Raw genomic sequence first — 57489 nt, 5'->3', positions numbered from 1 at the left:
AGCTTGTCGACCGAGCCTGAACTGAACGTGAAGTCGCGGAACCCATGCGACCTGTCGAGTTGAAGTGTCGATAGGCGCAGACGGATGTCGTCGAGATTCGCGACGAGCATGTCGAGATTCTGAGCGTCCAATTTCAAAGCGTCGGTGAAGTTCTCGAAGAGGTTGCCCTCGTCCAACTGTGCATGCTCGACAGCCTGCAACACGATGACGCGGCGCTTGAGAGAAACCGCAAGATCCGCCAGTTCCATGTGAGCGTAGAACTCACTGTTGGGGTCGTCGATACCGTCGAAAGCGGCTGTCAGAGCAGGTAGCTCCACCTTGTCGCTCGGCAATGTGGCAAGGGCATCACGCCATTTTGTCGTGCGCCGTTCTGCGGCGGCGATCGCTGTGTCGATGACGTTCACTGCTGAGTCGAGACCAAGGGCCATCCCAATCTTGCCCTTGTCGAGCAGGATTCCCGTCGCCTTGTCGATCGCGCTGCGGCAACCGTCCAGCCGGTTCCGTTCGTCGTCGAGCCGCTCCTGGTTCGCCTTCGTCAGCAGCGCTTCGATCCGGTCGATGGCAGCTTGACGCTGGTTGTCTGCGTAGGCGCTAGCACCCGCTGCCAGGGTCAGAAGGATCAGCGGCGCGGCAACGGTGAGAGCGCCCGCACCGGCGACAGCAACGCCTGCTGTTGCAGCAGATCCACCGACGGCGCCTTTCGCGACAGGTACAAATGTTGCGTGTGCGCCGACGCCCTTTGCGCCGACGATCGCACTGTGGACGCCTCCCGCGACAGCTTTGGACGGCATGTGGCGCATGACTCCGCCGCTCACCTGAGCCGCGACTTTTGCCGGCACAACCATTCGGTAGAGCGTTTCGCCACTTGAACTCGCTGCTGACGCAACAACTTTCGAGCTGTCGGCGGCGAGCGTTGCAAGTTCCCTGGCTAGCGGGCTCAGACTGCCGAGAGGTATCCCTCGCGACACGTCGATGTCCGCAGGTTTCGGGTGAACCTCTAGCGTTGTGATGGGTGCCGCCGCGAGGACCGCGAGCGCTCCGCGCAGTTCATCGAGTCGTGTAGGAGTAAGCGCGTCGTCGAAGGCGATCGGCGATTCGCACTTCTTGGTACTCAGCATGTAGACCGGCGAAATGTCCGTCGTCGGCACGTTCACTGGACTCCCTCATGCATTCAGTGGCGGCATCGGATACTTCCCGCGTCGATGCTGCGCACACGATATCGCGCGGGTCTGACAAACCTGATCGCTCCATCAAACGAATGACAAGCACATGCGGAACCAAGTGAGTGAGGCGCGGAATGTCAGTGCCTCAGCCCTCGCTTCGGCTGTGAATGTCGGAGCTTGGTGGTTCACTGCGTCTATGCACCCCGCTGTGTTCGTTCTAATTGTCCTGCTCCTTGTCGTTGCCGTGGTTGTCCTGAAGACGTACTGGAACCCGACCGCGCGTCTTGCCGCGAAACAGGACTACTCGCCAGTGCGCGCGGCACAGCGCGCAAAGGTCACACGGCATCGAGCGCGAGCCACGGAGTGCGAGCGTATCGAGATGGAAGCTCGGGCGTCTGACGACGGCGTTGACATTCCTCACGGACACAACTCGGGGTTCGAGACGCTCGTCGTCGATGTGTGGAACGGCAACGACTTCACTCTGCGTCATCGTGCCGTTGGCCTGGGATGGCTTCCGTTCGTCGGCAAACCAGAGCATGTTGAGACTCCCGAAATCACGCGTGGACGGCTCGACCGCACGTACCCGTTGAACGGAGACGAGAAGCATCAACTAGCGAAGATTCGAGCGACTGATGGAGGTCGGATCGCACTGGCTGCAGCAGAGGTCGCGGCACACATTCACCGCTACCCCGTGTGGCACAGCGGCGTGTTTGACGACGTCCACTCCAGAGTCGATCTCGTCAGCGAGGTCACGTCATTGACGAACGCGGCCATTGAATTGCGTGATCAGACGCGTCTCACAGACGTGCCTGCAGGTAACGTCGGTCGAGACGATGAGATCGTCGCGGTCTATGTGCAGAAAACAGAACTTTTGCAGAGTCGGGCCGACGCTCTCCTTGACCGCCTGCGCGCGCTTGACGACCTTCGTGGCGTAGTTGCGCAGATCCAGCAAGAGCAAAACAAGTACGACTGGCTCGACCGGGCGAACACAATCGACGACATCAACACCGCAGCGGACGCCGTCGCGGATTCACTTCATGCCGTTGATTTGCGGGACCGCGCACGAGCATCGGAGGCGGTTGCTCGAATCTATGCGGCGCAGAACAAGGGCCCGTGGCCGTCGTACGGCGGAGATTGGACTTAGGCGCGCAAGTTTCGAACCAGCAGTAAGGACACTGACGGCTACTCGGGCCGCGGGACGTCCTTCGATCGGATGGACTCGCGCTGCTAGCTTCCCTCTGGCTGAGAACCCGGTCAGACTCTCGCGGTGGACTTCACGGAGATCGCCCGGTATCGCATCGTTCGCCGACTCGGCGCGGGCTGATGTTCGATTTCGAACGCCGGATCGCCGGCGCGCAACTTCGGAATCGGCTAGGGAAGGGCATGCTGTGCGCAGCAGTTTGAGGGCCGGAGCGGTCAGATACATCGAGGCCATGCGGGCGGCAGGTCGAGGAATCGATGATCCGAATCACCATCTCGCACGCTTCCATCCGGTCCAGGGCAGAACTGAGACGTTGACGCTGCCCGAGCCGCACGGATTCAATCCGCTGATCGGTCTTGGCTACCGTCCGGGCTTCGACTGCGTCGTGTATCAGCAGCACCTGCCTGGTCCGGGTGGGTTGTCGGTGAGAGCATTCATCGTCTGTAGCGACGGTTCGAACGCGGTCTGCTTCGTAACAGAGGATGAGCCGATCGAGCTGAGTGACGGCGGTCTCGACTCGTTCCCTGAACTGCGAATGGTCCTCGAGAAGCTGATGTTCGGTCGAGTGCTCGTATCGGCGGATCATTCACCGCTTGCCTGGTTGGTGCAGGCCAGCGTCGCCGCGGTCACCGGTGCCACGGCATCGAGCGGAGTGGACGATGGTGAGGACGCTCGGTGGCTGATCGACCAGTTCATGTTTCGGGAAGTCGCGCAACGGCTGTCGGCGATCAGGGCAGCGCGAAATCCGATGAGCACTCTCATGCCGGTCCAGCGCGTGCGCGAGTCGATTCTTGACGCACTCGGAGTTCTCGACGGCCTGCAGTGGTCGGACCTCGACGCAGTGACGCTGGCGCCCGCCATGCAGATTCCTTCGGACGACGCGTGGTGGTGGGGAGCGCAAGGACTGGTCGAGCTGGAGTATGTCTCGATGCCGCGGATGGCCGATGCCGTCACTTTCCTGACTGACAAGTACCCGCAGGCTCTGGAGGCGCTGACCACGACACTCGCCGACTTTGACGCTCGTGTGGATGCTGGGGCGGCGCGGCAATTGGCTGGGGTTCGCCAGATGCAGGGCTATATTCGGCATCAGTTCGCGGCGGCGCTGGTCGATGGGCACCCGGGGTCGGTGGTGTACGGCTACCAGAACGAGGCCGACGGGACCGCGCACGTGATCGCACGCCATCCCGTGCCGGATTCCGCTGATCGCACAGGCCCCGATTTCACACAGGTGCCGGACCTCTACGGCGCCGACGGGGTCCTGTGGATCACGCAGTATCCGAGCCAGGGGATGAACTGGTGGGCAGGGTTCCTCGAACGTGACGGGCACTCAGGAATCACCTCTGGCGCCGCGGATCAAGGTGCCGAGTTCGGCTACCTGCTGGACGATCCGGCATTGCTCGCGGCGATGCGGCGAGTGCTGACGGGGGAGGCCGTACGCGAACAGGATCGGGTCGGCGTCATCGAATGGGTGGGGCGCTGCGCGTTGTTCGACCTCGTCGACGACATCGAACAAGGGCGGGCCAGGGAAACGCTTCTGGCCGCTCTCGACGACGCAGTCGCCGGTGACCCTGTTGAGCCGGCGGCCGGCGATCGCAAGGCGTTCGACGACGACATGCTGCAGCGATTCACCGACTTGTCGATCGATGTTCTGTTCGCACAAAAGGTCGCCGACGTGCTTCTCGCGCTCGCGAACCTGATCGAGGATCTTCCCGAACCCACCGATGATCCCCTTGAACTGAACGTGTGGTGGGAGGAAGTCGCGGAGCTGATCGACGCGTTGATCGATGAAGCCAGTTGGACCGATTACCCGATCGACGACCTTTCGGTGCTGTGGAACGTTCCCGTGGTCGAGGCGCGGTGGTGGGGACAGGAAGGGCTGGCCTATCTGCAGTCGCTGCACTTGGCAGATGCGAATGAGTCGATGCTGCGTTTGGCGATGCCAGTCCCCGCTGCGACTCCACAAATGCTGCGTCGTTGGCGGCAGGTATTTGCCCGCGTATGCCCTGTTCAGGATGACTTCATCGCCGAGCGCGCGAGGCTTGTCGCCGCATCGCGTGGCTTCGACAACGAGGCAGCCGACGCGTGACGGAGGCCCGGACACTTCGACTGCCTGTCAGTGAAACCAGGAGCACTCGCAGTTGTGTACACGCAGGTTGTCCTTGGCAGGTCGCGCCGCTCTCGACTTCGGCAGCCTGAGGGGCAACCCGTCGTATTGTCCGTACTCGGAGTCGAGAAGGTCCGGGTGAAGCCTGACGACATGCTGCTCGTCGACCGTGAGCAAGTTCAGATCGAAGAGCGTGTGGATATCCGAACGCAGAAGTATGCCGTTACTGACCCGGTGTGAGTGGCTTCCGCGATACGGCCGGATGTGTGCGGCCTCGAGGACATCTTCCACCCGTGAACCAGTGACCGCGCATGTCCGGTCGTATGCGTCCAACAGCGACTGTCTGAAGCGCTGTTGTCCGCGGCGCCTGTGAATCAAGGCGGAGATCTTCGTCCGGGTGTCGGGGTAGCCGGCCGCCGTAGCCGAATCCTCGGACTCGGGTTTGAAAAGAGCCCGGAGGTATTCCTCGGCGTCCGTCGGCACACGAATCTGGCCGTTCAGCGGTTTGGCGGTGATGCCAGTGTTCTCTGCCAAGTCTGTCCATGAAATGTCAACGATGGGCTCCTCGCTGACGATATCGATCGGAATGCGCCGCACGTATGGTCGGTCGTTCCACTGCGCGGGCGGCATGCTGTCGACTATGTCGATGGCATCGTCGGAGGCAACCGTCCAGCTGACCAGCGACCCTTTCCCTTGCCAGAAGAAGATGTCGTCGCCGGCTTTGACGTCTTTCCTGTTGACGATGTCCCAGAATCCGCTGTCGGCTGCGTAGCCCCAATGTTCCGGGTGTTCGCCTTTGATTGTGAAGATCCAGCTTGCCACGTGCGCATGCCTGTTCCAGGTTCGCTCCGGGTGGAGGCGTGTCCTGGACGGAAGCCTGTCGGGCCGTGCTCGTTTATCTACGGTCTATTCAGTTGTGAGTTCGAGTCGGTCAGGGATTTCTCGTGATCAGTCGATGCAAGGCGTCGCGCGTTTCGGCATCCGTCGAGTAGAGGACCGTCCCGACCATGCCTCGAGTGAGAAGCACCTTGTACACGTGCCGCACGAGGCGGTCGAAGCGGAGGTCCGACACCTTGGAGACGCTGCGAAAGTCGGGGTCGCGGTTCGCGGAACGGTCAGTTACGAACCTGCCGTCACGCCACAGGATGTCGGGTCCCAGGATGACGCCGTTCCAGTCGTACTCGAATCCCTGCGCGGTGTAGACGCATCCGACCTGGCCGAAACCGCCGTCCTGTGTCGCCCAGAGCGCCGACGGCGGCGCGTCGCCGACTCGCCTGTCGCCCTTGGTGTTCCATGGACGCGACCAGTCGTCGATCGCGACGTCGGGGACCAGTGCGCCGTCCTTCGGGTCGGACCAGGGCCAGCAGTAGCCTGCCGTCATACGGGCGGAGTAGCCGTCGTCGATCTTCTCGGCGAGGCGGCGCTCGAGGTCCCACGGAGTATCGGCGACTTCAACTGCGAACTCGGGAACGGGCTTCCATGGAGTGGGCTCGCCATCGGTGAGACCGAGGAGTCGCTGGACCCAGTCGAGATACTCGGCGCTGCCACCGCAGCGGAACTGGGCGTCGAGGGGAACGTGAATGGTGTCGAGTCCAAGAGACTTCGCGTAGGCAGTGATCTGGTCCAGCGATCCCATCTCGCCTGGGCGAACCACCTGATGTTCGTCGAGCAGGAACACCGGCACCCGCGCAGCCGAGATCAGTTCGTCGACCTGAAGTCGATCAGTTCGCAGTGCAGCCTTTGTGTAGCGATCGACGGACGTCTCCCGAATGCGATGAGCTTCGTCCATGATCAGCACGTCGAGGTCGTTGGCATCGGCGTCCATGAACTGGTTGAAGTACTTGAACATTTTCTGCACTCGCGGCGCGCGATGGCCTGCGACCTTGCGGAGAGTCTGCGTGAACGATCGGGAACCGGTCGCGTGCAGCACTGTGCGTCCCTGCCGAGCCAGTTCGCCGAGCAGTTCGAGAGCGATCACGCTCTTGCCGCTGCCGGGCCCACCGGTCACGATGACGACTCGCTTGGAGTTCGACTTCTTCGCCTGATCAACCTGATGTAAGACGAGGTCGACGGCCAGTTGTTGATTTCCGAGCAAATGGAACTGCGAACGGTCCCTGACCTCGTCAGCGGCGACCTTCAACAGTTGTCGCGACGGCGCAGCCGCAGAGTTGAGGAGGAGATCGGCGGACGCTTTACCTCCGGTGCTCGCGAGGCGGGAACGGAGGAAGTCGTGGAACTTTCCGCGGTCCGCGCCGGTGAAGACCCGTCCCGTCGTGGTCATGGGCACTGTCTTGAGATCAGCGAGCAGGCTCGGGTCATTCGCGTTGTGCAGGTAGGCCGCGCCGGCGAGCGCGTCCGGCTGGTCCTGAAGGACGCGTGCGAAGTCGTTGATGTATTCGCAGTATCCGCGGACCTGAAGAATCGGATTGAGTTTCGGGCCGCCTGGCATCCCGGGGACTTCGACGAGCTCGGTGCTGTCCTCGAAGGAGTACGCGGCAGTCCACTGTTTCAACTCGATGACCACATACGACGGCTCACCTGTCGTCGGATGGACACCGGCGAGCACAACGTCGGCCCGCTTCGACGTGAGCGGCATGTGGTACTCGATGAGCATCTCGACGTTCTCGAGCCCGGCCTCGCGCAGATCGGCAGCGAGAGCGGGAAGGCTGCGACGCCACGAGTTCTGCTCGGCCGCTCCAGCCCGGTGCCCCGAGGTGAACAACATCTGGCTCAGCAACTGCTCCACCAATGAATCCGGCTGACTCATCCGCGGGTCGGCGGCAGTCGTACGAAGCAGCGTCACTCAAAGTCCCCAAGGCAGCACGAATCGATTCGTGCGGGTGGGGACATGTCTGGGGACGCAGAGCGTCAGAAGTCCGTCGGGCCGCAGGTGTCAGGTTAACCGATTGCGAGGAACCCACATCGGGATGGCGGTCGTGTACGTGCACCCGGTGCCGAGGTGTTGTGCTTGGCGGACAGCTGTCACACCCTCATGGCATGGTTACGCCAGTTGTCGTGGATGACTCATCCGTGGAGAAGGGCGAAGTATGTCGAGTGACGCAACGTTGACGAGCACTGCCACTGTCGACGAGGTGTGGGATCTGATTGAGCAGACCAGCACCCCGGACGAGGTCGCGTTCACGGTCCTCGCCGCGATGTCGAGCGATGTCGATCTGCGCGCGCAGATCGGCGGAGCGGCGTCGCGAGAGCGCCCGGCGAAGGTCGCGGATCAGCGGCCCGACGCTGCCCTCGCATACGTTCGGGCGATCACCGTCGAAGGGTTTCGCGGCGTCGGCCCGCGGGCGTCGCTGGTCCTTGAACCTCGTCCTGGTTTGACGGTCGTCAGCGGGCGGAACGGATCAGGCAAGTCGAGCTTCGCGGAGGCCTTCGAGTATGCAGTGACGGGCCGAAGCTATCGGTGGGAGAACAAGAAGTCGAAGGTGTGGCAGGACGCGTGGCGAAACCTCCACCACGGCAGCCCGTGCCGGATCGGTGTTGAGGTCGTTCAGCAACCAGACGGTGCAGGAGGTGACGCGCAGCGGGTGCTGATCGCCGCACGCTGGGACGAAGGCGGCGGCCTCGATGATGCGACAACCTGGGTGCGCATCGCGGGCGGGGAGAATCAGCCGGTGTCCTCGCTCGGATGGGATCGGCCAGCTGAGCTGTACCGTCCGATCCTCAGCTACGACGAGATCGGCGGCCTGTTCGAGGAACGGCAGTCGGCACTGTACGACGCGCTCAACAAGATCCTCGGGCTGGACGAGATCACCGACGCGACCGCACGGATCAGCTCGGTGATCAAAGAGATCGGCGACGAGCGTAAGCGCGCCAACGGACTGCGGCTCGCGCTGCGCAAGGTGCTCGCGACCGCCGACGATCCGCGAGCCGGAACGGTCAACAAGGCGCTGGCGAGCAGGCCGTACAAGCTCGACGTGGTGGAGAAGGAGATCGCGGGCGCCGAGTCGCCGCAGCAGCGGCTCATTCAGGAACTGAAAGCGTGCGCTGATTCGGTCCTCGTGGATCAAGCTGCCGTCGACGCGGCGGTAGGCGGCTATCGGTCAGCGCTGGAACGAAAACTCGGAGCAGCGGAAACGGCCCTCGAACTGCTGTCCACGCGGACGACCCTGCTCCGCGACGCACAGCGTTACGTGACGGAGGCAGAAGCCGCGGACTGCCCGGTGTGCGAGACTCCGTTGTCTGCCGAGTGGCAGCAACGGGTAGCGGCAACGATCGAGGACAGTTCGCGAGCCGTCGAAGAGCACGCCGACATCATCGATGGGTGGAAGGCGGCTAGCCGACAAGTGTCCGAGCTGGTAGCCGACCTGCCGGATGTTTCACTCGACGGGTCGGGACTCGACGAGGTGGACGCCTACCGCGCCGCCGTCGCACGCCTTCGAGAGCTGCCCGAGCAGAGTGCCGTCGCCGAGCACGTGTCGGCCGAATGGCCGCGAGTCGTTGCTGCCCACGAGGCGCTGACCGTCGCCGCAGCGCGGCGAGCCGACGAACTGACAGATGCATGGGCGCCGCTGGTGGAAGAGATCGTCACGTGGCTGTCTGCAGAGAAGACGGCCCGTGAAAACGACGCTGCGCTCGACAACCTGAACGACGCGAAAAAGTGGCTGAACGACCACGGCTCCCAACTCCGTGATCAGCGGATGCAGCCGATCGTCGACTCGGCTCGGGACATCTGGTCACGGCTCAAACAGGAGAGCGACGTCGACCTCGGCGCGATCGAACTCCTCGGCACAGGCACCCAGCGTCGCGTCGCACTGACAGGCAGCGTCGACGGTGAGGACACCGGTGTCCTCTCGGTGATGAGCCAAGGCGAGCTGCACGCACTGGCGCTTGCACTGTTCATCCCTCGTGCGACAGTGGGGGACAGTCCATTCGGATTCCTCTTCCTCGACGACCCGATTCAGGCGATGGACCCAGCGAAGATCGACGGGTTCCTCGCGGTGCTGCAGGAGCTCGCGAAGACGAGACAGGTGGTTGTGTTCTCGCACGACGACCGTCTGCCCACCGCGATCCGGCGGCTGTCTGTCGACGCGACCCTGTTGGAAGTCAGCCGTGAGCCCGGGTCGAAGATCTCGGTCAAACGCGCCGAGGTCACCGCTGACCGGTATGCGGCCGACGCGTACTCGCTGATCCGCGACGAAGGAGTTCCTGCTCACGTCAAGAACGCGGCCGGGCCGGGGCTGTTTCGCCTCGCAGTCGAGAGTGCAGCGAAGCAGCGCTACTTCCACGAGTGCACCCGCGCAGGAATCGCGTACGCGAAAGCCGAGGAAGACTGGGCCAAGCTCATCGGGACGAAGGCGTGCGTCGCAGTATCGCTGGGTCGCGACCCGAAAGAGTCGTTGGGTGGATGGCAGAGCCCTCATAGTCATCCCCACCGGAACAACGTGATGGGCATCTGCACCGTTGGAGTTCACGAGGGCGGAGTTCTCGGGCTCGACGACGTACGTGATCTACGGAAGACGCTGCGAGATCTCCTGGGGTCGAAATGAGGAGCGTCGAGGCCACAGCTGCGCTCGGGTACGCCGACGCGTTGCTGTCGGGGCGAGTGATCCCCGAGTCCGGCAATGCCGCCCGCTTGGCCGCATTCGTTGCGCGCCAAGCTGTCGAATGGCTGGTCGACGCTCGGTGCGCTGAACTCGGGGCCGCCTGTCCGGACGCGAAGATGGCGTCCAAGCTCGCAGTCCTGAAATCGCTCGACGAGACCGACTTCGGTCCGACGATCGCCTATGCCTGGAATCGGCTCAGCGAATGCTGTCACCAGCATGCGTACGAGCTCTCGCCGACTGTTGTCGAGGTGTCGGCGCTCTGCGTGTCGGTGGCGGAGTGCGCGTGAGGTATGGAGCGGATGGGTGTTAGACGTGTCCTACCTACCGCTATGGGTCTACGGCTGAGCGATCTGTCAGACGTCGGCGGTATGGTTCGCACGTACTCGCATTCACTTCTGATCGCGAACGACGGGGAGGGATAACGGTAATGACTGAGCTCACTATCAAAGACCTCGCCGCAGTCGTGTACTCGTCAGGCAAGGTGTTCGACGGTTTGGCGACGGGACGCCTCGACACCGAGAACTTCCTCGCCAACGGGAGTCTCGAAGGGGTCGCGTCGCGCGCCGATCTCGCGCTCCTCGAAGATCTCCGCGACGCCGCGCAGTTCATCATCGACCATCGAGGGGCCACAGTCGATGCTGAGTTCGTGAAGGCCGTCAACGCAACGATCACCCGAAGTGGTGCACTCCATCCGGGCCGACTCCGGACGCGCGCGCAGCGGATTGGAGTGGCGACCGTACACGGACGGCATGAGCCCGACGCACTGTCGGATGCCGATCTGCAGGCTCTCGTCGATCGCGTCACTGGAAGTTCGGACGTTCGGAACCAAGCCGTGAACCTGTTCGTCCACCTCGCGAAGGCTCAGCCGTTCGAGGACGGCAATAAGCGAACTGCAGTGTTCGCGGCGAACGCGCTGCTGCTTGGAACGGAGGCTGGAGACCTGCTCACCATTCCCGTCGACGAGAATGATCCGAGCGTTGCCGCGGAGTTCAACGACGCTCTCGCGCGTGCGTATGTCTTCGGTGAGCACGACCGCGTTCTCGCTTTGCTGGAGCAGAAGGGCTTCGTCCAGCTGAAGTGACAGGGGGAGATAGTGCCACTATTACCCCTGTAGAATGCACCCGTGACGAACTCTCCCGCGGACCATCCCCGCCCAGTCCTGGTCGTCGACTTCGGTGCTCAGTACGCGCAGCTCATCGCTCGGCGTGTGCGCGAGGCCCGGATCTATTCGGAGGTCGTCGCCCACGATGCGACGCTCGAAGAGATCACTGCCAAGAACCCGGCGGCGCTGATCCTCTCCGGTGGCCCGGCGTCGGTGTACGCCGACGGCGCCCCGACGATCGACGAGAAGCTGTTCGACCTGGGCATTCCGGTGTTCGGCATTTGCTACGGCTTCCAGAAGATGACGACGGCGCTCGGCGGCGAGGTTGCGAACACGGGCGGACGCGAGTTCGGACGCACCAACTTCACGCCCAACAGTGAGGGCACGCTGCACCGCGGTCTCCCCGAGACCCAGCCGGTGTGGATGAGTCACAACGACGCCGTGCAGGTTGCACCGGAGGGCTTCACCGTCACTGGTTCCACTCCCGGTGCACCGGTCGCCGCGTTCGAGTGCGTCGAGCGCAAGATGGCCGGCGTCCAGTACCACCCTGAGGTGCTGCACAGCCCGCACGGCCAGGAAGTCCTGACCCGCTTCCTGTACGAGATCGCCGGTCTCAAGCCCACGTGGACCGCTGCGAACATCGCCGAAGCGCTCATCGCCGACGTCAAGGCGCAGGTCGGCGACGAAGGTCTCGCGATCTGCGGTCTGTCCGGCGGTGTCGACTCCGCTGTTGCCGCAGCGCTGGTCCAGCGGGCGATCGGTGACCGTCTGACGTGCGTGTTCGTCGACCACGGACTGCTGCGTGCGGGCGAGCGTGAGCAGGTGCAGAACGACTTCGTCGCCGCCACGGGCGCACGCCTGGTGACGGTCGAAGCCGAGGAGACGTTCCTCGGTCACCTCGACGGCGTCTCCGACCCGGAGACCAAGCGCAAGATCATCGGCCGCGAGTTCATCCGCTCGTTCGAAGGCGCCGTCTCCGAGGTTCTCGGCGACCAGGCCGCGGCAGGGAAGAAGGTCGACTTCCTCGTCCAGGGCACCTTGTACCCGGACGTCGTCGAATCCGGCGGCGGCAGCGGAACGGCGAACATCAAGAGCCACCACAACGTCGGCGGCCTCCCCGAAGACCTCGAGTTCAAGCTCGTCGAACCGCTCCGACTCCTGTTCAAGGATGAAGTGCGCGCCGTCGGCCGCGAACTCGGACTGCCCGAAGAGATGGTCGCCCGACAGCCGTTCCCCGGGCCCGGCCTCGCGATCCGCATCGTCGGCTCGGTCAACAAGGAACGCCTCGAACTGCTCCGCAAGGCTGACCTCATCGCCCGCGAAGAGCTCACCGCGGCAGGCCTCGACGGCACCATCTGGCAGTGCCCCGTGGTGCTCCTCGCCGATGTCCGCAGCGTCGGTGTCCAGGGCGACGGCCGAACCTACGGCCACCCGATCGTCCTGCGCCCGGTCTCCAGCGAAGACGCGATGACCGCCGACTGGACCCGCGTGCCCTACGAGACCCTCGAGATCATCTCCACCCGCATCACCAACGAGGTGGAAGACGTCAACCGCGTTGTGCTCGACGTGACGAGCAAGCCGCCGGGGACCATCGAATGGGAATGACCTCCCGCTGACCACACAGACGGCCTCCGCACCCTTTTGGTGCGGAGGCCGTTTGTGTGAGTGGTTTCATGCTGTGGCGGCAGGTCTGATTTCGACTCGACGCCTCGGCTGGCGCCTTGGTGTCGGCTCAACCAGCAGTTCGGTGGTCCGTTAGAGTCCGAGAAATGGGATTCTTCCGTAAGAGCGAGGCGCGAGATGCTCCGGCGTCGAAGCCGGGAACGCCGTTCACGTTTCGGGTCGACGACATGTTCACGATCACTGGTCGTGGGCGGGTGTTCACGGGTGTCGTCGAGTCCGGCGAGGTAGTGATCGGGACGTCGGCCGCTCTTGTGCTCGACGATCGGGTGCTGCCGGGTCGCGTGGCGCGGATCGAAGCTCGTCGACGCAAATCGCAGACTCTTCGTTCAGGCGAGACCGGGGGAGTGTTCCTTGACGGCATCACGACCGAGGACCTCCCATTGCGGCACTCCGACGGCGACATGCGAGTTGACGTCACGGCGCTCAAAGGCGCGCTGATTCGGTCGTCGGACTGACGGTCGTTGGACTCAGTTCGGGGGAGGGGCGCTGGACGCTTCGACTCGCTCCGCTCGCTCAACGAGCAGTAAGGGCGTCCTCGCAACGAGCAGAGAGCACCCACTGCTCGTTGAGCGAGCGGAGCGAGTCGAAGCGACGGACGCCCCTAACGCCGCCGCATGCCGGAGGCTACGAGGCCGAGACCGATGACGACTCCGACGGCGAGGACGGCCCAGGGGAGGGCTCGGGTGTCGCCTAGACTCGGGCCGCCCAGCAGGCCCCATCCCGCGACCATCAGCGCCAGAATGCCGAGGACCGCGAGGCCGGGGCTGCGGCGACGTTCGGCCGATTCTGCTTCGAGAGTGCTGTTCTCAGTCATCGGATCATCTCCACATCGCCCACGTTCACGTGGGCGTCGATTGTCAGGGTGGGAGTCTTCGCGTCGGGGTTGACGACGCCGTCCTTGCAGCTCACGTCGCCGACGGTGACGCTGCAGTCGGTGCGGACACGGATGTCGTCGGGCAGGAACACTTTGATCTCGCCGATGCCCTGGCGGATCGAGACGGTCCGGTCCCTGTCGAGCCCGTTCAGCTCACGCAGGTCAAGCGTCGTGGAGCCGATCGTCAGCGAGTAGTCGTCGCGCAGGTCGGACGACGTCGGGGGAGTCCACGTCCGCTCGCCGATGCCGCCGGACGGGAACGTCTCGCCGGGTCCTGCGAGCGCGGTGGTCGCGAGGACGGCGACCACACCGAGCGCGGCCAGCGGAATCAGACCCGACCCGCTGTGTCCGACGGGCCGACGCTGCAACGATGCGACCACCAGTCCGGTACCCAGCACGGCCAGCACCAACGAGGCGATTCGCCCGGGCGTCAACCACCCGACTCCGGCGAGGGACGCGGCCGACGTCGCCGCACCGGTCATCACGGCGAGCCCGAGGAAGATCGGCGTGACAGGCGAGCGCGGGACCCGAGGCGCGGGCGGTTGCACGGGTTCAGTCGGCTCGGGCAGATCCCACGCGAACCGGGCCGCGCCCAATGGATCCCAGGTCGGGGGCTCGTCGCCTGCGTCCTTCGTCAGCAGGACGGTGTCGGTCGGATCGTTCGACTCGCTTCGTTCGCTCACTGCGTCTCGACTGCGCTCGACGGACGTAGATGACTGCGCGACCGGCGGAGATGACTGCGCGACAGGCGGGGACGACTGCGCGACCGGCGGGGATGACTGCGCGAAGGGCGGGGAGGTGAGCTCGGCGGCAGACGTACCTGCCGGGGCGACGGGAGTCCGCTGGTAGAGGAGATACCAGCCGCCGGCCATCAGGACCGCGCCGAGCACGCCGCTGGTTCCCCATGCGTTCGGGGAGCCGATGATCGACATCGCGATCACCGCGATGATCACCAGCGGGATCCACCTCAGGTGGCTTCGATGCCCGGCGCGCGCCCACGGCGGCCCACCGTGCCACTGGTGCGCCTTGCTCTCGTCGTCGGCGGGCAGCGCGATCGCGGCGGCGATGTACAGCAGGATGCCGCTGCCGCCGAACAGCGTCGCGACCACGAAGGCCACCTTCACCAGCGTCGGGTCCACCCGATAGCGCTCACCGACACCGATGCACACACCGGCCACGGTGTTGCCGGAACGACGCCGCACGGGGCGCGTGTTCCACATGTCTTGGACAGTCGAAGCGTTCATGCCATTCATCTTGGCGATGATCGCGCCGCCATGAATCCGGCGAAACCCTGAGATGCTCCCTGATGTGCGAACCGGTCGCGACGTGCCACTATCGAATCAATGAGAAGAGAACTGCGCACGAGTACAACCGTGCCGCGACTGCATAGACGCAGTGGCGGCAAGGTGATCGCCGGTGTGTGCGGCGGCGTCGCCGACCACCTCGGCGTCTCCGTCTTCCGGGTGCGAGTCGTGTTCGTGGTGCTCGCGGCGCTGGCCGGGGCCGGTGTCATCGCCTATGCGCTGCTCTGGTTCTTCTGCCCGACCGGCGACGACACCGCCGCCGCGCCGCCGGGGGAGCGACGCCAGGCACATGGCCTCATCGTGATCGGCGTCCTCGCGCTCGCCGCCAACGGCATGGCGGCGACGAGCGCGCCCGCGCAGTCGATGCTCGCGATCCTGTTCGTCCTCGGCGGCGCCGCCATCGTGTGGCGAGAGGCCGACGTCACCGGCATCGCAACGTCGCAGTCGCGGACGCTCACATGGGTCAGGCTGGCGACGGGTGCGGTGTTCGTGATCGGCGGCCTCGTCGTGATGGTGACCGTCCCCGACACCGCGCTGGCGGGCATGCCGCCGATCGTCGTCGCGGTCCTCGCGACACTCGTCGGCGCAGTGCTGCTGACCGTTCCCGTCTGGATGCGCATGCTCCGGGCATTGAACGAGGAGCGTGCCGCACGCATCCGAACCGACGAGCGTGAAGAAATAGCCTCCCACCTGCACGATTCTGTTCTGCAGACGCTGGCTCTGATCCAGAAGCAGGCTGCGAACCCCGACACCGTCGCACGCCTGGCGCGCAGTCAGGAACGAGAGCTCCGCCAATGGCTGTTCGGCGACCGCGCCCGGCCCCGCGAGTCCCTCGCCGCGGCGATCAGCGCTGTCGCCGTCGAAGTGGAAGACGCATACGGTGTCGAGATCGAAGCCATCACCGTCGGCGACGTGACCCCCGACGAGATGCTCGACCCCACCCGCGCGCGCGGCTGGAGCGCACTCGTCTCGGCAGCCCGCGAAGCGATGGTCAACGCGTCCAAACACTCCGGCGCAGCGACGGTCGACGTGTACTGCGAAGTGGCCGACGACCAAGTGGAGGTGTTCGTCCGCGACCGCGGAGCAGGCTTCGACGTCGACGCCGTCGACCCCGACCGCCAAGGCGTCAGCCGTTCCATCCGGGCCCGTATGGAACGTGCGGGCGGCGCGGCACGCCTCAGTTCGACCATCGGACGCGGCACCAACGTCGCACTGACCCTGCCGCGCGCTGCGGGTGAGATCGCCTCCGCTACAACAGAAGACGCACCCGCACAGACTGATCAGGAGATCGCATGACCGCCTACCGTCTCTTCCTCGTCGACGACCACGGAGTGTTCCGCTCCGGAGTCCGAGCCGAACTCGCGGGCGAGGACGGCATCGATGTGGTCGGCGACGCGGGCACCGTGCCGCAGGCCATCAGCGAGATCGTCGCGACCCGGCCCGACGTGGTGCTCCTCGACGTCCACATGCCCGGCGGGGGAGGCGTCGGCGTCCTGCGCGGCGTGACCGATGCGCTCGGATCCGAGGCACCGGTGTTCCTGGCGTTGTCAGTGTCGGATGCGGCGACGGACGTCATCGCGACCATCCGGGCTGGTGCTCGCGGCTACGTCACCAAGACCATCAGCGGGACGGAGCTGGCCGACGCGGTCCGACGTGTCGCCGAGGGCGACGCCGTGTTCAGCCCGCGCCTGGCCGGGTTCGTCCTCGACTCGTTCACCGGTCGCTCCGCCGTCCCCGAACCGCACCTCGACCCGGAACTCGACTCGCTCACCAAGCGTGAACTCGAAGTGCTCCGGCTGCTGGCGCGCGGGTACACCTACCGTGAGATCGCCGAAGAGCTCTTCATCTCGGTCAAGACCGTCGAGACCCACGCATCCAACGTGCTCCGTAAGACCCAGCAGTCGAACCGGAACGCCCTCACCCGCTGGGCCGTCAACCGCCAACTGGGCTGACCTTTCGACTGCGCTCAAGGAGCAGGAAGGGGCCACTGCTTGTCGAGCGCCTTTCGACTGCGCTCAAGGATCAGGGAACGCTACACAGTGAGAACGATGATCCCGGCGATGATGGCCGTGAGCAGGACGAACAGGGCGAAGATCGCTGCGGCGAGGCCGGCGTTGCTGCCTCGCTGAGGTTGATGCTGCGGCGGGTAGAACTGGTACTGCGGCTGCGAGTACGGATGCTGCTGCATCGACGGGTTCGACGGGTACTGCTGCGGCGGGAGCGGCTCGGGAGTTGCGCGAGGCGCGTACCGGCCGGGCGGGGGTGTAGGAGTGCCGACGCGCGTGTGCGCATACGGCTCGGGTTTCTGCAGCATCACCGACGGCGCAGTGGGACGGACGCGCGTGTGATTCGGCTTCGTCGAGACGAGGCCGGTCAGGACCTTCTCCGACGTGCCGAGTTCGGACGCCGCGTATTGGACGAGTAGATCACGGGCCTGCGACATCGTAGGACGGTTCGCAGGCGACGGCTCCAGCAGGCGCAGCAGAATCGGTTCGAGTCCGCCCGCTCGTGTCGGCGGATCGATGCGGGCTGCCGCGGCGCGATGCAGTGTCGCGATGTAATTGTCGCCGTCGCCGAACGGTGGTCGGCCCTCGATCATCGTGTACAGCGTCGCACCCAGCGAGAACACATCCGACGCCTCGCCGGGTTCGTCACCGCGCGCCACTTCGGGCGCGAAGTAGGCGGGCGTTCCGGTGACGATGCCGGTCTGGGTGATCGACACGTCGTCCTTGACACGAGAGATGCCGAAGTCGGTGATCTTCACCAGGCCCGTCGCGCGCCCGCTGTTGGCGATCAGGATGTTCGCGGGTTTGATGTCGCGGTGGATGATGCCCGACGCATGGGCTTCGGCGATCGCGTCGGCGACCTGCGCGATGATCTGCGCGGCCTCGACGGGCGCGATGGTCTCGTTGTCGCGGAGCACATCGGCCACACTGTGCGACGGGAGATACTCCATCACCAGCCACGGCTCCTCGCCGTCGAGCGCGACGTCGTGCATCGACACGGCGTTCCGGTGCGAGAGGCGAGCGGCGATCCGGCCCTCCCGCATCGCTCGCTGGCGGTTGGTGAGAGCCTCGTCGTCGGACATTCCGGCGACCGACAGGACCTGCTTGACGGCGACGTCGCGGTCGAGGAGCTGGTCGCGCGCAACCCACACCGCGCCCATGCCGCCCCGCCCGATGCGCTTGACCAGGCGGTAACGGCCGGCGACGAGGTACGAGGGTCCAGGCTCGGCCGATCCGGTCATGCAGCCATCGTAGCCGGGGCCTGTGACAGTCCATTCGGACACTTGACGAGTCGTTCGCACATGTGTTCGGATAGATGGCATGAGTGGAGTGCTCGGGTTGGTCGACACCGACCTGGTGCGGACGCTCCGGCTGCCGGAGTTTCCGCGCCTGGCGGTGCATGAGGTGCTGGCGCCGGCGATGCTGCGGTCGGTGACGGTGGAGCGTGCCCATCCCTACGACTACGCGCTCGAGACGATGGTCGGTGACGACTGCGAGATGCGGGTGCGGATGAACGCCGCCGCGGTTCTGAGACGTGAACTCCGACGGCGGTCGTGGCGACGATCGACGGTGGCCGTCGGCGTGACCGGCGCGGATCCCTACGGCGTGCTCGAAGAGCGCTATCGGCTTATGCCCGGGGTCATCTCGGCGCTCGCCGAATCGAACACGCCGTTTGCGCTGTACACGGGTTCGGACCTGATCGTGCGCGACCTCTCGCTGCTGCGGGTGGTGCGGCACGCGGTGCCGACGACGATCGTGATGACCGTGCCCTGCCTCGACGACGACCTGTGTCGTCGGGCCGACCCGGACGGTTCGCTCCCCGCCGCGCGGATCGAGGCCGTTCGACGTCTCGCCGACGCGGGGCTCGAACCGCACGTGCGCATCGCACCGTTGCTGCCGTGCCTGACCGATTCGTCGTCGCAGTTGGATGCGCTGCTGTCCGAACTGTCGGACGCCGGCGCGGTCCGCGTGTCCGTGTCGGTGCTGCAGCTCGACTCCGACGACGGCTATCTCGATTGGCTGGCCCAGGAACATCCCGCGCTGCTGCGTCGATACCGATCGCTGTACGGGCGCGGTTCGTTCGTTCCCGCGGATTACGCAGTCCGACTCCGTGAACGCATGACACCCCTTGTCCGCGAGCACGGGCTCGCCAAACCCGACGGGGTCGCGGCCGAAGAGAGTTCGGCACCGCAGACGGTCGGTGTTGTTGAGCCCGAGAGTTTGACGTTGTTCTGACCTTTCGACGCGCTCCGCTTGCTCAAGGAGCAGTAGGGCTCCTGCTTGTGCCCTGCTCCTTGAGCAAGCGAAGCGCGTCGAAAGGCCGCGGAGGTGATTGGATTAGCGGGTGTCCGCACATGACGTGATCGCGACGGCTGTGGCCGTGATCGTGCTGGCGGGAGTGTCGGTCGGCGTTCTGCGTTGGTACGGCGTCCGCGAGCGGTGGGCGACGGCGTCGGCGATTCTGCGCGGAATGGTCCAGCTCGCGGTGGTCAGTGTCGCGCTGACAGGCTTGATCACGCATCCCGGACTGGTGCTGCTCGCAGTGTCGGTCATGTTTACGGTGGCGGTCGGGACCGCGGCGCGACGCCTGGCCGCCCCGGGGGCCTTTTGGCGGACAGCCGGATTTGTTGCGCTGGCGGTGGCTTCGGGTGTGGTAGTCGCGCTCGGAGTGGTGTTCGCGACCGGGGCGCTGGAGCCGACTTCGCGATACCTGTTGGCGTTGTCGGCGATCGTCATCGGCAACACCATGAACATCACGACGCTCACCGGGCGGCGTCTGACTGAGACGCTCATCGAGCGGTGGGACGAGGTCGAGGCCTGGCTGGCGCTCGGTGCGACACCGCGTCAGGCGGCGTCGTCGATGGCACGACATGCGGTGCACAGTGCGTTGGTGCCGTCGATCGATCAGACTAAGACCACCGGGCTGGTCACCTTGCCCGGCGCCTTTGTGGGTGCGATCTTCGGTGGGCTCTCGCCGGTGGAGGCGGGCCGTTTCCAAGTGCTTGTTCTAGCCGCGCTACTGGCGTCCGGATCGATCGCGGCGGTCGTGACCGCTCAGGTCAGGGCTTCGTCGCCGACGCGGCCCGAATCGTTAGTGTCGCGTGTCAGCACGCGACCCTGGACCAGGGCGGGCGGCCACCGCTGAGGCTGCACAGACGACGGCTGTGAGCAGGATCGTGCCGGTGGTCGCGACGATGACGGGTGTCTTCAGTGGAACCTGAGATACGAGGCCTGTCGCTCCGATGCTGACGAACAGGTCGCCGTAGAACACTGCGGGCCAGATGAGCGTGATGAGCGGTGCGAGTGCTGCGAGTGCACATGCGGCGGCTGCGACCGCGTTCGCCAGGGGGAGGAGCGGTCGGACTTTGGGAGACGGCATCAGGCCGATCAGCGCGGCCAGAATAGCCACGACTGCTGCTGCGACCACCGCCCATCCGACGCCGACCACGCCGAGATCATCGCCGAGGTCGACGCTGGCCATGGCGAGCCCGTTCCACGACCAGTCGAGGCCGAGCGGGGCCAACGAGATCCACGGCAGGGCGGTGAGCGCGATCGACGTCACCGCGGCGATGATCGCGGCGAACGGATAGAGGCGTGACTGCATGCGTCCGAATCTACGTGGCGTACGGAGTGGTCGGGGCCGCGACCAGGAGCGTTGACGGTTGTCGGAGGTCGGTCGTACAGTATCGAACAAGAGTTCGAACAGCGGGAAGGGGAAGTGATGGCACGATCAGAGGAGGTAGAAGCCCTGCGGAGGCGTCTGGCGGGCATGTCGGGCGACGCCGTTGCAGAGACCTCGGTGCTCCCCGTTCCCGAGGCCATGGCGCCGCTGTTCCCTCGCCGTGGCCTGTCTCGCGGAACGGTGGTCACGTCCACCGGGGCGATCACCGTTCCGATGGCCGTCATCGCCGAGGTGACTCGGGCGGGTGCCACGGTGGCGCTTGTGGGACTCCCTCGACTCAACCTTGCTGCCGCTATGGACATGGGGGCGGATCTGAGTCGCGTCGCGGTCGTCACCGAGCCCGGTGTGGACCCTCTGGAGGTCGCGGGGGTGCTGCTCGACGGCATCGATCTCGTGGTGCTCGGGCCCGACCTCGGCCCTGGCCGCAAACGCGGGCCGGTTCCGCAGTCGCGAGCTCGGGTCCTGGCGGGCCGGGCACGCAAGCAGTCGTCGACGCTGCTCGTCCTCGGCGACTGGCCCGGAGCATCGGTCCGCATCGAGAGCGAGGTGACCGAATACCGGCACGTGCCCGCGCGGCGGAGCGGTTTCGGGCGCATCGGCGGGTTCGGCGTGGACGTGCGGGTGACGGCTTCGGGTGCTCGCCCGTCGTCGGGTGGTTTCGACCTCGTCGCCCCGGGTATGGGCGAGACGACACCGGGGGAGAATCCGGTGCTGCAGTTGGTCGCAGCGCACGGTTCGGTGCAGCGCCCGTCGCGTCCGGCACTCGCCGTGGCGAACTGATGGACCCTCAGAGCGGCCGTCGGGTGATGGCCGTGTGGTGCCCGGACTGGCCTGCGGTTGCGGCCGCGTCGACGGCGGGCATCACGGTGGCCGAGCCGATCGCCGTCCTGCATGCGGGAAAGGTGGAGGCGTGTTCTCGGGCGGCGCGCACCGTTGGCGTCCGACGCGGCATGCGGAAACGTCAGGCGCAGTCGTTGTGCCCGGACCTGGTGGTGTTCGACGCTGATCCGACTCGTGACGGCCGACTGTTCGAGCCGGTCGTCACGGCGGTGACCGAGGTGGTCCCACTCACGGAAGTGTTGCGTCCCGGGCTGCTGGTGGTGACGGCCGATCGGGCTGCGCGCTACTTCGGCGGGGAGGCGGTGCTCGCCGAGCGGATCGTCGACGCCGTCGCCGCGACGGGTGTCGCAGCGCGAGTGGGAGTGGCAGACGAACTGTTCACCGCGGTCCTGTCCGCACGGTCCGGGCAGTCGGTGCCGCCGGGTACCGACGCCGCGTACCTGGCGACCCGGCCGATCTCGGACCTGACCGTGGAGATCGCGCTGTCCGATCCGACACGTCCCGATCTCGTCGACCTGTTGTGGCGACTCGGCATCCGAACTCTCGGTGCATTCGCCGAACTGCCTGCCGCCGACGTCGCGTCGAGGTTCTCGGCGGACGCCGTTGTCGCGCACCGGTTGGCGAGCGCAACGCCCGGCAGGCGGCCGAGTCGTGCGCCGATCCCGGCCGTGCTGGACGTCGAGTACACGTGTGATCCCCCCGTCGACCGCATCGACTCGGCCGCCTTCCTCGGCCGTCGGCTCGCCGAGGAGCTGCACCGGCGTCTGTCGGCGGCGTCGCTGGCGTGCACTCGGCTCACTGTTCACGCGATAACCGAACGTGGACAACGACATTCGCGCACCTGGTGGTGCGCGCAGCCGCTCACACCGGATGCCACGGCCGACCGCATCCGTTGGCAGCTCGAAGGGTGGCTGGCCGGTACAGCGGGACGTGATGCGGGTGGGGCCGGTGCACCGGACTCGCCGATCGCGCGGTTGCATCTGGAACCGGTGGAAGTCGTCGATCCCGGATCTCTGCAGCACGCATTCGTCGGGGCCGGACTGCCCGCCGCGGTCGGCGACGGGCTCACCGATCGAGCTCGACGTGCGCTCGTCCGTGTGCAAGGTCTGCTCGGCGGGGAGTCGGTGCGGGTGCCGATCCGCAGCGGTGGACGCGGGCCGGCCGAGCAGGTCGCGCTCGTGACGCTCGGGGACGAGCAGGTGCCGCCGCGTGATCCGAACGCCGCCTGGCCCGATCGGCTGGCCCGGCCGTCGCCTGCATTGCTGTCGCACACCGACGCCGAACTGCTCGACGCCGAAGGCGATCAGGTCGAGGTGACGCCACGCGGCGGCTTCACCACGGAGCCCGCCGAGGTCCGGGTGGGGCGTCGGCCGTACACGGTCTGCTGGTGGGCCGGGCCGTGGCCGTTCGGCACCGACGTCGAGCCGACGGGCGTGTCGGCGAGAGCCCAAGTGCTGCTGGAGGATTCGCGAGCACTTCTGCTCTGCTACCGAGAACGCGCCTGGACGGTGGAAGGAGTGTACGAGTGAGGAGCTCAGTCCGCGGATCGAAGCGAGAATCCACAGTACTGTTGGATTATGGAGGTGACCCTGCTTGACGTCTTGCGATCGGCTGCGCGACTGCAACAGCTCGTGCCCGACGCGATACTCGTCGGCGGAAGCGCTGCGGCATGGCACGCCGGGCACCGATTGTCGACCGACCACGATCATGTTCTCGCCGACCTGCGTTCGAGGTTCGACTTGGTCCTTGACGCGCTTGAAACGGACCCCGACTGGGTTCTGAATCGCGCGGTTCCCGGGAAGATCATTCTTGGACGACTCGGCGACATCGAAGCGGGCGTCCGCCAACTGATTCGACAGCGACCACTCGAAACAGAGCGCATCGACATCGGGGATGAGAAGGTCATTGTTCCGACGCCGGAAGAGACTCTGCGAATCAAGGCGTATCTGGTGGTGAAAAGGAATCAAACGCGGGACTATCTCGATGTCGCCGCGTTGTCTGACAGATTCGGGCGAGCCTGGGCTGCCGATACGCTCGCCCAGATCGACGACTACTACGCGGCGAAGGAGGGCGACGACTCGGTTGCTACGCAGGTGGCACGTCAACTCGGTCGTCCTTCGCCCGCCGATGAGACGACCACTCTCAGGCTCTCCGGCTACAAGGGTCTGGCAGCGAAATGGCACGATTGGAACGCTGTCGTTGACGTGTGTGTCGACGTCGCTGATCGAATGGTGGAGTGATGCTGCAATTCCGAAATCTCGTCGTCACCCCGGACGATCCGGTTGATCAGTGGGGTGTCGAGGGCGTGCTTGCGGCGTTGGATCGAGGGACGCTCAAGAACTGGCGGAAGATTGCCGCCGCGGTCCGCTCGGATCCTCATGGGCGTACCGCAGAGGATCTTGATGTCGCATTGCGGCTCGCGGAGGATCGCGGCGCCGTGGCGATCATGACACGCGTCCTCGCTCGTGCACGACGTGAGGAAGGCTGACCCTCAGCCCTTGCCGAGCGCCGCGTCCGACTCGCCGACCAGCAGGTACTCCTGGTGCATGAGCCGGTTGGTGAGCCGAGGGACGGTGTGGTGCCCGAGGTCGACGATGTCGCCGATCAGCGTGTTCACGCGTTTGGGCTTGTCGATGATCGCGCGGAGTACCCGGCTCGCGGCCTTGTCGACACCCCAGATGCCGTGCTGAGCCTGGTAGGCGTCGGTGGGAGCGATCATCTTGGTCCGGGTCAGCGGCAGTCGGACGGTGCTGAACGTGACGTGGTCGGACAGAGTCTCGGCGGCCGTCGCGTCGCTGAACGCCTCGAGCGCCGCTTTCGACGCACCGTACGCGCCGAACCGGGGACCGTGGCTCTGCACCGCGACCGACGACACGTTCACGATGTGCCCGGCCTGGCGTGCCACCATGTGCGGCAGCAACGCCAATGTCAGGTAGACGGCGCCGAAGTAGTTGACGGCCATCGTCCGCTGGTAGTCGTGCGAACGGTCGACCGAGTTCAGCGTCGACCGGCGGATCGATCGTCCGGCGTTGTTGACGAGGACATCCACGTGGTCGTGCTCGGCGAGGATCGACTTGATGAGCGTCTGAACGGCCGACTCGTCGGTGATGTCGGCGGGATACGCGTAGGCGTGTCCGGCGGGAAGGCCGTCCTTGGGGGTCTCGGCGTTCAGCTCGTCGGCGACGTCGGTCAGACCGTCGACGCTGCGCGCCACCAGGAACACGTTGGCGCCGCGCGTCACGCACATGCGGGCCGTCGCCTTGCCGATGCCCGACGACGCGCCCGTGATCAGCACGTTCTTGCCGACCATCGAACCACGCGGGTCGGTGCGGCGATGTCTCGCCGGGTCGAGATTCTCGTACCAGTATCGCCAGAGGCCGGGCCCATAGTCGGCGAGATCCGGCAGCTCGACGCCGAGCGAGCGAAGCACGGCGAGCGTCGTGTCACTGCGGAATCGGACGGGGAGAGAGACGAGGTCGAACAGGACGGGAGGCACGTCGAGCTGGGCGGCGACGGCGTCGCGCGCGGCACGCAGCGGACCTCGCGAACCGGCGGCGAGCACCGGGCGGACCACCGCGCCGGGCAGCGCGTTGAAACCGCGAGGCGCGTCGAAGGCGGGCGCGAGCGCATTGAACATCTCGGTGACGGTCCGCCGCTGCGGGTCGGACAGGTGGAACACCAGCGAGTCGTCGTCCGGCCGGTGATGCAGCAGCGCGACGATCGAGTCGGCGACGAAATCGACCGGCACCAGATTCACCCACCCGAGGTTCGGCAGGGGCATCTTGAGGAACGACGGCAACTGCCCGAGCAGCGACATCTGACCGAAGAAGTAGTACGGCCCGTCGACCTTGTCCATCGTGCCGGTGACTGAGTCGCCGACCACCGCGGACGGCCGATATACGCGCCACCGCAGGTCGGGCGTCTCACGGACTGCCTTCTCCGCCTCGAACTTGGTGCGGTGGTAGGCGGTGGGGAAGCCCTGGCCCAGGTCGAAGTCGTCCTCGGTGTACTCGCCGTCCCAGTCTCCGGAGACGGCGATGGACGACACGTGGTGCATCGTCGCGCCGAGGTCGGCCGCGAGTGCGGCGACACGCGCGGTGCCGTCGCGGTTGGCGGCGTCCTGAGATGCGTCGTCGGCGGTCACGTCGTAGATCGCGGCCAGATGGATCACGTGATCGGTGCCGGTGAGCACCGTCGCGTCGTGGATGTCCAGACCGTCGACAGTGAGATCGCCGGGCACGGTGATCACTCGTTTGCCGCCGTCGATGCCTTCGAGGATCTGTGCGAAACGTGGAAGCGAACCGGGACGCACCAGCGCGGTGACACGGGCGTCGGCGTCGCGCGCCAGGAGTCGTTGCAGCACTCGACTGCCGATGAATCCGCTTGCACCCGTCACGAAGTAGCTGGTCACTGACACAGGTTCTCATATGTGGCATGCGTTTGGTGCGCTGGCACGATTATGTGCCTGTCGGGTGTCGGATCTGTGTAGTTCGATTGATCAAGTCGGTTCGAGCAATCCTGCGGCTATCTATTCCGTGTATCGAACATGTGTTCTATAATCGGATGAATGGGGTGGAGCAACGGTCCGCCGACCTGGTCGGAGATGGAGAGGGTGCTGTCGGGCCGAGGCCCGGGGGCGGGGGACCGACGCGGCGAGACGTTTCCGCCCAATGTCGGTGACGGCGGCGACTCGCCCGCATGGTCGCGCAAACGCGGCGAGTACGTGCCTGCCGACATCGCGTTCGGGCGGTCGACGATCGGATACGCAGAGTTGCACGCTCACAGCGCGTACAGCTTCCTCGACGGCGCATCGATGCCGGAGGCGATGGTCGAGGAGGCCTGGCGGCTCGGTCTGACAGGGTTGGCGCTGACCGACCACGATGGCTTCTACGGAGTGGTTCGCTTCGCCGAGGCCGCGCGAGAGTTCGGCATGCCGACAGTGTTCGGCGCCGAACTGTCACTGCAGCACGACGCGCCGCGCGCAGGCGCCGTCGACCCGGAAGGCGATCACCTGCTGGTGCTCGCCCGCGGGGACGAGGGCTATCGCAGGCTGTCGAGAGTGATCGCCGACGCGCACATGACGGGAGGGGAGAAGGGGCGGCTCCGGTACGACGCCGACGCGGTCACCGCGGCCGCCGGTGACGGTCACTGGCAGATACTGACCGGCTGTCGAAAAGGCGCGGTGCGTCGAGGACTGGCGCGGGCCGGGCGGATCGGCGCCCGCGATGCGCTCGGCGACCTCGTCGATCGGTTCGGTCGTGACTACGTGACGGTGGAACTGACGGCGTCCGGCTGCTCGGACGACGACGAGCGCAATGCGATCCTCGTCGACATCGCCGGCGAACTACGTCTGTCGACGGTGGCGACGACGGGCGCACATTTCGCCGGACCGGCCAACCGCCGACTCGCGACAGCCGTGGCCGCGGTGCGTGCGCGCACCGACATGACGACGATCGACGGCTGGCTGCCCGGCGTCGGAGGGGCGCACCTGCGCAGCGGCGACGAGATGGCTCGCCTGATGCCTGCGCACCTCGACGCCATCGACAACGCCGTCCAGCTGGCGTCCGACTGTGCGTTCTCCCTCGGTCTGATCGCCCCGAATCTCCCGCCGTTCGACGTCCCGAAGGGCTACACCGAGGCGACGTGGCTGCGGCATCTCACCGAGGAGGGGGCGCTGCGCAGGTACGGGACGCGCGCCGCCCGCCCGGACGCGTACCGACAGATCGAGCACGAGCTGGCGATCATCGAGACGCTGACCTTCCCCGGGTACTTCCTGGTGGTCCACGACATCGTCTCGTTCTGCAAAACCCACGACATCCTCTGCCAGGGGCGGGGGAGTTCGGCGAACTCCGCGGTCTGTTACGCACTCGGCATCACCAACGTCGACCCCGTTGGCAATCATCTGCTGTTCGAACGCTTCCTGTCGCCCGAGCGTGACGGTCCGCCCGACATCGACGTCGACATCGAATCGGATCGGCGCGAAGAGGTGATCCAGTATGTGTACTCGCGGCACGGTCGGGCCAACAGTGCGCAGGTGGCCAACGTCATCACGTATCGGGGGCGGTCGGCCGTCCGCGACATGGCACGTGCGCTCGGATACGCGCCAGGGCAGCAGGATGCGTGGGCCAAGGTTCCAGACTCCGCACCGGACGATGTTCGCGACCTGGCGTCACAGATCTCGTCGATGCCCCGCCACCTGGGCATCCACTCCGGTGGAATGGTGATCTGCGACCGACCGATCGCCGACGTCGTCCCCACCGAGTGGGCGCGGATGCCCGGCCGCAGTGTGCTGCAGTGGGACAAGGACGACTGCGCCGCCGTGGGGCTGGTGAAGTTCGATCTCCTCGGTCTCGGCATGCTGTCGGCGCTGCACTACGCGATCGACCTGGTCCGCGATCACAAGGGGATCGACGTCGACCTCGCGAAGCTCGATCTCGGCGAGGAGGCGGTGTACGACATGCTGTGTCGCGCGGACTCGATCGGCGTGTTCCAGGTGGAGTCGCGAGCCCAGATGGCGACACTCCCGCGGTTGAAGCCGCGGAACTTCTACGACCTCGTCGTCGAGGTGGCGTTGATCCGACCGGGGCCGATCCAGGGCGGGTCGGTGCACCCGTACATCCGACGTCGCGACGGCAAGGAGAAGGTCACCTTCGACCACGACTCGATGCGCGAGTCGCTCGGCCGCACCCTCGGAATCCCGCTGTTTCAGGAGCAGATGATGCAGGTGGCGGTCGACGTCGCAGGCTTCGACGCCGGTGAAGCCGACCAACTGCGACGGGCGATGGGATCAAAGCGGTCGCCGGAACGGATGAAACGCCTCAAGGCGCGTTTCTACGAGGGGATGCGCGAGACGCACGGCATCGTCGGCGACACGGCCGACCGCATCTACGAGAAGATGGCGGCGTTCGCCAACTTCGGGTTCCCGGAGAGTCATTCGCAGAGCTTCGCGTCGATCGTCTTCTACTCGTCGTGGTTCAAACTGCATCACCCCGCGGCGTTCTGCGCTGCTCTGCTGCGGGCGCAGCCGATGGGCTTCTATTCGCCGCAGAGTCTGGTGGCCGACGCCAGACGGCACGGCGTCGAGGTGCACCGACCCGACGTGAATCGGTCGTTGTCGTACGCGACCCTCGAGAACGACGGACTCGACGTGCGCATCGGGCTCGCCGCGGTGAAGGGGCTGTCGGACGACGTGGCTCAGCGGATCGTCGACGATCGCAGCACTGGCGGCCCGTTCACCTCGGTGGCCGACCTGTCGAGGCGCACCGAGCCCACGCTTGCGCACCTGGAGGCGCTGGCGACGGCGGGTGCGTTCGAGTGCTTCGGTCTGGATCGGCGGGCCGCACTGTGGGAGGCCGGAGCCGCGGCCGGAATGCGCGACGACCAACTCCCCGTCGTCTCGCCGCGGTCGGCGCCGACACTTCCCGGTATGAGCGAGGTGGAGCTGACTGCCGTCGACGCGATCTCCACCGGCATCTCACCCCGCTCGTACCCGACGCAGTACCTGCGCCCGCGACTGAACGCGATGGGAGTGATCCCTGCCGACGGCCTGCTCGCCGTGCCGGACGGGTCGCGTGTGCTCGTCGGGGGAGCGGTGACGCACCGCCAACGGCCCGCGACCGCGTCGGGTGTCACGTTCGTGAACCTCGAAGACGAGACCGGCATGGTGAACGTCGTCTGCTCCGTCGGCCTGTGGGCGCGCTACCGGACCCTCGCGCAGACCGCGTCAGCTCTGCTCATCCGCGGAAAGGTGCAGAACGCGGAAGGCGCGGTGACCGTCGTCGCCGACCGCCTCCAGAAACTCGACCTCAAAGTCGGAACCCGCTCCCGCGACTGGTGCTGACGGGTGTCGATCGATCGGTTGAGCGGGACCCTGCCGTGTCACGATTGGGTCGACGAACAAGCGGACGTGTGAGGTGGCAGATGGTGGAGAGCGGTGCATGGATCATCGCGTCACGAGCGGACACTGCGATGTGGCAGGCCGGCATCGCGTCAGATCTACTGCCCGGCGAGTCGATAACCGCATTCGCCCACATCTTCCGTTTCAAACCTGTGATGGAGGCGCTGGCGATCACCAATTGTCGCGTCATCGGATTCACGACAGTCCTAGAGCCGGGCAAGAAGGTCAGAATCGAAGTGCGCGGCGAAGATATTCGCAGTGTGGAGTTTGTCCGGAAGCGCGTGACGACGAAACTGCACATCCACACCGATCGCGGGCCCATACTGTTCGGCGACGTCATGGACCAGGAACAGGACTTCATTCGCGAGCACATAGAGCGGCTTCGCCGCGATACTGCTCAGCCGCAGAACCGGACAGCAGAACCGTTGCGGGTGTCTCTCGAGAAACAACCTTCGGAGGTCGTGTTGCCTTCGTCTTCGATTCCTCAAGTCAAGACCCCTCGCACGACCACTCTGCTCAGCGACGAGATCGCGCGTCTCGCGGACATGCACCAGAAGGGTTGGCTCGACGACGAGGAGTTCCGGGCGGCGAAGAGAGCCGTCATCTCCCGCATGTCTTGAACCAACTGTCCTCGGATTCGGCTTCCCGTTCTCCGACCGGAGTCCTCTGTTCCCCGACCGAAGTCCGTTGTTCCCCGAGCGGAGTCGAGGGGGAGCAACGTACCCTCGAACCGAACCCACACACTATGGAAGGTGCAGGTGGCGCATGGAGGTCGTGATCGTCGATCACCCGGAACAGGTGATGGCAGACATCGTCGAGAACGCGGTCCGAGGCGGAGCGAAGACCATCGGTCTGGCCACCGGATCGTCGCCCCTCGCGACGTACGACGAGCTGATCCGTCGACACCGTGACGAGGGACTGTCGTTCGCCGGCGTCAACGCGGTCCTGCTCGACGAGTACGTCGGGCTCGTGCCGACGCACCCGGAGTCGTATGCGCGGTTCATCCGTGACAAGTTCACCGACCACATCGACATCGGCGACGTCCATTCCCCGGACGGCATGGCGCCTGACAGCCGGATCGCCGCCGACGCCTACGACGCACTCATCGCCGAAGTCGGCCCGGTGGACGTCCAGATCCTCGGCATCGGCAGCAACGGCCACATCGGCTTCAACGAGCCGTCGTCGTCGCTGACCTCGCGCACCCGCATCAAGACCCTGACCGAGAAGACCCGGCAGGACAACGCCCGCTTCTTCGACTCGTTCGACGAGGTCCCGATGCACGTCATCACCCAGGGACTCGGCACCATCTGCGACGCCAAGCACCTCATCCTCGTCGCAACCGGATCCGGGAAGGCAGCAGCTGTGGCAGCCGCTGTCGAAGGACCGCTGTCGGCATCGTGCCCGGCGTCGGTGCTGCAGCTCCACCGCCACGCGACGATGGTCGTCGATCCCGCTGCTGCCGCGGACCTCAAGGACGCCGACTACTACAAGTACGTCTGGGCCAACAAGCCCTGATCGGGCTAACACTGCAAAGATCGCTCGTCTCATCGGCTTACGAGGGCACATTGCCCTCGTAAGCCGATGAAAAGCGCGATCTCAGCAGTATGCGCGATGCCAAGCGCCTGATCGTGCGTCCTCGTTGCGCTGAACCGTGCGACGCTTCGACACGTCACCTCGGCTGGCGCCTCGGGGACGGCTCAACGAGCAGTGGGAGCGTTCGACCGCAACGACCAGTGGAACCGGAGACGGCTCAACGAGCAGTGGGAGCTTTCCGCTCAACGAGCAGGCAGGGGGCCGACGTAGCGGGCGACAGGGCGGATGATCTTGCCTTCGGCGGCTTGTTCGAGGATGTTCGCGGTCCAGCCGACGACTCGGGCGACGGCGAAGGTCGGCGTGAACATCTCGGGCGGCAGGCCCACCTCGCTCATCAGGACGCCAGCGTAGAACTCGACGTTCGCGTACAGGCGACGACCTGGCTTGAGTTCGTTGATCGCTGCCTCGATCTCGGCTTCGACGGCGGTGGCGTGGTGGACGAGAGGTGAGTTGAAGCGTTGCTGGACAACGCTTTTCAACAGTTCCGACCGCGGGTCATGGGTGCGGTAGACGGCGTGACCGAAGCCCATGATCTTCTCGCCCGACTCGATGCGGCCACGTACCCAGTCTCGAGTGTTCGACGGGTCGCCGATGTCGTCGAGCGCGGCGAGAGCTCGACTCGGAGCGCCACCGTGCAACGGTCCGAGGAACGCACCGAGAGCGCCGAGGACTGACGATGTCATATCCGAACCGGTGGAGGCGACCACCCGACCCGCGAACGTCGACGCGTTGAAACCGTGGTCGATGGTGGTGACCAGGTAAGTCCGGAGCGCATCGGCGGCCTCGGCGTCGGTCGACCCGGTCGCCATCCGCAGATAGTCGGACACGTGGTCCGCGTCGGGATCCGCATCGAGCACCTCCTGGCCCCGGGAGAGTCGGTGCGCTGCGGCGAGCACCGTCGGTACGACTGCGGCTGCACGCAGTGCGGAGTCGACGCGGTCGGCGGCCGGGACGTCGTACAGCGGGCGGTCGGCCAGGCCGAGCGCCGCAAGAGCCACCCGCAGGGCGGCGAGCGGATCCGTTTCCGGTGTGACGATCGAACGCAACAGATCGACGGTGGCGCCGTCGATCACTCGCAGAGCGGCGATGCGCCGCGCGAACGCCTCCGACTGTCCCGGATCGGGAAGCGACCCGAACACCATCAGATGCCAGACGTCCTCGAACGTGCAGGTGCGAGCGAGCTCCGTCGCGTCGAACTGTCGATAGTGGTAAAAACCCTCCTCACCTCGGACGTCGCCGATCTCGGTGTCGGTGACGATGACGTTCTTGAGTCCCCGCGGGACGGTGATCGGTGTGCTCATGACACGAGTGTGGCGCTGTTGATCAATGTCTGCAATGTTGATTGAATCAACGCGTGGACAGGTGGATCACAACGTCCGAGGCATCGGCGCGGCTTGGGGTGAAGCGCGGAACGCTGTACTCGTACGTGAGCAGGGGAGTGCTGACGTCGCGGCGGATGCCGGGGCAGGCGGAATCGCTGTTCGACCGTGCCGAGGTCGACTCGCTCGCGGCGGCCAAACACGACGGCCGCCGCGCCGGCGACCGCCTCTTGCGGTTCCGGGCCGTCGCGACCCGCGTGTCGACGATCAGCGACGACCGACTCCTGTTGCGCGGCACCGACATCACCGACATCTGCGCGACGATGGACTTCACTGCAGCTGCGCGCTTTGTGCTCGACGTCGACGCTCCTGTGCCGCCCCCTCCGGTGGACCTGAGCGCCGTCGAACAGGTCCCTGTGGAACGCCGCATCCCGTTGACCGTTGCACTGATCGCAGCCAACGACCCGCTGCGCGCTGACCGCACCGATGCCGCCGCTCGTGTGCTCGGGGTGCTTCCAGTCCTGGCGAACGTGGTCCCGGAGATCGATCTTGCACACCCCTGGGTGGACCTGCTCGTCACGATGCTCATCGACAACGGGCTCGCGGCGTCGACGACTGCTGCTCGGGTCGCGGCGTCGGCCAGAGCGGGCGTCTTCGATTCACTGCTCGCCGGGTATGCCGCACTCTCGGGGCCGCTGCACGGAGGTGCGCCTGCGTCCGCGTACTCCCTGGTAGAGGCCGTACGTGGCGGCGTCGATGTGGATCGTGCCCTTGCGGACGCCGTCGTCGACGGACGTCTGCCGGGATTCGGTCACGTGATCTACGGGGGTGATGATCCGCGCGCGACAATTGTTCTCGATCGCCTGCGCGCAGACCGGCCCGAGTCGACGGCGTTGGCCGCAGCGGAGGTGATCATCGCGCGTGCCGGCCGCCCGGTGAACGTCGACTTGGCGAGTGCCGTTGTCGCGCTCGAACTGGGCCTGGGGCCGCGAGCCGGGGAGGTCCTGTTCCAGTACGGGCGCACGGTCGGGATGGCGGCACACGTCGTCGAAGAGTACGGGGAGGCGCCGCTGCGGTGGCGCGGCAGCAACACTGGCCAGGGGAGACAGGCATGACCGACGTTCAAATGGTGGCCGTGACCGTGAAGCCGAACAGTCGGAAGGGTCCTCTCGTCGAGGTGACCGACGACGGTGCGATCACGGTCTATGTGCGTGAACCCGCCGTCGAGGGAAAGGCGACGAAGGCCGTCGGAGTGGCGCTCGCCAAGCATTTCGGGGTACCGAAGTCGAGGGTCGAGCTGGTGAGCGGCGCGACGTCGCGAATCAAGAGGTTCCGAATCGGTTGAACAGAAAATCGATGGACACGCGGAACTCCCGGTTGTTAGCGTCGTCGACGACCGTGCAACACCGTGAGGAGGTGGTACCCGTGAACGTTTCGACAAGGGTGCTCCCCACAGGAGTCACGGTCGGGCGATAGGTCGTCCGCGGAGCGCCGTTTCACGCACTCTGCAAAGGACTCCAGCCATGCATTTCACTTCACAATCGCTCACCGACGGTTTCGTCGAACGCGACTTCGTTCTCGGCGACATCCCGGGAATCCTCTGGACGCCCGAGAACCCCGACGGTCCGACGCCCCTGATCCTTCTCGGCCAGCCGGGCGGACTCGACCGGATGCGGCCGCGGCTCGCGGCGCGTGCCCGATCGTCCGCTGGATTCGCCTGCGCCACCATCGAACTCCCCGGCAGTGGCGGCCGTCCGCGACTAGCCGACGTCGATCGCGCACGTCGTGATCTGTGGGACGCCGCCGAAGACGGACGTCCGGTCGGCGAGATCGTCGAACGGCTGATCCCGCCGCTCGTCGACGCGGCAGTGCCGGAATGGCAGGCGGTGCTGGACGCACTGCTCGACCTTCCGAACATCGACGGTCCCGTCGGTCTGTCCGGCGGCGTGATGGCTGTCGCGGTTCGGCTGGCATTGGTCGATCCGCGGATCGTCGCCGCTACGTTGTTCGCCGGAAGTTACGTTCCCGCAGCGACATTCGATGAAGCGCGTCGTCTGACGATTCCGCTCCACGTGCTCCTGCAGTGGGACGATGCGGGCAACGATCGCCAGATGGCGCTTGACCTCTTCGACGCGTTCGGATCGGCGGAGAAGGGACTGCACGCCAACATGGGCGGGCACACCGGCGTCCCAGAATACGAGGGAGAGTCCGCTTTGCGCTTCTTCCAACGGCATCTGAGCTAGCCTCGACGGCGAGAGCAGGCGGCGCGAGAGGGATCGATGATCCGTCTCAGGGGCTACCCCTGGGTTCATGCACTGCACGGCACCGCGTCGCACGCAGGTCGGCACACTTCGTGTGCTTCACTGCGCGCCGAGGACGACAAGTCCAGGTCGCGTCGCCTGCCTCGTTGGTGGAAGGGGAGACCTTGGGGGCCGGACTGTCGCGCCCGCGGCGCTTCACCGCGCGTGAGACCGCGATGATGGCGGGCGCTGTCGCGCAGCGGCTCATGCGTGTCCGCGGCAGCGATCTCGGTCCGGAGTGGACGCGACCCGAACTGACCGATCTGCTGATGCGGGTGGTGTCACCCGCCGACGCGGAGGAGGTGGCCCGCGCGATCCTCGAGGCGTTCCCCGCCCCGCCGGCTGATCCACGCGAGGCGATCAGAGAACTGATCGATGCGATGTGCGACGGTCCGTTCAGGTTTGTCGCCGACCCGGACGTGTCGACGCCGGTCTTCGACGTGAAGCGGATCGCCGATGTCGAGGCGTTGGCCGCGTGGCAGAACATGTCGTTGCCCGAACTCGACTGGTTCGCCGCTCGCGGACGGCGCTCGAAACGACTTCCAGAGCGGCTGCGGCACTATCGAGTGTGGCGAATACCCAAGGCACACGGTGGATTCCGGATCATCGAGGCGCCGAAGGAACGACTCGCGACGGCGCAGCGTCGCATCCTCGACGACGTCCTCGCCGCGGTGCCGCCGCATCCGGCGGCCCACGGATTCGTCCGCGGGCGTTCAGCCGTCTCGTTCGCCGGTCCACATTCGCTGCACGACACGGTGGTCCGAATCGATCTGAAGCACTGCTTCGAGCATGCGAACTACCGACGAGTGAAAGCGGTGTTCACGGCGATCGGATACACGCCGGGCGTCTGCGAGTATCTCGCCGCACTCTGCACGACGACATGCGCGATCGATGACGCTGCACAGCTGGACCCGTTCCATGCCGCATTGCTGCGGGAACGTCACCTGCCCCAAGGCGCGCCGACGTCGCCTGCGCTGTTGAACCTGATCCTGCGGCGCATGGACATCCGCATCGCGGGCTTCGCTGAGAAGAACAGACTCACGTACACGCGGTACGGCGACGACCTGGCGCTCTCCGGCGACGACATCGACCCGAAGCTGGTGACGTGGGTCGTCTCGTCGATCGTGCACGACGAAGGCTTCCGCGTGCATCCCGACAAGCTCCGCGTGATGGGCGATCACCAACGCCAACAGTTGGCCGGACTCGTCGTCAACGCGGGCCCGCGTGCGCGGCGTACCGACTTCGACGCACTGAAGGCGTTGCTGCACAACGCGGTCCGGGACGGAGGAGAGTCGCAGAACAGAGAAGGGCGAGGAGACTTCCGGGGATACGTCTACGGCCGGATCGGGTGGGTGTCGACTGGCTCGCCGACCAGGAGGCGCAAGCTCATGGCGCTCGCCGCACAGGTCGACTGGTCGGTCTAAACGGCGCCGTCGAACCCGTTCTGCCGCCACGCCTCGTAGAGGGCGACGCTCGTTGCGTTCGCGAGATTCATCGAGCGGCGTCCCGCGAGCATGGGGATCCGCAACTGCTCGGTGACATGCGGGTCGCCCAGGACCTCGTCGGGCAGCCCGGTCGGTTCGGGGCCGAACAGGAGGACGTCGCCGGAGTGGTAGTCGACGTCGGTGTGGAACTTGGACGCATGGGCGGTGTACGCGAACACCCGCTCGGGCTGGAGGACGTCCCAAGCGGCGTCGAGGTTCTTGTGAACGGTCACGTTCGCCATCTCGTGGTAGTCGAGGCCCGCGCGCTTGACCTGCGTGTCTGTCATCGTGAAGCCCAGCGGCTCGATCAGATGCAGCTCACACCCCGTGTTGGCCGCGATCCGGATCGCGTTGCCCGTATTCGGGGGGATGCAGGGCTGGAAGTACACGATGCGGAACACGCAGGTCAGTCTATGCGTCGCCGTCCGACGTTCCCGCGGCAGTTCTCGTTCCCGCTCCTCGGCGGGACGAAGAGCGGGAACTGAAAGTGTCGCGGGAACTGGGGGAGTTCGCAATGCGGGTTGACGCAGGGCGAACGAGTGTGCGATGATGATTCGTCCGCAACACGCAGGCGTCGACCCTCTCACGGTCCGCCGACACAGTTGCGAATCTCCCGAGGATCTCAGGGTCTGGGTTCGCGCGCCGATAAAGGGCGCCGACGAACCGACGAGTCCTCTGTTTCGACTTCGATCGACACGCGGGAAGAGCTGCTCCATCTGCGAGCGAGTGACCCACGACATTTGCGCGCAGCGATTTGTTCGCTGCCAATCACCCATGCCAGGAGGCATAACCATGCGTACCAACACCATTGACATGACCAGCATCAACACCAACACGAACGACCTGGATCCGGCGCAGACCGTCTGGTTCCAGATCGACGACGCCACCGGCTTCTACGTGACCGTCGAGGAGTTCCTCGCCGTCGCGCGGTCGCAGATGGCAGCCGCCTGACCCGTCGAATCGCCGTCAGTGGAACAATGGATCACTGTGACGGCGATTCGACTGGACGGCAAGCTCACCCGAGACGAGATCTTCACTGACCTGAAGGCACGAGTGGACACACTGCGTGCTGCGGGCATCACGCCCGGACTGGGCACGGTGCTGGTCGGCGACGATCCCGGCTCGCAGTCGTATGTGAAGGGCAAGCACTCCGACTGCGCGAAGGTCGGCATCTCGTCGATCCGTAAGGATCTGCCGGCCGACATCACGCAGGAGCAGCTCAACGCGGCCATCGACGAACTGAACGCCGACCCCGCGTGCACCGGGTACATCGTCCAGCTGCCGCTGCCCAAGCATCTCGACGAGAACGCCGCCCTCGAGCGCATCGCGCCGGAGAAGGACGCGGACGGTCTCCACCCGATCAACCTCGGTCGCCTCGTCCTCGGCAAGGAGTCGACGCTCCCGTGCACCCCGCGCGGCGTCATCCACCTCCTGCGTCGCTATGACATCCCGCTCGACGGCGCGCACGTGACGGTCGTCGGCCGCGGCGTGACGATCGGACGGCCGATCGGCCTGCTGCTGACCCGTCGCAGCGAGAACGCGACCGTCACCCTGTGCCACACCGGCACGAAGGACCTCGCCGCCGAGACCCGGCGCGCCGACATCATCGTCGCGGCCGCCGGTGTTGCACACCTCATCACCGCCGACATGGTCAAGCCCGGTGCAGCCGTCGTCGACGTGGGCGTCAGCCGCACCGACGCTGGCCTTCAGGGCGACGTGGCCCCCGACGTCTGGGACGTCGCGGGCGCAGTGTCCCCGAACCCGGGTGGCGTCGGGCCGCTGACCCGCGCTTTCCTGCTCGCCAACGTCGTAGAGCGTGCCGAGCAGCAGTTGGCGGCCGCGGAAGCCTGATGTCCGACCGCGACGAGCGCGTCGACGCGATCCGCAAGGCACGACGCATCCACCAGGTGATCGCGAACATCCCGTTCTACGTGGTGCTCGCGATCGTCGTGGTGGCCGCGATCCTCGTGCTGATGGACCGTTGGCGACGCGGCGCGTTCGTCTTCGGATCGGCGCTTCTCGTCGGTGCCACTTTCCGCGCGATCCTGCCGACCGTCCGGATCGGACTGCTGCAGGTCCGCAGTCGCCCGTTCGACGTCGCCGCCATGGCGGCCCTCGGCGCCGCAGTCCTGTGGCTCGCCACCTCGATCGACTCCCTCGGAACTGCCTGACTGGGCTCGGCGCGCTTCGACACGGCTCGTCGCTGCGCTCCTCCCCGGCTCAACGAGCAGGAAGGGCAACGGCTCGTCGACGCGTAGGGGACGAGCGGGCAGAACTCAGCGGCGCTGGTCGCGGGCGAGAGCGACGGTGTCGCGAAGGAGGTCGCCGATGGGTTCCTTCTCGGTGAGAAAGCCGTCGTGGCCCGCGTTGGAATGGACCACGCGGAGTCCACCGACACAGTTGCCGAGCTCGGCCGCCAGTTCTTCCTGCTGGTACAGCGGGTACAGACGATCGGAGTCGATGCCGCCGACGACGGTGGGCACCGTGCAGGCGTTGAGCGCGGCCTTGACGCCACCGCGTCCACGCCCGACGTCGTGGTTGTTCAGTACCTCCGACAGCGCGACGTAACTGCCCGGATCAAACCGGGCCTTCAACTTCTCCGACTGGTACTCGAGGTAACTGGCGACCGCGTAGCGGCCGCCCGTCAGCGGGTCCTCGTCGCCCTGCGGGAGGTTCTCGAACCGTTCGTCGAGTTCGCGGTCGCTGCGGTACGACAGATGCGCGACCCGGCGGGCGACGCCCATGCCTGTCGTCGGGGCACGGTCAGTGCCGTAGTAGTCGCCGCCCTGCCAGTCCGCGTCGCCCTTGATGGCCGCGATCTGGGTTGTCTGGGTGCCGATCTGATCAGCTGAAGCGCGTGCGCCGACGGCGAGAATGAGCGCGGCGTCGACCTTGTCGTCGTGCGTGACGGTCCACTCGAGGGCACGGGCGCCGCCCATGGATCCGCCCGCGACGACGGCGAACCGGGTGATCCCGACAGCGCTGAATGCGATGTTCTCGGCGCGGACCAGGTCGCGGACCGTCAGCAGCGGGAAGCGGGAGCCCCACGCCTGGCCGTCGGGCGCGACGGAACCCGGACCGGTGGAGCCGTAGCATCCGCCGATCGCGTTCGGGGCGACGACGCACCATTCGTCGGTGTCGATCGCGCAGCCCGGCCCGATCAGCCCGTCCCACCAGCCCGTCATCGAGAACCGCGCGTCGGCGGGACCGGTGACATGCGAGTTGCCGGTGAGGGCGTGCAGAGCCAGCACTATGTTGTCACCGGCCGCGTTGGGCGTGCCCCACTTCTGGAATGTGACCGTGACATCAGCGAGCCCGGCCCCCGAATCGAGGGTCAGGTCGCCGATGCGCACGGCGACGTCCGACCCGTCTGGGCGGGAAGCCCAGTCGGAGTCGAAAGCCGTGGCGGCCGGGTCGACGATCACCGACACCGGGCGCCCTCCACATTCACTGAAATCACTTGGCGGCCTTGAACCCTTCAGTCAGGTCGGCGAGGATGTCGTCGATTCCCTCGATGCCGACGGCGAGACGGACCAGGCCCGGCGTGACGCCTGCGGCGAGCTGCTCCTCGGGAGACAGCTGGCTGTGGGTGGTCGACGCGGGGTGGATCACGAGCGAGCGGACGTCGCCGATGTTGGCGACATGGCTGTGCAGGGTCAATGCGTTCACGAACGCCTTGCCTGCATCCACGCCGCCGGCGATCTCGAAGCCGATCACGGCGCCGGCGCCCTTGGGGAGGAGTTCCTGTGCGCGCTCGTAGTACGGAGACGACGGCAGGCCCGCGTACGAGACCGAGGTGACCTGGTCGTGAGCCTCGAGGAACTCGGCGACCTTCTGAGCGTTGGACACGTGACGCTCCACGCGGAGGCTCAGGGTCTCGATGCCCTGGGCCAGGAGGAACGCGTTGAACGGCGCGATGGCCGAACCGGTGTCGCGGAGCAGCTGAATGCGCGCCTTGAGGGCGTACGCGGGGGCGCCGAGGTCGGCGATCACAACACCGCCGTAGCTGTGGTCGGGTGTGGTGAAGCCGGGGAACAGGTCCACGCCGTCACGCTGAACGCGCCAGTCGAACTTGCCGCCGTCGATGATGACGCCGCCGATGGCGCTGCCGTGTCCGCCGATGTACTTGGTGGCGGAGTGGACGACGATGTCGGCGCCGTGCTCGATCGGGTTCAGCAGGTACGGGGTGGCGACGGTGTTGTCGACGATCAGCGGCAGACCGTTGTCGTGCGCGACGCCTGCGACACCCGCGATGTCGAGGACCTGGTTGTGCGGGTTCGAGATGGTCTCGGCGAACACGGCGCGCGTGTTCGGCTTGATGGCGGCCTTCCACGACTCCAGGTCGTCGGGGTCCTCGACGAACGAGACCTCGATGCCGAACTTGGGCAGCGTGTAGTGGAACAGGTTGTACGTGCCGCCGTAGATGCGGGGACTCGAGACGACGTGGCCGCCGTTCTCGACGATGTTCTGGATCGCGTAGGTCGTCGCGGCCTGGCCCGACGAGACGAGAAGCGCGGCGACGCCTCCACCGAGGGCGGCGAGGCGCTGCTCGACGGCGTCCTGGGTCGGGTTCATGATGCGCGTGTAGATGTTGCCGGGCTCGGCCAGCGCGAAGAGATTCGCGGCGTGGTCGGTGTTGTTGAAGACGTACGACGTCGTCTGGTAAATCGGCAACGCCCGGGCGTTCGTGGTCGAGTCGACCACCTGACCGGCGTGGATCTGGTTGGTCTCGAAACTCCAGCTTGTGGCGTCAGACATGGGACGTCATTCACTTTCTCGTGGTCGGCCGGGCCGTGGCCCGCTCTTGTGGGTCCGACCGTCGGACCCGCGCTTGCCGCGGGCGAACACGAAGTCCGCCGCGACCAGGTCATCACCCGGAGCACCCCACCGCGGAGGAGGGTTGCCGATCAGCGAGCCGGGGCTTGTCGCTGATGCTCATGACCTGTTGCACAGGATATATCACCGACCATCAGGGGCGGGTACAGCCGCAACCCATCGGAGCAAAAGTCTTCCGCTCGGCGACCGCCCTGTGTTATCGGGCATTTGTGCACCGTTCGACGGGCGCTCAGGTGTCGCTGCGGCGTGGTGTTCACGGTCACGGCGAGTGCATTTCTGTGCCACGGGGACGTGCGGGTGACGCACCTCATACCCACCCTTGCGACAGGGCGTCTCCGTCGAACGATCCGACATTTACAAAGGTAAGGCAATCCTTTCTTCGTGTCGTTCGGGAAACGCGATGCAACGAACTCGTGACGGGCGGATGTCGCCGGGTGTCGGTTCCGGCAACTCTGTGCCAGGAGTGAATTCTCGCTGAGCGGAATCCTCCGAGCTACCTGAGAATCTCCTGGTGACCAAGACGCGCTCCCTCCCTCTTCTCTTCTTGTCGTTCACCGCAGCTGTCGCCGTTGCGCCGCTCGGAACCGGAACGGCGGCCGCCGACACCTGTGGCAATGGGGCCGCCATCGTCGTCGCCGGAACGAACGCGCCGCGCAACGGGCACGGCATTCCGACCGGCGGCGTCACCGGTGTCGGCGCCAGGTACCTCGACAGCGGCTACAAGGTTCAGTACGTCGACTATCCGACGTCGCTGTGGCCACTCGGACCCATCAGCTACGACGATGACGTCGCGCTCGGCAAGGCGGCCACGCAGTCGGCGATCGCTTCGTATCAGCAGCGCTGCCCGGGCAAGCCGGTCGTCGTGTCGGGCTACTCGCAGGGCGCCCGCGTCGCAGGCGACGTTCTGTCCGATGTGGCGAACGGCCGCCAGAAGGGTGCACGGATCTCGCGTGCAGGCCTGTCGGGCGAGCTGTACTCCGATCCCCGCCGGGTCGGCCGTCCGAACAGCACCGGCGTCGAGAACGCGCTCATCGGATTCATTCCGGGGCTGACGATGTCGGGACCGCGTGACGGCGGATTCGGCGACATCCCGGTCAAGCAGGTCTGCACCGAGGGCGATGGAATCTGCGACGTCCCCGATCCGCTGTTCGATCCGGTGGGTGCCGCCGACTCGTTCCTCGGCTACTTCCTCAAGCACGGCTACTACCCGGGCCGGATGAACCACGACCCGACCGACAAGGCCAAGTGGGGCGGCCTGAAGTGCGAGCAGCAGGGCGCCACCGACGACTGCGTCACTCCGTTGCCGTCGTCCACCTCGCTGCTGGCCCGAGCGGAACATGCACTGACCGGACAGACGAACATCTTCGGCGATGCGGCCGACTACGTCGACAATCGCGCCCCGCTCGATCTTGTGCCCGGTGTCACCATTGCGCAGATGCGTCCGCTCATCGGCGGCGCACCGGACTCGTCGAGCGGCAACCTGTCCGTCGGTGTCGAGGCAGTCGTCGCAGGCGCGGTCGGCGTTCAGGTGGAACGGAACTGGGGAACCAAGAACGACCTCACCGTCGGCGTCGACCTCGGGATCGGAATGACCGACAACCCGTCCGTCGACGACGCGCTGATCCCCAGCACGAAGCTCCTCCACGTGGAGACGACGGTGCCGATGATCGACAGCCGCAAGCTGCTCTACATCGCCCTCGACCCGACGGGGCTGATGGGTTCGAATGCGCCCGGGAACTCGGTGCTCCTCGACCAGGCGCCGACCACGGCGCCGTCGGTGAGCGTGGAGCTCGCTCCGGGCACCGCCGACGCCCGCAAGGGAACGATCACCCTTCCGATCGGCGGCTGATCACATCATCCAATCGCCCAACAGGTAACCGAGCGCGAGGGCCGTCCCGCCGATCATCAACGATCGCAGGGCGGTCCTCGTCGCGTTCGCATAGCCGCGTCGAGCGATGATCACTGAGGTGACCACGAGTGATGCGAGCGCAGCGATGATCGTCGACTCGCTGCGCCAGGGGAGCGGCACCATCACCATCGCCAGAACCGGGAGCGTCGCACCGACAAGGAATGCCAGACCGGCCGTGATCGCCTCCCGCCACGCGTCCGACTGCGTTGTCAGTTCGCGGATCCCGTACTCGATCTCGAGCTGGGCCGACAGTGCGTCGGCGTCCCAGAGCTCCTGGGCCACCTGCTTCGACGTCTCAGGGGTGACGCCCTTCCGCTCGAACCACTCGGTGAGCTCGGCCATCTCCTCGTCCGGCGTCAGCTCCAGCAGTCGCTGCTCTCGCGCGACAGTCGACTGCTGAGCCTCCCGATGTGACAGGGCCTCGCACAGCTGGACGCCGAACACCGCGAACGCGCCCATCAGGGTCGTGATCACCAGCACCGCGAACGATGTGGCCCCGCTGATCTTCGCGCCTGCCAGACCCAGACCGGTGCCGGCCAGGGCGATGATGCCGTCGTTGACGTCGGTGAGCCGGTCCCGGAGGTCGCCGGCGTCGACACCGGCCCACCATCGGGCGAGTGCGTTGGGCATCTGAGGAGAATAGTCCCAGCGCACAGCACTTCGTGACAAGTGTCACCGCGCCGAGTGGATGAGTGGACGATGTCGGCGCGTTATTGCACTGTGCGCGAATCCGTAGTGAACACCGAGACTAGATCCGTCGTCGACGAGCCGTCCGCCCCTCGCCCCCACCTGACGTGGATCATCCTTGTCCTCGCTCTCGGCGGATTCGGCATCGGCACCACCGAGTTCGTGGCGATGGGATTGCTTCCCAACATCGCAGGCGATCTGACGATCACCGAGTCGACCGCGAGCTACGTCATCTCTGCCTATGCGCTCGGTGTGGTGGTCGGGGCCCCGGTGATCGCGGTGCTCGCCGCGCGAGTGTCGCGTCGGACTCTGCTGATCGCCTTGATGGTCGCGTTCACCGCGGGCAACGCGCTGAGCCTGATCGCCCCGTCGTTCGGCATGTTGATGGCGGCGCGGTTCGTCGCCGGGCTGCCTCACGGCGCGTACTTCGGCGTCGCGGCGCTGGTGGCGGCGCACGTGGCAGGCCCGGGTCGACGCGCACGCGCGGTGGGCCAGGTGATGTTGGGTCTGTCCGTCGCCAATGTCGCGGGTGTCCCGGTCGCCACGTTCATCGGCCAGCACTTCGGATGGCGGGCAGCGCTCGGCCTTGTCGTCGTGATCGGCGTGGTGACTGTGGCCTCGCTGTGGCGGGTGCTTCCGAGCCTCACCGACATGACGACCACCGACCCACGCACCGAGCTCGCCGGACTGCGGAGCACGCAGATCTGGCTGACTCTGTTCGTCGGCATGATTGGTTTCGGTGGCTTCTTCGCGTTCTACACCTTCCTCAACTCGGCTTTGACCTCGATCGGCGGCCTCGGTGAATCGGCCGTGCCGATCGCCTTGATGTTGTTCGGGCTCGGCATGGTGACCGGCAACATCGTCGGCGGCCGCCTCGCCGATCGATATGGAGACATCGCGATCGGGATCGGTCTGGCGGGCGCTGCCGTCACGCTGCTTCTGTTCGCGGCGACCGTCAGTACTGGATGGCCGGCCGTGGTCGTCGCGTTCGGCGTCGGTATGACCGGCTCGAGCGCGATCCCCGGCCTGCAGACACGTCTGATGGACGTCTCACACGACGCACAGACGATCGCCGCCGCGCTCAACCACTCCGCGCTCAACGTGGCGAACGCCTTGGGCGCGTGGATCGGCGGTGTTGTCGTGGCGGCCGGATACGGCTACCGGGCGCCGTCGTTGGTCGGCGCGGCGTTCGGCGTCGCGGGCCTCGTGGTGCTGGTGATCGCGGTGGTCTCCGCCCGCCGCGACGCTGTCGGACCTCGCCGATAGAGTCTCGGACGTGACCACTCCCTTCGCCATCACCACCATCAACGTCAACGGGATCCGCGCCAGCGTCAAACAGCGGAACGAGAACAACCCGGGAATGTTGCCGTGGCTCGCCGACCACGCACCCGACGTTGTGCTGATGCAGGAGATCCGCGCGTCCGAGGCCATCACGCGCAAGGCGCTGGCGCCCGCTCTCGACGACGGGTGGTTCCTCACGATGACCGAATCGGACGTCAAAGGCAGGTCCGGTGTCGGAGTGCTGACGAGAGCCGAGCCGTCAGCTGTGCGCATCGGATTCGGCAGCGACGAGTTCGACACGTCCGGGCGATACCTCGAGGCCGATGTGGACCTCGGCGGGTCGACGGTCACCGTCGCCAGCTTGTATCTCCCGTCGGGTGCAGCGCTCACCGACGACCCGAAGGACGTCGAGAAGTACGAAGAGAAGGTTCGCTTCCTCAACGAGTTCGGTCCATACCTGGACAAGCTCGTGGGCGCAGACGGGCAGGTGGTCGTTGCGGGCGACTGGAACATCGCGCACACCGAACGCGACATCAAGAACTGGAAGGGCAACCGGAAGAACTCCGGATTCCTCCCGCACGAGCGCGAATGGGTCGGTGCACGCATCACCAGCGGCTGGGCCGACGTCGCCCGCATCCATCACGGGGACGTCGACGGCCCCTACGCCTGGTGGTCGTGGCGTGGCAAGGCGTTCGACAACGACTCCGGATGGCGCATCGACTACCACCTCGCCACGCCTGCACTCGCCGCCCGGCTGCAGAGCACCCATGTCCACCGCGCGGACGCCTACGACCGTCGCTGGTCCGACCACGCCCCCGTCACCGCGACCTTCCTCTGACCCCTCCTCGCCGCGCCTTCCTGCTCGTCGGGCGAGCGCGACTCTCCTTGCTCGTTGAGCGAGCGAAGCGAGTCGAAGCGACTGCACCCGAGGCCGCCTGTTCCTGGTCGTGCGCGTACGTCGCGACACGCTTCGACTCGCTTCGCTCGCTCAACGAGCAGAGGGTCGCTGCGTCGCTCAACGAGCAGAGGGTTACTGCGTCGCTCAGCGAGCAGAGGGTTACTGCGTCGCTCAACGAGCAGGGGCCGGTGGCCTAGCTGCCGAGACCTCCGCCGATGCCGCCCATGATGCCCTTGATCACGCTCGAGATGGTGCTCTCGATGATCTGTTCGGTTGAGCCGCTGCTCGACAGGTCGTCGCCGACACTGCCGATCGCCTCTCCGGGGGAGATCGGGCGGGTCAGGAAGCATGCGGTGAGGCCGGGAAGTTTGTTGCTGACGCCAACAGTTCCGGTGACTTCGGCGCCGCCGCTGGTCACGGACAGTCCGGGAACACTGAACGTGGGCATTGGGTACGTGAACTTGACGGTCGCGGGATTGCTGGCGTTCACGAACCATCCGGTCGTGGAGACCTGCCAGCCCGAACCCGCCGCGGTCACCGGAACCTTCTCGGTCTTGCGTCCGCCGACGACGTGATACACGGTCGCCTCGGCAGTCGGCTTCGCGAACCCCTTCGGCGGGATGTCGGTGACGCTCTGGACGTACGGGTTTCCGATACCGGTGGTGCCCACGTCGATCGTGTAGGTGACTTTGGCGCCCGCTCCGGCCGTCTGGGTGACGGATTTGGCGTAGGTGTGCGTCACCCCCAGACCTGCGTCCTTCGTGGCACGGCTCGACGCCTCGCAACCCGCTGCGTTCGCGACACCCGCTGTCTGGGCGGCGACACCGGTGAGGCCCGCGCCGATCAGAGTCGCCGAGGCGATCACGGTCGTGGTGCGGGACATGGCTGTGAATCTCCGAGTCATGTCCGGAATCTAACGTCCGCGCGGCCCAGATCCGTTGTCGGGGAGAGGATCGGGCACAGAACACGCGTCGGCTGTCACGCATCGGAAATCGGCTTGAGCGCGTCTGAAACAATCGTGAGCATGACCAACCCCGCACCTGCACCGCGTCGTCGCGTCCTGTCCGGTATCCAGCCGACAAGCGATTCGTTCCACCTCGGAAACTACCTCGGCGCGGTCAAGCAGTGGGTCGACCTCCAGAACGACTTCGACGCGTATTACTTCATCCCGGACATGCACGCGATCACCGTGCAGCACGACCCCAAAGAACTCAGGGAGCGGACCCGTCGCAGCGTCGCACAGCTGTTGGCCGTCGGCGTCGACCCGGAGCGCGCCACGATCTACGTGCAGTCGCACGTCCCCGAGATCACACAGTTGTCGTGGATCCTGACCTGCATCACCGGCTTCGGCGAGGCCAGTCGGATGACGCAGTTCAAGGACAAGTCCGCCAAGGCGGGCCAGGACGCGGCGAGTGTCGGGCTGTTCACCTATCCGATCCTGATGGCCGCCGACATTCTCGCGTTCCAGGTCGACGAAGTTCCGGTCGGCGAGGACCAGCGGCAGCATCTTGAACTGACACGTGATCTCGCTCAGCGCTTCAACAAGCGCTTCGGCAAGGCGCTGACGGTCCCGAAGGCGCACATCGTGCAGGAGTTCGCGAAGATCTACGACCTCCAGAACCCGACGGCCAAGATGAGCAAGTCGGCCGACTCCGATGCCGGGTTGATCAATCTCCTCGACGACCCGAAGCGGTCGGCCAAGAAGATCCGGTCGGCTGTCACCGACAACGACCGCGTCATCGCATTCGACAGGGAGAACAAGCCTGGCGTCTCGAACCTTCTCACCATTCAGTCGGCGCTCACCGGGCGTGGCATCGACGAGATCGTCTCGTCGTACGACGGCAAGGGTTACGGTGACCTGAAGGTGGAGACAGCCGAGATCCTCACAGACTTCGTCTCGCCGCTGCGCGGCAAGGTCGACGAGATCCTGGCAGACCCGGCACATCTCGACTCGATTCTTGCGGACGGCTCGGCACGAGCTCGTGAGATCGCCGCCGGGACTCTCGCTGACGTGTACGACAAGATCGGCTTCGTTCCGCGGGGCTGACCGACCCGAAGGAACGTGTGGACCGGATCAAAGCGCTCGTCGCCGACCTGCCCGCCCTGCTGGAACGTCTGAAGGCGAGGTGGCCGCTGTTAGCCCACGTGATGGGCATGCTCGACCATTACACGGCTCGCCGCGGCAACGCATACGCCGCCGCGATCAGCTTCATCGGCATTCTGTCGCTGGTGCCGGTCCTGATGGTCTCGTTCGCGATCGCCGCGTTCGTGCTCGCGCGACAACCCGAGGTGATCGACGACATCACCGACGCGGTGCTTCGCAAGGTTCCGGGCGAGCTCGGCAAACAGCTCAACGACGTCATCGACTCCGCGATCGCCTCGCGCCGCACGGTCGGCGTGGTGGGTCTGGTCAGTGCGGCGTTCACCGGCCTCGGCTGGATGGCGCTGGTCCGCAATGCCCTGAGTGAGATGTGGGGTGGACGTCGTAAGCGCAATGCCGTTCTCGGCAAGGTGTACGACCTCGGAATGTTCGTGGGAATGGGACTGCTGTTCGTCCTGACCATCGCACTGACAGTCTTCACTACCGGACCGCTCGGCGACGCCGTCCTCGAGTTCCTCGGCATCGACGACACCCAGTGGGGCCGTGTCCTGTTGCGGCTCACGTCCATCGTGGTGTCTGTCCTCGCGACGTGGTTGCTGTTCATCGTCGTCCTGTCGCAGATGCCGTTGCAGACGATCCCGGTTCGGGCGGTGGCGGTGTCGGCGCTCGCGATCGCAATCGCCTTCGAGGCGCTGAAGTCGTTGGGCGCCGTCTACCTGTCGTCGGTCCTGAGCAGTCCCGCAGGCGCGGCCTTCGGCCCGATCCTGGGTGTAATGGTGTTCGCCTATCTCGCGTCCCGGATCGTTCTGTACGGTGCCGCCTGGTCGGCGTCGGACCCGAAGCACGCCGACCTCCTCACTGCGGACGAGGTGGAGGGCGAGGGCGAGCCGGACAAGGGGCCGGTGTACCTCGCCCCGGTCTACGAAGCTCCGAGTGCTCCTCGAACCCGAGAGATCTTGACTGCGGCAGGCATTGGAGCAGCGATCGGCGCCATCGCGTCGCGTCGCCGTCGCTGACGAGAGACACCACAACAACAAACGAGCCCGTCCCACGGAAGTGGGACGGGCTCGTTTGTTGGCTGAAGGCTACTTCTTCGGTTCTTCCTTCTTGTCGCCGCCACCGATGCCGCCGATCAGACCGGGGATGATGTCGACGAGCGAACCGGTGCTCGACAGCTGCCCTTCAGCGGAGCCGAGGCCCGCCGAGTCGAGGCTGCCGAGAACTGCTTCACCTGCGTTGGGAGCGCGGACCGTGGTGCACGCGGTCAGCTGGCCGAGTTCGAGGTAGCCGAGCGGCGGTGCGGGGGTCGCCTTGAACGCTGCGCCACCACTGGTGATCTGCTTGCCCGCCGTGTAACTGGCCGGCGGCTTGTAGGTGAACTCAGCCGTGAACGACTGGCCCGAGAAGACCGCCCAACCGGTATGGCTGATCTTCCAACTGGTGCCGTCCTTGATCACCTCGGCAGGCGGAACGGTCTCTTCGTTGATCAGCTTGCCGAATGCGCCTCCGCCACCCAGGATGCCGCCGATCAGCGTGAACGCCTTGATCTTGACGGTGGGCTTCACGCTCTGCAGTTCCTTCGGCGGGATGTCCCACACGCCCTGGACGTAGGGGTTGCCGATGCTGTCGGTGGTCACCGAGAGCGAGTAGGTGATCGGCTGGCCCTGGCCGACCGTCTCGGGGACTGACTTGGTGAGGCCGTAGTTGACGATCAGCGTCTTCTTGACCGAGTGCTCATTGACACAGGCCGCAGCGTCAGCGGTGCCCTGGGTGGGCGCGGCGATGGCGGCGGTCAGTCCGGCGCCGGCAACAGCGGCGGCGGCAGCGAGCGACACCAGGCGGTGGCGCGTAGGGGCGTGAGTCATCGGGGCTCCGTTCAACGGATGACGTGTGGAAATGGGAGGAGAGTGAGTGGCAACACTGCCGCAACACGTCTGTGAAACGTAACACTGGGATAACGGGTCGATGGCCCGCCATTGTGGGAGAAGGCACGAACCGATCGATCGATCGAATGGTTTGGCACAAAACAGGTGTCCGGCGGCTCGGAGACGCCGGGCCGTCAGTCAGTCCGTGCCGGAGTCTGCGGCACGTTTCCGCAGCACAGCGCCGCCTGCGACGGCCGCTGCTGCCAGCACGATGGCGACCACGATCAGCGTGTTGCGACCGATATGGGACGGTTCGTCGGATGCTGCCGCCACAAGTTCGGGCGCCGGAGAGAAGGGCGAGTGAGCGTTGTCTCCGCTGTGGGCAAGCGAACCCACACTGGTTCCGGCGGGTGCGGCAAACCCGTAGTCGATCATGCGCTGCGCTTGCTGAACGTATGTGTCGCCTGCAACGGTCAGGCCCGCCATCTGAACGATCACCAGGCGCTTGCCGTCCCGCTCGACGCCCGCGACGAACGTCTTCAGCGCGTCATCGGTGAAACCAGTCTTGCCGCCGAGCATGCCGGGATACCCGTCGCGGAGCAGAGCGTTCGACGTCGCCATCATGTACCCCGGATGGGCGTTGTCGCCCGGAACGTCCTTCAGAGCGGGGAAACCGGGGAACTTGAATTCGGTCAACGAGATCATGTGCCGGAAGTCGGCGTTGCGCATCGCTTCGCGGAAGATCAACGCCAGGTCGAAAGGCGACGTCGACATGCCGGGTGCATCCAGACCGGACGGGCTGGCCGCACGTGTGTCGACGGCGCCGATGGCCTTCGCTTCGGCGTTCATCTTCCCGAGTGCCTGTTCGCGACCGCCGAGCTCTCGCGCGAGTGCATTGGCGCAGTCGTTGCCGGACACCATGAGCAGTCCGGTCAGCAGCTCGCGGACGGTGTACGTGCCGCCGGGGCCGATGCCGCACGAATCGCCTTCGACTCCGTAGTCGTCCGTGGTACCGGTGACGACGGTGTCGAGCTTGAGCTCCTTCAACGCGGTCAGGGCGAGCAGGGTCTTGATGGTGGACGCCGGACGGTAGCGGCCGTGCGGGTCCTTCGCCGCGATGACGGCCCCGGTGTCGAGGTCGGCGATGAGCCATCCTGCACTCGTGAGGTTCGCGGGGACGTCTCCGGCCTTCGGGTCGGCCACCACGCCGCACCCTGCCAGCTTCGCGCCGCCGACGGCCGGCGTGGGCACCGGCAGCGGGGTGGGTGTGGTCTGGCCGGGCTGGACCACTTCCGACTCGTCGATCGCCGGGGGAGTGTGAACTCGATGCGGGCAGTCGTCGGTGTCCGGCGTGGGCGCAGGAACGTAACCGTCGACTCCGGCCACCGGGTCGGCATGGGAGACGCAGACGGGGGTGGACAGGACTGCGGCGGCGGCGACGGCGAGTGCCGCGCCCACACGTGAGATGCGGGAGATCATGACCGCCTGAGCGTACGGTGCGTCACATCGAAATGCCGCCTCGGGTGCCGGAAAAGCGATGGTTCGGATGACGCTCGGCGCTCAAGGAAGCAGTAGGGAAGCGGTCGCTCGAGGGAAACGGAAATGGGCCCCGACCTGGTGGTCGGGGCCCTTCCGGGGCTGCAGAGAAAGGTCTGCGAGAAACTAGCGCGAGAACATCAGTGCGCGCTTGACTTCCTGGATCGCCTGCGTCACCTGGATGCCGCGGGGGCACGCGTCGGTGCAGTTGAAGGTGGTGCGGCAGCGCCACACACCGTCGACGTCGTTCAGGATGTCGAGACGCTCGGCGGCCGCCTCGTCACGGCTGTCGAAGATGAAGCGGTGAGCGTTCACGATCGCGGCCGGACCGAAGTACGAGCCCTCGTTCCAGAACACCGGGCAGCTCGTGGTGCAGCACGCACACAGGATGCACTTGGTGGTGTCGTCGAAGCGGGCGCGGTCGGCCTGGCTCTGCAGGCGTTCCGCGGTCGGCTCGTTGCCCGAGGTGATCAGGAACGGCTTGATCGCACGGAACGCGTCGAAGAACGGCTCCATGTTGACGACCAGGTCCTTCTCCACCGGAAGGCCCTTGATCGGCTCGATGGAGATGGTGATCTCCTTCGACGAGTCCTTGGGCAGCAGATCCTTCATGAGGAGCTTGCAGGCGAGACGGTTCACGCCGTTGATGCGCATCGCGTCACTGCCGCAGACGCCGTGCGCGCACGAGCGGCGGAACGTCAGCGAGCCGTCGAGGTAGCCCTTCACATAAAGGAGCAGGTTGAGCAGCCGGTCGGTCGGCAGTGCCGGCACGCGGAAGCTCTCGAAGCCCTGCGCGTCGGGATCCTCCGGGTTGAACCGGAAGATCTTGAGCGTGACCATGGTCGCCTCGGCCGGAACCGGGGGCAGTGCGGGCTCGCTCGTTGCTGGATTCTCCAAAGTGGCAGTCATCAGTACTTACGCTCCATCGGCTCGTAGCGGGTCTGGACGACGGGCTTGTAGTCGAGCTCGATGTCGGCGAGCAGGCCCTTGCCCTTCTTGTACGCCATGGTGTGGACCATGTAGTTCGCGTCGTCACGATCCGGGTAGTCCTCGCGTGCGTGTCCGCCGCGCGACTCCTTGCGGTTCAGTGCACCTGCGACGGTCACCTCGGCCATCTCGAGCAGGAAGCCCAGCTCGACGGCCTCGAGCAGGTCGGTGTTGAAGCGACGACCCTTGTCGTGGACGCGGATGTGGTTGTACCGCTCCTTGAGCTCGCGGACGCCGTTCAGGGCGTTCGTCAGCGTCTCGTCGGTACGGAACACCGAGGCGTTGTTGTCCATGAGCTGCTGCAGTTCGGTGCGGATGTCGGCGACACGCTCGTTGCCGTGCTCGGAGAGCAGGCCTTCCAGCCACTCGTCGACCATCGCGGTCGGAGCCTCTTCGAGTTCGGTGAACTCGGCAGAGTTCGCGTACTCGGCGGCGGCGATGCCCGCACGACGACCGAAGACGTTGATGTCGAGCAGCGAGTTGGTGCCGAGGCGGTTGGCGCCGTGCACCGACACGCAGGCGCACTCGCCTGCGGCGAACAGGCCGTGGACGACCTGCTCGTTGTTGCTGAGCACCTGGCCGGTGATGGTGGTCGGGATGCCGCCCATCACGTAGTGACAGGTCGGGTAGACCGGGACCAGTTCGGTCACCGGGTCCACACCGAGGTAGGTGCGCGAGAACTCGGTGATGTCCGGCAGCTTCTCGTTGAGCACGTCCTCGCCGAGGTGGCGGACGTCGATGTACACGTAGTCCTTGTTCGGACCGGCGCCGCGGCCTTCGAGCACCTCGAGAACCATCGAGCGGGCGACGATGTCGCGCGGTGCGAGGTCCTTGATGGTGGGGGCGTAGCGCTCCATGAAGCGCTCGCCGTCGGCGTTGCGCAGGATGCCGCCCTCGCCGCGCACAGCCTCCGAGATGAGGATGCCGAGGCCTGCGAGACCTGTCGGGTGGAACTGGTGGAACTCCATGTCCTCCAGGGGAAGGCCCTTGCGGAACACGATGCCCATGCCGTCACCGGTGAGGGTGTGGGCATTCGACGTCGTCTTGTACATGCGACCCGAGCCGCCGGTCGCGAACACGATCGACTTCGCGTGGAAGACGTGGATCTCGCCGGTCGACAGTTCGTAGGCGACGACGCCGTTGGCGACGGGCTCGCCGTTCTCGTCGGTCGTCATGTTGATGTCGAGTGCGTAGAACTCGTTGAAGAACTCGACGTCGTGCTTGACGCAGTTCTGGTACAGCGTCTGAAGGATCATGTGGCCGGTGCGGTCGGCCGCGTAGCAGGCGCGACGCACCGGAGCCTTGCCGTGGTCACGGGTGTGACCGCCGAATCGACGCTGGTCGATGCGGCCTTCCGGGGTGCGGTTGAACGGCAGGCCCATCTTCTCCAGGTCGAGCACCGCGTCGATGGCCTCCTTGGCCATGATCTCGGCGGCGTCCTGGTCGACGATGTAGTCGCCGCCCTTGACCGTGTCGAAGGTGTGCCACTCCCAGTTGTCCTCCTCGACGTTGGCGAGAGCGGCGCACATGCCGCCCTGAGCCGCGCCGGTGTGGCTGCGAGTCGGGTAGAGCTTCGTCAGCACCGCGGTGCGTGCGCGGGGCGCGGCCTCGATGGCCGCGCGCATGCCTGCGCCACCTGCACCGATGATGACGACGTCATAGCGATGTTCCTGCATGGGTAGTCAAATCTCCTTAGCCGGCGTTGCCGAAGGTGAGGATCGCGTACGTGCCGAGGATCAGCACGAGCAGCATCGACAGGCCGAGCAGCGCGTTCAGCCAGAAGCGGGTGCTGTCCTTGCGCGAGTAGTCGGCGATGACGGTGCGGACGCCGTTCGCGCCGTGCAGCTGGGCGAGCCACAGCATGCAGAGGTCCCAGATCTGCCAGAAGGGCTCCTTCCAGCGATCGGCGACGAAGCCCGCATCGATGCGGTGCACGCCGTCGTCGACCATCAGCATGATGAACATGTGGCCGAACGTGAGGATGATGAGCGCCAGGCCCGAGAAGCGCATGAACATCCACGCGTACTTCTCGAAGTTGCCGCCCTTGCGGGCCCGCGGGCTGCGCGGGTTGTCCAGGCTGGCGGGGCGGTCGTAGTCGGTGCCGAGTGTCTTGACTTCAGTCATGGTGTCTTCTCCTCGGTCCTACAGTGCGTGGGTGATCAGGATCTGCAGCATGCGCGCGGCGGCTGCAATGAACACGATCGCGAAGATGCTGAGGATCGCCCAGAGCATCTGACGCTGGTACTTGGGTCCCTTCGACCAGAAGTCGACGAGGATGATCCGGACGCCGTTCAGTGCGTGGTACAGCACGCAGAACACGAGGCCGATCTCCATGAGGCCGATGAGCGGCGTCTTGTAGGTCTCGATGATCTCGGTGTACGCGTTCGCGTCGACGCGGATGACCGCGGTGTCGAGAACGTGAACGAAGAGGAAGAAGAAGATGGAGACGCCGGTGATGCGGTGCAACACCCACGACCACATTCCTGGGTCACCTCTGTAGAGAGATCGTTTGCGCACCGGTGCGGGTGCAACCTCCGTGGGGGTGCTCATCGCGGAACTACGCCTCCAAAGTCGTCGATAATTGTGGAGGACCTCGGGCGACGCGAGACGTCGCGGCGGGACCCATCGCACCTGACTTTAAACCTAAGCTGAGGCCTATCGTGAATTGCCCGAACAATGTGATCAGCCTCCCGCAATTTCATTAGGCATGCCTTACCTTTTGTTACCGCGAGTTCAGGAAGAGGGAATTGTGACCCAGATCGAGTTCGACCTGCTCCGCAGAGCCGCGACCGCGGCGATGACCAGGGCTTATGCTCCCTACTCGCACTTTCCGGTCGGGGCGGCCGGTATCACTCTCGATGGCGAGATCATCAGTTCAGTCAATGTGGAAAATGTCTCATACGGCCTCGGCGTCTGCGCAGAGGTGGCATTGGTCTCAGTCGGTGTTTCGCAGGGGGTTCTCGGGCCCGCCGGAAGCGCTTTGTCGGCTGTCGCCGTCGTCGACGCGCACGGGTCCCCGCTGACGCCGTGCGGGCGATGCAGACAGGTGCTCCTCGAGTTCGGGGGTCCGTCGCTCCTCGTCGACGGAACAGAGGGTCCACGGACTCTCGGCGAGCTGTTGCCGGACGCGTTCGGACCGACGCACCTCGACGCGGTTCGGGGCCGGTGATGGACCCGATCGGCGTCATCGAGGTCAAGCGTGACGGCCGGGAGCTCTCGACGGCCCAGATCGCGGAGATCATCGAGGCCTTCACCGCGGGTGACGTCGCACCCGAGCAGATGTCGTCGTTGCTGATGGCGATCGTGCTCAACGGCATGGGACGACGGGAGACCGCGGACTGGACGGCCGCGATGATCGACTCCGGCGTCCGCCTCGACCTCGGCGACCTCCCGACAGTCGACAAACATTCGACGGGCGGCGTCGGAGACAAGATCACGCTGCCGCTGACACCACTCGTCGCGTCGTACGGGCTCGTGGTTCCGCAACTGTCGGGCCGCGGACTCGGCCACACCGGTGGGACGCTCGACAAACTCGAATCGATCCGCGGGTGGCGGGCGGAGTTGAGCGTCGACGAGATGACGGCGCAACTTCGCGACGTGGGTGCCGTGATCTGCGCGGCGACCGCCGACCTCGCTCCAGCCGACCGAAAGCTGTACGCGCTGCGCGACGTCACCGGGACAGTCGCGTCCATTCCACTGATCGCGAGCAGCATCATGAGCAAGAAGATCGCCGAAGGCACGCGGGCCCTGGTGCTGGACGTGAAGTCGGGGTCGGGTGCATTTCTGCCGTCCGTCGACGACGCGCGGGAGTTGGCTCGGGCGATGGTCTCGTTGGGAGCCGACGCCGGGGTCGACACCCGGGCTCTGCTCACCGACATGTCGACGCCGCTCGGTCGCTCGGCGGGCAACGCCGTGGAAGTGGCGGAGTCGGTCGAGGTGCTGGCCGGAGGCGGACCGTCGGACGTCGTGGAACTGACTCTCGCCCTCGCGAGGGAGATGCTCGACGCGGGTGGACTGGGGGACGTGGACCCGGCGGAGAACCTGCAGAACGGGCGCGCGATGGACAAGTGGCGGATGATGATCGCCGCACAGGGAGGCGATCCCGACGCGCCTCTGCCTGATCCGAGGCACGTCCACGAGGTCCGTGCAGGCTCGGACGGCGTGCTCGTCTCGTTGGACGCTCTCGCAGTCGGCCACGCGGCGTGGCGTCTCGGCGCGGGTCGCTCGCGTCCGGGGGAGGCGGTGTCGTACGCGGCGGGTGTTCAGTGGCACGTGGGCATCGGAGAGCGAGTGCGGGCGGGCCAGACCCTGTTCACGTTGCACGCCGACGACGCATCGAGGTTCGACGCCGCTCTCGACTCCCTGGCCGAGGCCGCAGTGATCGGGGACGCGGTGATCGGGGACGCCGAACCCGCCCGCCGCTCGCTCGTCCTCGACCGCGTCGTCTCTGGCTGCCCTTGAGAGGGCGCCGAGGTCAGCGCCGCACGGCCGGCTTCGGCAGTCGGTATCCCTCGTCCCCGAGGACTCCGCGCAAGCGCGTCGGGTAGTCGGTGATGATGCCGTCGACGCCGTAGGAGAGTTGCTTGCGGATGTCGGAGACCTCATTGACCGTCCAGGGGATCACTCTGAGACCTGCGGCGTGCGCCCTGGCGACCAGGCCCGGGTCGACCAGCTTGAACGCGGGGGACAGGACGTCGTACCCGGCGGCAGCGGCGGCGGCGACAACATCCGGGCCGTACGGCACCGAGCCGAGCCACTGCGATCCGGGCTTCCATGTCGTCTCGTCGTACAGGGCGACCAGCGGGATCGAGGGCTCCTGCGCGCGGACCAGCGGCAGGCTCCGCCAGTCGAAGCTCTGGATCTCGACTCGACGGACGAGGTGTGCGCGACGGACCTCGCGCAGAATCGTCGACACGAAGACGGCGGGCTTCGCGCTGCGTGACCGCTCCTCCGCTTCGATCTTGGTCTCGATGTTGAACCGGACCTTGTTCCCGCGGTACCGGGAGGCGAGGTCGAAGACCTGCGGCAGCGTCGCGATCCGGTTGCCGATCACTCGCTTGGCGGAGGGGAAGCCGACCAGCTTCTTGTCGCAGACAAGCGTCTGCACCTGGCGGTAGGTCAGGTCGTGGACGTCCTTGCCCACGTAGGGGAACTGCTTGTCGCCCGGCCACGCGGGAACTGTGTCGACGCACTTGTCGGCCTGGATCGACGGGTCGTGCCATACGAGCGGAACGGTGTCCTTCGTCAGCACGACGTCGAGTTCGAGAGTGCTCACG

Annotated in this window: 53 protein-coding genes and 1 riboswitch (1 of these 54 only partly in view); of the genes, 32 read left to right on the top strand and 21 right to left on the bottom strand. The window is 66.0% G+C overall.

Features of this window, described 5'->3' with window-relative positions; all coding sequences use genetic code 11:
- Nucleotides 1–1154, bottom strand: the 5' portion of a protein-coding gene (locus tag GM1_RS17220) for a hypothetical protein (protein ID WP_008380958.1). The gene continues 136 nt to the left of window position 1, outside the view; the window shows 1154 of its 1290 coding nt (coding positions 1–1154); it begins with the start codon at nt 1152–1154; the stop codon falls past the left edge of the window.
- Nucleotides 1155–1359: 205 nt separating this feature from the next.
- On the opposite strand from GM1_RS17220, the gene GM1_RS21730 reads away from it, so the two are divergent.
- Nucleotides 1360–2307: a hypothetical protein gene (locus GM1_RS21730; RefSeq protein WP_157436146.1), complete on the top strand. Its 948-nt coding sequence runs from the start codon at nt 1360–1362 to the stop codon at nt 2305–2307.
- A gap of 817 nt (nt 2308–3124) precedes the next feature.
- Nucleotides 3125–4450: a hypothetical protein gene (locus tag GM1_RS17210; protein WP_157436144.1), complete on the top strand. Its 1326-nt coding sequence runs from the start codon at nt 3125–3127 to the stop codon at nt 4448–4450.
- 27 nt (nt 4451–4477) lie between these two features.
- On the opposite strand, the gene GM1_RS22030 is transcribed toward GM1_RS17210, so the two are convergent.
- Together GM1_RS22030 and GM1_RS17200 are read right to left on the bottom strand one after the other, a co-directional pair.
- The gene (locus GM1_RS22030) at nt 4478–5290 is read right to left on the bottom strand and encodes an HNH endonuclease (RefSeq protein WP_008380952.1); all 813 of its coding nucleotides are present in this window, start codon (nt 5288–5290) and stop codon (nt 4478–4480) included.
- Nucleotides 5291–5399: 109 nt separating this feature from the next.
- Complete coding sequence (locus GM1_RS17200; protein WP_008380950.1) at nt 5400–7271, bottom strand: DUF2075 domain-containing protein; 1872 nt, start codon at nt 7269–7271, stop codon at nt 5400–5402.
- A 244-nt stretch (nt 7272–7515) separates the two neighbouring features.
- On the opposite strand from GM1_RS17200, the gene GM1_RS17195 reads away from it, so the two are divergent.
- The 5 genes from GM1_RS17195 to GM1_RS17175 all read left to right on the top strand — a co-directional run bounded on the left by GM1_RS17195 (nt 7516) and on the right by GM1_RS17175 (nt 13269).
- On the top strand, nt 7516–9972 hold the full coding sequence (locus GM1_RS17195; RefSeq protein ID WP_008380948.1) for an AAA family ATPase: 2457 nt from the start codon (nt 7516–7518) through the stop codon (nt 9970–9972).
- Entirely contained in the window at nt 9969–10316 is a 348-nt protein-coding gene (locus tag GM1_RS17190) for a hypothetical protein (RefSeq protein WP_008380946.1), read from the top strand. Before GM1_RS17195 ends, GM1_RS17190 begins: the two co-directional genes overlap by 4 nt.
- A gap of 140 nt (nt 10317–10456) precedes the next feature.
- Entirely contained in the window at nt 10457–11110 is a 654-nt protein-coding gene (locus GM1_RS17185) for a Fic family protein (RefSeq protein WP_008380944.1), read from the top strand.
- Between the two features lie 42 nt (nt 11111–11152).
- Nucleotides 11153–12736 (top strand): glutamine-hydrolyzing GMP synthase, encoded by a 1584-nt coding sequence (gene guaA / locus GM1_RS17180; protein WP_008380942.1) that lies wholly within the window; start codon nt 11153–11155, stop codon nt 12734–12736.
- A 164-nt stretch (nt 12737–12900) separates the two neighbouring features.
- On the top strand, nt 12901–13269 hold the full coding sequence (locus GM1_RS17175; protein ID WP_008380941.1) for a hypothetical protein: 369 nt from the start codon (nt 12901–12903) through the stop codon (nt 13267–13269).
- Nucleotides 13270–13415: 146 nt separating this feature from the next.
- Here GM1_RS17175 and GM1_RS17170 read toward each other — a convergent pair whose 3' ends face one another.
- Together GM1_RS17170 and GM1_RS17165 are read right to left on the bottom strand one after the other, a co-directional pair.
- Entirely contained in the window at nt 13416–13628 is a 213-nt protein-coding gene (locus tag GM1_RS17170) for a hypothetical protein (protein ID WP_008380939.1), read from the bottom strand.
- A complete protein-coding gene (locus GM1_RS17165; protein ID WP_008380938.1) occupies nt 13625–14932 on the bottom strand; it encodes a PspC domain-containing protein in 1308 nt (435 codons plus the stop codon). The genes GM1_RS17170 and GM1_RS17165 overlap by 4 nt, the downstream gene beginning before the upstream one ends.
- Before the next feature lie 99 nt (nt 14933–15031).
- Between GM1_RS17165 and GM1_RS17160 the strand changes: the two genes are divergently transcribed.
- Complete coding sequence (locus tag GM1_RS17160; RefSeq protein WP_040520539.1) at nt 15032–16288, top strand: PspC domain-containing protein; 1257 nt, start codon at nt 15032–15034, stop codon at nt 16286–16288.
- Nucleotides 16285–16944, top strand: a complete 660-nt coding sequence (locus GM1_RS17155; protein WP_008380934.1) for a LuxR C-terminal-related transcriptional regulator — start codon at nt 16285–16287, stop codon at nt 16942–16944. The genes GM1_RS17160 and GM1_RS17155 overlap by 4 nt, the downstream gene beginning before the upstream one ends.
- An 80-nt stretch (nt 16945–17024) precedes the next feature.
- Here GM1_RS17155 and GM1_RS17150 read toward each other — a convergent pair whose 3' ends face one another.
- Nucleotides 17025–18239, bottom strand: coding sequence for a serine/threonine-protein kinase (locus GM1_RS17150; protein ID WP_040520553.1), 1215 nt, complete (start codon nt 18237–18239; stop codon nt 17025–17027).
- A gap of 79 nt (nt 18240–18318) precedes the next feature.
- Here GM1_RS17150 and GM1_RS17145 point away from each other — a divergent pair, with 79 nt between their 5' ends.
- Both GM1_RS17145 and GM1_RS17140 read left to right on the top strand, forming a co-directional pair.
- Nucleotides 18319–19233: a radical SAM family protein gene (locus GM1_RS17145; RefSeq protein WP_008380930.1), complete on the top strand. Its 915-nt coding sequence runs from the start codon at nt 18319–18321 to the stop codon at nt 19231–19233.
- 109 nt (nt 19234–19342) lie between these two features.
- The gene (locus GM1_RS17140) at nt 19343–20143 is read left to right on the top strand and encodes an ABC transporter permease (RefSeq protein ID WP_008380928.1); all 801 of its coding nucleotides are present in this window, start codon (nt 19343–19345) and stop codon (nt 20141–20143) included.
- On the opposite strand, the gene GM1_RS17135 is transcribed toward GM1_RS17140, so the two are convergent.
- Nucleotides 20090–20602 carry a hypothetical protein gene (locus GM1_RS17135; RefSeq protein WP_008380927.1) on the bottom strand — a complete coding sequence of 171 codons (513 nt, stop codon included), beginning with the start codon at nt 20600–20602 and terminating at the stop codon, nt 20090–20092. The two genes, GM1_RS17140 and GM1_RS17135, sit on opposite strands and share 54 nt — an antisense overlap.
- Nucleotides 20603–20719: 117 nt before the next feature.
- Here GM1_RS17135 and imuA' point away from each other — a divergent pair, with 117 nt between their 5' ends.
- Genes imuA' through GM1_RS22690 form a run of 4 tightly spaced genes read left to right on the top strand, consistent with a single transcriptional unit; the run spans nt 20720 to nt 24008 of the window.
- A complete protein-coding gene (gene imuA', locus GM1_RS17130; protein WP_040520535.1) occupies nt 20720–21460 on the top strand; it encodes a DnaE2-dependent mutagenesis accessory factor ImuA' in 741 nt (246 codons plus the stop codon).
- Complete coding sequence (locus tag GM1_RS17125) at nt 21460–23049, top strand: DNA polymerase Y family protein (protein WP_008380923.1); 1590 nt, start codon at nt 21460–21462, stop codon at nt 23047–23049. The genes imuA' and GM1_RS17125 overlap by 1 nt, the downstream gene beginning before the upstream one ends.
- Nucleotides 23050–23097: 48 nt before the next feature.
- On the top strand, nt 23098–23760 hold the full coding sequence (locus tag GM1_RS17120; RefSeq protein ID WP_008380921.1) for a hypothetical protein: 663 nt from the start codon (nt 23098–23100) through the stop codon (nt 23758–23760).
- Nucleotides 23760–24008 (top strand): hypothetical protein, encoded by a 249-nt coding sequence (locus GM1_RS22690; RefSeq protein WP_008380919.1) that lies wholly within the window; start codon nt 23760–23762, stop codon nt 24006–24008. Before GM1_RS17120 ends, GM1_RS22690 begins: the two co-directional genes overlap by 1 nt.
- A 3-nt stretch (nt 24009–24011) precedes the next feature.
- On the opposite strand, the gene GM1_RS17110 is transcribed toward GM1_RS22690, so the two are convergent.
- Nucleotides 24012–25931, bottom strand: a complete 1920-nt coding sequence (locus GM1_RS17110) for an SDR family oxidoreductase (RefSeq protein ID WP_040520549.1) — start codon at nt 25929–25931, stop codon at nt 24012–24014.
- Between the two features lie 156 nt (nt 25932–26087).
- Here GM1_RS17110 and GM1_RS17105 point away from each other — a divergent pair, with 156 nt between their 5' ends.
- The 3 genes from GM1_RS17105 to nagB all read left to right on the top strand — a co-directional run bounded on the left by GM1_RS17105 (nt 26088) and on the right by nagB (nt 30932).
- Nucleotides 26088–29360 carry an error-prone DNA polymerase gene (locus GM1_RS17105; protein ID WP_008380915.1) on the top strand — a complete coding sequence of 1091 codons (3273 nt, stop codon included), beginning with the start codon at nt 26088–26090 and terminating at the stop codon, nt 29358–29360.
- An 80-nt stretch (nt 29361–29440) separates the two neighbouring features.
- A complete protein-coding gene (locus GM1_RS17100; RefSeq protein ID WP_040520533.1) occupies nt 29441–30037 on the top strand; it encodes an SHOCT domain-containing protein in 597 nt (198 codons plus the stop codon).
- 145 nt (nt 30038–30182) lie between these two features.
- Nucleotides 30183–30932 carry a glucosamine-6-phosphate deaminase gene (nagB, locus tag GM1_RS17095; protein ID WP_008380911.1) on the top strand — a complete coding sequence of 250 codons (750 nt, stop codon included), beginning with the start codon at nt 30183–30185 and terminating at the stop codon, nt 30930–30932.
- A 260-nt stretch (nt 30933–31192) separates the two neighbouring features.
- Here the strand turns inward: nagB and GM1_RS17090 are convergent, their stop codons facing one another.
- Nucleotides 31193–32311 carry a citrate/2-methylcitrate synthase gene (locus tag GM1_RS17090; RefSeq protein ID WP_008380909.1) on the bottom strand — a complete coding sequence of 373 codons (1119 nt, stop codon included), beginning with the start codon at nt 32309–32311 and terminating at the stop codon, nt 31193–31195.
- A gap of 53 nt (nt 32312–32364) precedes the next feature.
- Here GM1_RS17090 and GM1_RS17085 point away from each other — a divergent pair, with 53 nt between their 5' ends.
- The 4 genes from GM1_RS17085 to GM1_RS17070 all read left to right on the top strand — a co-directional run bounded on the left by GM1_RS17085 (nt 32365) and on the right by GM1_RS17070 (nt 36053).
- The gene (locus GM1_RS17085) at nt 32365–33444 is read left to right on the top strand and encodes a citrate synthase (protein WP_008380907.1); all 1080 of its coding nucleotides are present in this window, start codon (nt 32365–32367) and stop codon (nt 33442–33444) included.
- A complete protein-coding gene (locus tag GM1_RS17080; protein WP_008380905.1) occupies nt 33441–33674 on the top strand; it encodes a DUF167 domain-containing protein in 234 nt (77 codons plus the stop codon). Before GM1_RS17085 ends, GM1_RS17080 begins: the two co-directional genes overlap by 4 nt.
- Nucleotides 33675–33852: 178 nt before the next feature.
- Nucleotides 33853–34572, top strand: coding sequence for an alpha/beta hydrolase (locus GM1_RS17075; RefSeq protein WP_008380903.1), 720 nt, complete (start codon nt 33853–33855; stop codon nt 34570–34572).
- Nucleotides 34573–34754: 182 nt separating this feature from the next.
- Nucleotides 34755–36053, top strand: a complete 1299-nt coding sequence (locus GM1_RS17070) for a reverse transcriptase family protein (protein WP_008380902.1) — start codon at nt 34755–34757, stop codon at nt 36051–36053.
- Here GM1_RS17070 and GM1_RS17065 read toward each other — a convergent pair.
- Nucleotides 36050–36514 (bottom strand): tRNA (cytidine(34)-2'-O)-methyltransferase, encoded by a 465-nt coding sequence (locus GM1_RS17065; protein WP_008380900.1) that lies wholly within the window; start codon nt 36512–36514, stop codon nt 36050–36052. The two genes, GM1_RS17070 and GM1_RS17065, sit on opposite strands and share 4 nt — an antisense overlap.
- A 391-nt stretch (nt 36515–36905) precedes the next feature.
- On the opposite strand from GM1_RS17065, the gene GM1_RS22455 reads away from it, so the two are divergent.
- Genes GM1_RS22455 through GM1_RS17055 form a run of 3 tightly spaced genes read left to right on the top strand, consistent with a single transcriptional unit; the run spans nt 36906 to nt 38284 of the window.
- Nucleotides 36906–37064 (top strand): hypothetical protein, encoded by a 159-nt coding sequence (locus GM1_RS22455; protein ID WP_008380899.1) that lies wholly within the window; start codon nt 36906–36908, stop codon nt 37062–37064.
- Nucleotides 37065–37100: 36 nt separating this feature from the next.
- Complete coding sequence (locus tag GM1_RS17060; protein ID WP_040520547.1) at nt 37101–37964, top strand: bifunctional methylenetetrahydrofolate dehydrogenase/methenyltetrahydrofolate cyclohydrolase; 864 nt, start codon at nt 37101–37103, stop codon at nt 37962–37964.
- Nucleotides 37964–38284 carry a DUF3017 domain-containing protein gene (locus GM1_RS17055; protein ID WP_008380896.1) on the top strand — a complete coding sequence of 107 codons (321 nt, stop codon included), beginning with the start codon at nt 37964–37966 and terminating at the stop codon, nt 38282–38284. Before GM1_RS17060 ends, GM1_RS17055 begins: the two co-directional genes overlap by 1 nt.
- Before the next feature lie 105 nt (nt 38285–38389).
- Here GM1_RS17055 and metX read toward each other — a convergent pair whose 3' ends face one another.
- On the bottom strand, nt 38390–39544 hold the full coding sequence (gene metX, locus GM1_RS17050; protein ID WP_008380894.1) for a homoserine O-acetyltransferase MetX: 1155 nt from the start codon (nt 39542–39544) through the stop codon (nt 38390–38392).
- A 25-nt stretch (nt 39545–39569) separates the two neighbouring features.
- Nucleotides 39570–40871, bottom strand: coding sequence for a bifunctional o-acetylhomoserine/o-acetylserine sulfhydrylase (locus GM1_RS17045; RefSeq protein ID WP_008380892.1), 1302 nt, complete (start codon nt 40869–40871; stop codon nt 39570–39572).
- 64 nt (nt 40872–40935) lie between these two features.
- A riboswitch (SAM riboswitch) is annotated at nt 40936–41056 on the bottom strand.
- Nucleotides 41057–41460: 404 nt separating this feature from the next.
- Here GM1_RS17045 and GM1_RS17040 point away from each other — a divergent pair.
- The gene (locus GM1_RS17040) at nt 41461–42798 is read left to right on the top strand and encodes a PE-PPE domain-containing protein (RefSeq protein ID WP_008380890.1); all 1338 of its coding nucleotides are present in this window, start codon (nt 41461–41463) and stop codon (nt 42796–42798) included.
- Here the strand turns inward: GM1_RS17040 and GM1_RS17035 are convergent, their stop codons facing one another.
- Nucleotides 42799–43488 carry a VIT1/CCC1 transporter family protein gene (locus GM1_RS17035; protein ID WP_157436142.1) on the bottom strand — a complete coding sequence of 230 codons (690 nt, stop codon included), beginning with the start codon at nt 43486–43488 and terminating at the stop codon, nt 42799–42801. It abuts the gene before it with no gap.
- A gap of 105 nt (nt 43489–43593) precedes the next feature.
- Between GM1_RS17035 and GM1_RS17030 the strand changes: the two genes are divergently transcribed.
- Nucleotides 43594–44811 (top strand): MFS transporter, encoded by a 1218-nt coding sequence (locus GM1_RS17030; RefSeq protein ID WP_008380887.1) that lies wholly within the window; start codon nt 43594–43596, stop codon nt 44809–44811.
- Between the two features lie 10 nt (nt 44812–44821).
- The gene (locus GM1_RS17025) at nt 44822–45664 is read left to right on the top strand and encodes an exodeoxyribonuclease III (protein ID WP_008380885.1); all 843 of its coding nucleotides are present in this window, start codon (nt 44822–44824) and stop codon (nt 45662–45664) included.
- A 253-nt stretch (nt 45665–45917) separates the two neighbouring features.
- On the opposite strand, the gene GM1_RS17015 is transcribed toward GM1_RS17025, so the two are convergent.
- Nucleotides 45918–46628 carry a hypothetical protein gene (locus GM1_RS17015; protein WP_244874781.1) on the bottom strand — a complete coding sequence of 237 codons (711 nt, stop codon included), beginning with the start codon at nt 46626–46628 and terminating at the stop codon, nt 45918–45920.
- Between the two features lie 120 nt (nt 46629–46748).
- Here GM1_RS17015 and trpS point away from each other — a divergent pair, with 120 nt between their 5' ends.
- Together trpS and GM1_RS17005 are read left to right on the top strand one after the other, a co-directional pair.
- Nucleotides 46749–47771 carry a tryptophan--tRNA ligase gene (gene trpS / locus GM1_RS17010; RefSeq protein WP_008380879.1) on the top strand — a complete coding sequence of 341 codons (1023 nt, stop codon included), beginning with the start codon at nt 46749–46751 and terminating at the stop codon, nt 47769–47771.
- 17 nt (nt 47772–47788) lie between these two features.
- Nucleotides 47789–48841, top strand: a complete 1053-nt coding sequence (locus tag GM1_RS17005) for a YhjD/YihY/BrkB family envelope integrity protein (RefSeq protein WP_008380878.1) — start codon at nt 47789–47791, stop codon at nt 48839–48841.
- 69 nt (nt 48842–48910) lie between these two features.
- On the opposite strand, the gene GM1_RS17000 is transcribed toward GM1_RS17005, so the two are convergent.
- The 6 genes from GM1_RS17000 to sdhC form a co-directional block, all read right to left on the bottom strand.
- Nucleotides 48911–49690: a hypothetical protein gene (locus GM1_RS17000; protein WP_008380877.1), complete on the bottom strand. Its 780-nt coding sequence runs from the start codon at nt 49688–49690 to the stop codon at nt 48911–48913.
- 198 nt (nt 49691–49888) lie between these two features.
- A complete protein-coding gene (locus tag GM1_RS16995; protein ID WP_008380875.1) occupies nt 49889–51169 on the bottom strand; it encodes a D-alanyl-D-alanine carboxypeptidase family protein in 1281 nt (426 codons plus the stop codon).
- Between the two features lie 183 nt (nt 51170–51352).
- Entirely contained in the window at nt 51353–52135 is a 783-nt protein-coding gene (locus GM1_RS16990; RefSeq protein WP_008380874.1) for a succinate dehydrogenase iron-sulfur subunit, read from the bottom strand.
- Nucleotides 52135–53889, bottom strand: a complete 1755-nt coding sequence (gene sdhA / locus GM1_RS16985) for a succinate dehydrogenase flavoprotein subunit (protein WP_008380873.1) — start codon at nt 53887–53889, stop codon at nt 52135–52137. The genes GM1_RS16990 and sdhA overlap by 1 nt, the downstream gene beginning before the upstream one ends.
- A 16-nt stretch (nt 53890–53905) precedes the next feature.
- Entirely contained in the window at nt 53906–54337 is a 432-nt protein-coding gene (locus GM1_RS16980; protein ID WP_008380871.1) for a succinate dehydrogenase hydrophobic membrane anchor subunit, read from the bottom strand.
- Nucleotides 54338–54355: 18 nt separating this feature from the next.
- Complete coding sequence (gene sdhC / locus GM1_RS16975) at nt 54356–54763, bottom strand: succinate dehydrogenase, cytochrome b556 subunit (RefSeq protein WP_075051939.1); 408 nt, start codon at nt 54761–54763, stop codon at nt 54356–54358.
- Between the two features lie 196 nt (nt 54764–54959).
- Between sdhC and GM1_RS16970 the strand changes: the two genes are divergently transcribed.
- Nucleotides 54960–55382 (top strand): cytidine deaminase, encoded by a 423-nt coding sequence (locus GM1_RS16970; protein ID WP_040520545.1) that lies wholly within the window; start codon nt 54960–54962, stop codon nt 55380–55382.
- Nucleotides 55382–56674 carry a thymidine phosphorylase gene (locus GM1_RS16965; protein ID WP_008380866.1) on the top strand — a complete coding sequence of 431 codons (1293 nt, stop codon included), beginning with the start codon at nt 55382–55384 and terminating at the stop codon, nt 56672–56674. Before GM1_RS16970 ends, GM1_RS16965 begins: the two co-directional genes overlap by 1 nt.
- 13 nt (nt 56675–56687) lie before the next feature.
- On the opposite strand, the gene GM1_RS16960 is transcribed toward GM1_RS16965, so the two are convergent.
- A partial coding sequence (locus GM1_RS16960; protein ID WP_040520531.1) for a glycerophosphodiester phosphodiesterase family protein occupies nt 56688–57489 on the bottom strand: 802 nt, incomplete at its 5' end.

It is taken from the genome of Gordonia malaquae NBRC 108250, assembly GCF_000344135.1.
Classification (GTDB): domain Bacteria; phylum Actinomycetota; class Actinomycetes; order Mycobacteriales; family Mycobacteriaceae; genus Gordonia; species Gordonia malaquae.
This window is presented reverse-complemented; position numbering and strand designations above follow the sequence as displayed.

Excerpts from the sequence above, each read along its gene's own strand:
- GM1_RS17185 (WP_008380944.1), top strand. The coding sequence starts at position 10,457 with ATGACTGAGCTCACTATCAAAGACCTCGCCGCAGTCGTGTACTCGTCA.
- GM1_RS17035 (WP_157436142.1), bottom strand. The coding sequence starts at position 43,488 with ATGCCCAACGCACTCGCCCGATGGTGGGCCGGTGTCGACGCCGGCGAC.
- GM1_RS17190 (WP_008380946.1), top strand. The coding sequence starts at position 9,969 with ATGAGGAGCGTCGAGGCCACAGCTGCGCTCGGGTACGCCGACGCGTTG.
- GM1_RS17015 (WP_244874781.1), bottom strand. The coding sequence starts at position 46,628 with ATGACTCGGAGATTCACAGCCATGTCCCGCACCACGACCGTGATCGCC.
- GM1_RS21730 (WP_157436146.1), top strand. The coding sequence starts at position 1,360 with ATGCACCCCGCTGTGTTCGTTCTAATTGTCCTGCTCCTTGTCGTTGCC.
- imuA' (WP_040520535.1), top strand. The coding sequence starts at position 20,720 with ATGGCACGATCAGAGGAGGTAGAAGCCCTGCGGAGGCGTCTGGCGGGC.
- GM1_RS22690 (WP_008380919.1), top strand. The coding sequence starts at position 23,760 with ATGCTGCAATTCCGAAATCTCGTCGTCACCCCGGACGATCCGGTTGAT.
- GM1_RS17120 (WP_008380921.1), top strand. The coding sequence starts at position 23,098 with ATGGAGGTGACCCTGCTTGACGTCTTGCGATCGGCTGCGCGACTGCAA.
- GM1_RS16995 (WP_008380875.1), bottom strand. The coding sequence starts at position 51,169 with ATGATCTCCCGCATCTCACGTGTGGGCGCGGCACTCGCCGTCGCCGCC.
- sdhA (WP_008380873.1), bottom strand. The coding sequence starts at position 53,889 with ATGCAGGAACATCGCTATGACGTCGTCATCATCGGTGCAGGTGGCGCA.
- GM1_RS17000 (WP_008380877.1), bottom strand. The coding sequence starts at position 49,690 with ATGACTCACGCCCCTACGCGCCACCGCCTGGTGTCGCTCGCTGCCGCC.
- GM1_RS17080 (WP_008380905.1), top strand. The coding sequence starts at position 33,441 with ATGACCGACGTTCAAATGGTGGCCGTGACCGTGAAGCCGAACAGTCGG.
- GM1_RS17045 (WP_008380892.1), bottom strand. The coding sequence starts at position 40,871 with ATGTCTGACGCCACAAGCTGGAGTTTCGAGACCAACCAGATCCACGCC.
- GM1_RS17145 (WP_008380930.1), top strand. The coding sequence starts at position 18,319 with ATGAGTGGAGTGCTCGGGTTGGTCGACACCGACCTGGTGCGGACGCTC.
- GM1_RS16990 (WP_008380874.1), bottom strand. The coding sequence starts at position 52,135 with ATGACTGCCACTTTGGAGAATCCAGCAACGAGCGAGCCCGCACTGCCC.
- trpS (WP_008380879.1), top strand. The coding sequence starts at position 46,749 with ATGACCAACCCCGCACCTGCACCGCGTCGTCGCGTCCTGTCCGGTATC.
- GM1_RS17055 (WP_008380896.1), top strand. The coding sequence starts at position 37,964 with ATGTCCGACCGCGACGAGCGCGTCGACGCGATCCGCAAGGCACGACGC.
- GM1_RS17150 (WP_040520553.1), bottom strand. The coding sequence starts at position 18,239 with ATGACCGGATCGGCCGAGCCTGGACCCTCGTACCTCGTCGCCGGCCGT.
- GM1_RS16965 (WP_008380866.1), top strand. The coding sequence starts at position 55,382 with ATGGACCCGATCGGCGTCATCGAGGTCAAGCGTGACGGCCGGGAGCTC.
- GM1_RS17155 (WP_008380934.1), top strand. The coding sequence starts at position 16,285 with ATGACCGCCTACCGTCTCTTCCTCGTCGACGACCACGGAGTGTTCCGC.
- GM1_RS22455 (WP_008380899.1), top strand. The coding sequence starts at position 36,906 with ATGCGTACCAACACCATTGACATGACCAGCATCAACACCAACACGAAC.
- GM1_RS17075 (WP_008380903.1), top strand. The coding sequence starts at position 33,853 with ATGCATTTCACTTCACAATCGCTCACCGACGGTTTCGTCGAACGCGAC.
- GM1_RS17105 (WP_008380915.1), top strand. The coding sequence starts at position 26,088 with ATGGGGTGGAGCAACGGTCCGCCGACCTGGTCGGAGATGGAGAGGGTG.
- GM1_RS17165 (WP_008380938.1), bottom strand. The coding sequence starts at position 14,932 with ATGAACGCTTCGACTGTCCAAGACATGTGGAACACGCGCCCCGTGCGG.
- GM1_RS17210 (WP_157436144.1), top strand. The coding sequence starts at position 3,125 with ATGCCGGTCCAGCGCGTGCGCGAGTCGATTCTTGACGCACTCGGAGTT.
- sdhC (WP_075051939.1), bottom strand. The coding sequence starts at position 54,763 with ATGAGCACCCCCACGGAGGTTGCACCCGCACCGGTGCGCAAACGATCT.
- nagB (WP_008380911.1), top strand. The coding sequence starts at position 30,183 with ATGGAGGTCGTGATCGTCGATCACCCGGAACAGGTGATGGCAGACATC.
- GM1_RS17125 (WP_008380923.1), top strand. The coding sequence starts at position 21,460 with ATGGACCCTCAGAGCGGCCGTCGGGTGATGGCCGTGTGGTGCCCGGAC.
- GM1_RS17135 (WP_008380927.1), bottom strand. The coding sequence starts at position 20,602 with ATGCAGTCACGCCTCTATCCGTTCGCCGCGATCATCGCCGCGGTGACG.
- GM1_RS17090 (WP_008380909.1), bottom strand. The coding sequence starts at position 32,311 with ATGAGCACACCGATCACCGTCCCGCGGGGACTCAAGAACGTCATCGTC.
- GM1_RS17170 (WP_008380939.1), bottom strand. The coding sequence starts at position 13,628 with ATGACTGAGAACAGCACTCTCGAAGCAGAATCGGCCGAACGTCGCCGC.
- GM1_RS17160 (WP_040520539.1), top strand. The coding sequence starts at position 15,032 with ATGAGAAGAGAACTGCGCACGAGTACAACCGTGCCGCGACTGCATAGA.
- GM1_RS17175 (WP_008380941.1), top strand. The coding sequence starts at position 12,901 with ATGGGATTCTTCCGTAAGAGCGAGGCGCGAGATGCTCCGGCGTCGAAG.
- GM1_RS17195 (WP_008380948.1), top strand. The coding sequence starts at position 7,516 with ATGTCGAGTGACGCAACGTTGACGAGCACTGCCACTGTCGACGAGGTG.
- GM1_RS16980 (WP_008380871.1), bottom strand. The coding sequence starts at position 54,337 with ATGACTGAAGTCAAGACACTCGGCACCGACTACGACCGCCCCGCCAGC.
- GM1_RS17100 (WP_040520533.1), top strand. The coding sequence starts at position 29,441 with ATGGTGGAGAGCGGTGCATGGATCATCGCGTCACGAGCGGACACTGCG.